The organism is Martinezella sp. CNPSo 3959, from assembly GCF_057784355.1.
In genome coordinates, this window is sequence record NZ_JBXSOV010000002.1 from 1 (window position 1) to 54,297 (window position 54,297).

Below are 54,297 nucleotides of genomic sequence, written 5' to 3' on the forward strand. Positions count from 1 at the left end.
CTTCGCCGGCGACGGCGCGAAGGCCGAAGCCCTGTTCGGTATTGAAGCTGCCGCCCTTCATCCGGCCATTGTCGAATGTCAGCGATTCCGCCTGGACATGCTCGACGAAGAGCTCGCCGTCATCGGCGCCGGAAAGAGCTTCGGCAACGATGCCGCGCAGCTTGGCTTCGTCGGCATCGAAAAGTGTAAGGAGATCGGTATTCATGGATCAGGTGCTCCGTTCAGAGCCGATGTAGGCTTCGCACTGCGCAAGAGCAAGCCCCATCCGGTCAGGGAAGGGCGTCGTAGCCGTCCGCAAAGCCCTTCAAATCCACAGGGATGCCGATGCCTTCTTCCGGCGACTGGAAGACGATGAAGGTTGCCGTGGCGCCGCTGCGCAGCGTCTTCAGCAATTGGTCCTCCAGCACGACTTCGGCATAGCAGCCATCGGAGAAGCAGCGCACGAAATAGGCGCGGCCGATATCCTTGCCGTCGATATTGAGGCCGAGACCGTTTGGCAGCAGCACGCCGAGCGGTGCCAGTACGCGCAGGATCTTGGACTTGCGGTCAGCCGTCTTCAGCACGACGACGGACAGACCGATTTCCGGACGATCCTCGGCGATCACGTTCTGCATCAGCGCGCACTGCTCGGTCGCCGCACCTGCCGGCTTGTCGCACACGACAGACCATGCACCGTGGCTGGAGCGGACCGTACCCGGCGGTTGCGGAACCTGGCTGGTCGGAACTTGCTGCGTATGCGGTTGCTGCTGGCCCGGCTGGTCCGGCTGCAACTGTTGGGTCTGCTGCGCCGGCGGCTGAGTCTGCTGGCCCTGCTGCGCCCATGCGGGTGCGGCAACGGCGGCAGCCACGCTGCCGGTAACGAGCAAAAGCCGGGCGAGGGAACGAAAACCCATGGAAACCTCTAGATTCGAATCAGTGCCGCTATTGTTGAAGCCCAGGCCGGCAAATGAAAAGCCCCGGCTGCTGGATTCCAACCGACTACGGCGGAAATACGACCTCTACTCCATTTTGTCCCGGCGGCGCCATGGACCGCGATGCAATTTTTCGTATGATGATGAAATGCTTGCCATGTCCGCGACAAGCTTGGGGGGATATTCGCGCAAAAATGCCGCACTAACAAATGTCGTGAGTTGTTGCGGAGCACCCCAAACTGTGGTTTGAAGCGCAATGGATTGTAGGGATACTGCGTTTGAGGAAGATCTGGGATCAAACGCTGGAGGGAGAGACATCGTGATGAAAAGAGCTTACGCGGCTCTGGCGGCTATGATCTGTCTGCTTTTTGCGACAGGTAGCTACGCCGATCAGCCGAGACCTTGGGAAACCGGTATGCAGCAGGCGGCAACCGGCAACATGCATCAAATCCGCTGGTTTGAGGCATACACGCTTTGGTTTATCATTCCGATCACGCTGCTTGTTCTGATCCTGCTGGTGGTGGTCATGGTCAAGTTCCGGGCTTCCAAGAACCCGGTTCCGTCCAAGACGAGCCACAATACGCTGATCGAAGTCGTCTGGACCATCGGACCGGTCCTCATTCTTCTCTTCCTGGCCATTCCCTCCTTCAATCTTCTGACCGATCAGCTAACCTTCCCGGAAAAGACGGATGTCACCGTCAAGGCGACGGCGACGCAATGGCAGTGGAACTATGAATATGAGGGCAGTGGCGCGACGCCGGTCGCCTTCGATTCCTTCATGCTGAAGGAACAGGACCGCACCGCCGCAGGCAAGGACGACAAGTCGAAATATCCGCGGCTGCTCGCCGTCGATAACGAAATGGTCGTTCCCGTCGGCAAGAATGTGCGCCTTCTCATCACCGCCGCACCGACCGACGTCATCCATTCCTTCGCCTTGCCTGCATTTGGTGTCAGGATTGACGCCATTCCGGGCCGTCTGAACGAAACCTGGTTCAATGCCGACCGCGAAGGCCTGTACTATGGACAGTGTTCCGAGCTCTGCGGCAAGGATCACTCTTTCATGCCGATCGCCATCCGTGTCGTCTCCGACGATCAGTACAAGCAGTGGCTTGCCGCTGCTGCAACCGATGTCGGCAAGGCGAACAAGGCTCTGATGGCCGCCGTCGACCAACCGACGACCGTCAAGGTCGCGGAAAACACGGCGAAGTAAGAGGGTAGGAACAATGGCTGGATCCAAGGCACACGACGATCACTCGCATGATCTTCACGACGCCCACGCGCACGACGATCATCACGCACACAAGCAAACTTTCGCTGATCGTTGGCTATTTTCGACGAATCACAAAGACATCGGCACGCTCTATCTGATCTTCGCGATCTTTGCGGGCGTGATCGGCTTCCTCCTTTCGGTTGCTATCCGCATGGAATTGCAGGAGCCCGGCATCCAGATCTTCAGCGGTCTGGCATCGATGGTCTACGGCTTTTCGGGCGATGCCGCCATCGATGGCGGCAAGCAGATGTACAACGTCTTCGTCACCGCCCACGCGCTGATCATGATCTTCTTCATGGTCATGCCGGCGATGATCGGCGGCTTTGCCAACTGGATGGTGCCGATCATGATCGGCGCGCCGGATATGGCTTTCCCGCGCCTCAACAACATCTCCTTCTGGCTGCTCGTCCCGGCATTCCTGTTGCTCATCCTCTCGATGTTCGTCGAAGGCCCGGCAGGCGCTTACGGCGCGGGCGGCGGCTGGACGATGTATGCGCCCCTGTCGGGCACGGTCGGCCATCCCGGCCCGGCGATCGATCTGGTTATCTTCGCGCTGCATATTGCGGGCGCGTCTTCGATCCTCGGTGCGATCAACTTCATCACCACGATCCTGAACATGCGCGCTCCCGGCATGACGCTGCACAAGATGCCGCTGTTTGCCTGGTCGGTTCTGATCACCGCCTTCCTACTGCTTCTGTCGCTGCCGGTTCTCGCCGGCGCCATCACTATGCTGTTGACCGACCGCAATTTCGGCACGACCTTCTTTGCGCCGGAAGGCGGCGGTGACCCGCTGCTCTACCAGCACCTCTTCTGGTTCTTCGGCCATCCGGAAGTCTACATCCTGATCCTGCCCGGCTTCGGCATGATCAGCCACATCATTTCGACCTTCTCGCGCAAGCCGATCTTCGGTTATCTCGGCATGGCCTACGCCATGGTCGCGATCGGCGCCGTCGGCTTCGTCGTCTGGGCCCACCACATGTATGTGACCGGCCTGTCGCTCGATACGCAGCGTTACTTCGTCTTCGCGACAATGGTCATCGCGGTTCCGACGGGCGTCAAAGTCTTCTCGTGGATCGCGACGATGTGGGGCGGTTCGATCCAGTTTCGCACGCCGATGATCTGGGCGCTTGGCTTCATCTTCCTGTTCACGCTCGGTGGCGTCACCGGCGTCCAGCTCGCCAATGCCGGCCTCGACCGCGAACTGCATGCGACTTACTTCGTTGTGGCACACTTCCACTATGTTCTGTCGCTTGGCGCCGTCTTCGCCATCTTCGCCGCCTGGTACTACTGGTTCCCGAAGATGACCGGCTACATGTACAATGAGCGGATCGGCAACTGGCACTTCTGGATCACCTTCGTCGGTGTGAACATGGTGTTCTTCCCGCAGCACTTCCTGGGTCGTGCGGGCATGCCGCGCCGCTACATCGACTATCCGGATGCCTATGCCGGCTGGAACTTCGTCTCCTCCATCGGCTCCTATGTCGCAGCCGTTGGCCTTTGCTTCTTCTTCTGGGGCGTTATAGATGCCTTCGCAAAGAAGCGCGTCGCAGGCGATAATCCCTGGGGTGAGGGCGCAACCACGCTCGAGTGGCAGCTGTCGTCGCCGCCGCCGCACCACCAGTGGGAAGAGCTGCCGCGCATCAAGTAGCTCATTTCCGGACGCCGTGATAAGCGGCGTCCGTTTCAACGGATAATTGGAAGAAAGAATGACGGTCATCGACAATCACGAAGCACTCGCAAAGCAAGGCGATACCGGCCTGTCGGAAGCGGGTGCGCGCGATTATTTCGAGCTTCTGAAGCCGCGCGTGATGTCGCTGGTCGTCTTCACTGCCTTCACCGGCCTCGTATTGGCTCCCGGCCATATCAACCCCGTTCTCGGTTTCATCGCCATCCTCTGCATTGCGGTCGGCGCGGGCGCATCCGGCGCCCTGAACATGTGGTATGATGCCGATATCGACGCTGTCATGACCCGCACCAAGAGCCGGCCGATACCTTCAGGCCGTATCAATCCATCGGAAGCCCTGGCCTTCGGCCTGGTGCTGTCGGGCTTCTCGGTGGTGATCCTCGGGCTCGCCATCAACTGGCTTTCCGCCGGCATTCTCGCCTTCACGATTTTCTTCTATGCCGTCGTCTACACGATGTGGCTGAAGCGCTCGACGCCACAGAACATCGTCATCGGCGGTGCAGCCGGCGCTTTCCCGCCCGTCATCGGCTGGGCATGCGTCACCGGCAGCGTGCCGGTCGAAAGCATTGTGCTCTTCCTCATCATCTTTCTTTGGACGCCGGCCCATTTCTGGGCACTGGCACTCTTCAAAATGGGGGATTACGAGGCCGTCGGCGTACCGATGCTGCCGAATGTCTCCGGCATCCAGACGACGAAGAATCAGATCGTCGTCTATGCGGTGCTGACCGCCATCTTCGGCGTCGCGCCGGCTTTCATGGGCTTTGCTAGCTTCGGCTATGGCGTCGTTGCCGCGGTGCTTGGCGCGATCTTCGTGCACTGTTCCATCGCCGTCTGGCGCATGGCCGATGGCGACGTGAAGATGGTGCCGGCAAAGAAGCTCTTCGGTTTCTCCATTTTCTATCTCTTCGCGATCTTTTCCGCGCTGCTGATCGACCGGCTCGTTGCCGTGCTGATATCGGGCGGCGGTGGAGGCTGGCTATGATCGAACTCGTCAAGCTGACCGAAGCGCAGAAGAAATCGCGGCGAGGGCGCAATATCGCGCTCGGGCTGGTGCTTGCCGGTCTGGTGGTGCTGTTCTACGCAATCACCATCATCAAGGTCGGTTCCGGACACGTTTGAGGAGGCGTGATGGAGGGGGAGGTCACAAAAAGCACGAGGAACGGCGCCCGTAACAACGGGATGATCGTTGCCATGTGCCTGAGCTTCGTCGTCGGCATGAGCGCCATGTGCGCCGCCGCCGTGCCGCTCTATCGCATGTTCTGTCAGGTGACGGGCTATAACGGCACGACGCAGCGCGTCGAGCAGGTGTCGAACCTCATCCTCGACAAGCAGATCCAGGTTTCCTTCGACGCCAACGTCGCGCCCGGCCTACCGTGGGATTTCAAGCCGCTGCAAAAGTCTGTGAGCCCGAAGATCGGCGAGACGGTCGAGGTCAAGTTCCAGATCGAGAACAAGTCGGACAAGATGGAGCGCGGCCAGGCGATCTTCAACGTCACGCCGCTCGAAGCCGGGGTCTATTTCAACAAGGTCCAGTGCTTCTGCTTCAACGAGACGGATCTCGCGCCCGGCGAAAAGCGCGAGATGTCAGTGGTTTTCTATGTCGATCCCGAGATCGCCAAGGCTCCGGAAACCAAGACGATCAACGCGCTGACACTATCCTACACCTATTACCCGCGGGAAGGCGCAAAGCCCGTGGCATCCAATGACGGCGGTACGAAGCCGGTGGAAAAAAAGCTTTGATGGAGAGTGCTTTTCGGTCTGACCGGAAGCAATATGGGAAAAAGTTATTCGGGGATTGCTGATATGGCCGAAGTGCATCAGAGAAAACACGATTATCACATCATCGAGCCCAGCGCGTGGCCGATTACCGCGGCCCTCGGGGCCTTCGTGATCACCTTCGGCGGTGTCTGCTTCATGCGTTACCTGAATGGTGGCGCAATGCATTTGTTCGGGATCAATTTCGCGCAGCCCTGGCTTTTCTTCATCGGCCTCGCCGTGATCCTCTATGTCATGTACGGCTGGTGGGCCGATACGATCAAGGAAGCACATGAGGGCGCGCATACCCGCGTCGTCTCGCTGCATCTGCGCTACGGCATGATCATGTTCATCGCCTCCGAGGTGATGTTCTTTGTCGCCTGGTTCTGGGCCTATTTCGATGTCAGCCTGTTCCCGAACGAGGCGATCCAGGCATCGCGCACGGCCTTCCTAGGCGGCCAATTCCCGCCGAAGGGTCTTGAGGTGCTCGATCCCTGGCACCTGCCGATCTACAACACCATCATCCTGCTGCTGTCGGGCACCACGGTTACCTGGGCTCACCATGCGCTTCTGCACGGCGACCGCAAGGGACTGATCCAGGGCCTGACGCTGACCGTGCTGCTTGGCGCGCTGTTCTCCTGCGTCCAGGCCTATGAATATGCCCACGCTCCATTCGCGTTCAAAAACTCGATCTATGGTGCGACCTTCTTCATGGCGACCGGCTTCCATGGTTTCCACGTTCTGATCGGGACGATCTTCCTGCTGGTTTGCCTAGTTCGTGCCATCCGCGGCGATTTCACGCCGAAACAGCATTTCGGCTTCGAGGCGGCGGCCTGGTACTGGCACTTCGTCGACGTCGTCTGGCTGTTCCTGTTCTTCTGCATCTACATCTGGGGCAGCTGGGGCGCACCGCTCGCGGCCGGCTGATCGCTGTCGATCTTTCGAAAACAAAAGGCGGGCGCTCAGCGCCAACCCCTAACTGAAATGTGGAATGCTTTCTGTCGCGAAACTCTTACTTTGCGAGCGAGTTTTGCGACAGATTTTCCTCGGAAAACTCAGCGATTTCGATTTCGTGGCAAACTTAGAAGTTGTGCGACGGTAGTTTGCGTCAGATCGGACGCATTTGGTTTCTTTCTCTCATAGCGAATGGGGGCTGTCCGAACGTCCGCGAATAGGCTCGCGAGAACGCGGCGGCGCTGCCGAACCCGACGCGCCGTGCTACTGATTTGACCGGGTCACCGCGTAGCAGCCGACGGCGGCCGAGGGCCAAGCGCCAAGCACAGAGATAAGCCGCAGGTGTCGTTCCGACTACCTTAGGAAACAAGTCCATGAACCGACTACGCGACAACCCACTCACTTCCGCTAGGTCTTCGACACGCCACGGCTTTGCAGGTTCATCATGGATGGCGACGATTGCTCGATGAAGTGCAGGATGTGAAAGGCCGGCGAGTAACCCCGGTTCGGTCGTTCCTGCGTCGATCGCTTCGCGCAAGATCATGAGAACAATCAGTTCGCAAAGGTGGTTAAGTGCAACTCGCCGCCCGCATCTGGCGCTTTGAGCTTCCGTGACAAATGCCTCGATCATAGAGCCCATCATGGGCTTTTCGCATAAATTGACCTCAATGGAATCCGGCATCGCGCTCATCAATGGGTTCGCCATACCGCCAAAATCGATCACAGCCGCCGCGAGCACCTCTGATGAGTGGGAAACGGACACGTCGCCGCGCGCGGAATAGACGACACGTCCCGCGCCGTTAGGCCCGCCCGTGACCACAAGGTTGGCATCCGCATCCGGGGCGTCCCGATCAATGATCTCAGCGTTCAGGTCGAAAACCTCGAAGAAGGCGGCCAATCGGTCCCGCTTCTGCCGATCAGGATTTTCAGTCATGTAATTCGGACTTCTCATGTCTTTAAGTCTGGCATGTAAGAGGCCTCGAATCAATGATTTCTCTGAGACACGAAAGCGACCAAATGCTCACTCCCCGCCAGAAAGCTCCCGATCTTGTAGTCGATACGCTTAAACATGGTCTGTTCGATCTGGCCGCCGCTACGCCAGATCGCTTCTCGCTGATCTGTTTTTATCGGGGCCTGCATTGCCCGATCTGCGCGAACTATCTCAAGGAACTGGACCGCCTGACGCCGCAATTTGCCGAACGCGGGGTGACGACAATCGCCGTCAGTTCCGATGTTGATGAGCGCGCGCATCGGATGGCGGAAAAGATCGGGGCGCAAAGCCTTCGGTTCGGCTATGGGCTCGATCTTGGCAAAGCGCGGCAATGGGGCCTCTATATCTCCGCCTCCCGTGGAAAGACTTCGATCGGTATCGAAGAACCCGCCCTGTTTTCCGAACCCGGCGTCTTCCTGATCCGGCCGGATCAGACCGTCTACTATGTGTCGGTCCAGTCAATGCCCTTCGTTCGTCCTAGGTTCGACGAACTGCTTCAGGCGCTCGATTTCATCATCAAGAACGACTATCCGGCCCGAGGCGAGTATGTCGGATGAAATTGGCCGACAGGGCCGACCACGAAGCTGGGCGGCATGGCGGCAGCTCAGCGCCCCCTTTGTTTTGGTGCGCTCAATCCCTTGAGGCAATCTTCTCGAATGCCGTCGGATGAGGCAGATCTCTAGCGAGCAATCGCCGGATTTGCTCGGCGCATGCCTTGGGGCTGCTCACGGCCGTATCGATCTCCAGATCATAGATGCCGGGCCGGTGTACCTCCTCCTGCCATGCGATGACCGGCGCGGGGATGGGCTCATCCGCTCCGACAGCAACATAGGTGCCCTGTCTTTCCGGTCCTTCCGCCAGCCGCCGCTGCATCACCACTTCAAGCGGGCAGTGCACGCCGACGAACAGAGCGGGTAGCCCTGCCAGAAGCCGGGCGCAATCGGCGAGAATGCCGAGCGGTTGCGAATAGCTGTCGTGATGACCGAATTCCGCGACCACATTCAATCCCATGCGGCTATGTGCGGCGATCGAGGCATAGAGTGCGGCATAAAGGCGCGCAACCAGCGGTTCGAGATCAGGGCGCTCGCCGCCGGGACGCAAGCCGATGCCCGGGCGATAGCGTGGAGGCGTGATATGCCGCACATAGGCATCGACGCCGAGATTGAGCCAAACGCCCTCGAAATCAGCCTGTATCACCTCGACGATGCTGCTTTTTCCGGATCGCGGCGCGCCATTGAGAATGATGATCTGACCAAGAGGTGAGCCTTTGCTGGTTGCCATGAATCCAATCCTTTCTGCATGCTTTTCCCGGGCTGCTGGCGCGGCGTATCTGCGCTTTTCGATTGGACGGATGCGCACATCGCGGTTACTGATAGTGACAGGGGCGAGATCGATAGGTTCGCCCGCAAATGGCAGACCGATCGAGACCGAACTTTGACCTCAGAGCAAGACAAGACGCCGGACGAGGCATCCCATAGCGACAGCGCTCTCTTTGCGCCCGTCGATCCGTTCAAGGTCGGCATACAGGGATGTTGTCCGCGTTGCGGCCAAGGCAAGCTCTTCGATGGATTATTGTCGCTGAAGCCGCGCTGCGCCGCCTGTGATCTCGATTACGCCTTCGCCGATGCCGGCGATGGACCAGCGGTCTTCGTCATCCTGATCGTCGGCTTCATCATCATCGGTTCGGTCTTGTGGATGCAGATCAATTATGCGCCGCCGATCTGGGTCTACATAGTGCTGTTCGCCCCGCTGACGATCATTCTTTCGCTATTGTCCCTGCGCTGGTGCAAGGGCATCCTGATCGCCCTGCAATATCGCAACAACGCCGCCGAAGGGCGCGTCCACCGTGACTGAGTCCACAGTGCCTGTGCGTCGCGCTAATCCCTTGTGGCAGATCGCCAAGGCACTGCTTCTGCTCGTTGCCTTCGTCATCCTGATCGGGCTCGGCACCTGGCAGGTCGAGCGACTGCAGTGGAAGGAAGGCCTGCTGGCCGACATCGCCGCGCGCAAGGATGCACCCGCCATACCTTTGTCGGCGATCGAGACCATGGCGGCATCCGGCGGCGATATCGAATATCGTGTCGTCACGGCAACTGGCCATTACCTCAACGACAAGGAGCGACATTTCCTCGCCACCCACGATGGCGATCCCGGCTATCACATCTATACGCCGTTGCAGCTGGACGATGGCCGCTTTATTTTCGTCAATCGAGGCTTCGTTCCCACCGAGGCGAAGGACCCCGAAAAGCGCAAGCAGGGCGAATTGACGGGTGAACAGACCGTTATCGGCCTTGCTCGGGCAAAGCTCGTCGACCGGCCCGACGGCATGCCAGACAATGATCTCAGCAAGAACATCTTCTTTTGGAAGGATCTGGACGCCATGGCCTCCAGCGTCGGCCTGCCGAGGGACAAGGTACTGCCCTTCTTCATCGACGCCGACAAGACGCCCAATCCGGCGGGCCTGCCGATCGGCGGCGTCACCATCGTCGATCTGCCGAACAATCACCTGCAATATGCGGTGACCTGGTATGGGCTGGCAGCGGCGCTGGCAGCGATCGTCGCCATATCCTGGTGGCGCAAACATCATCCGGACGCGCCCCGACAATAGAGGCATGCAATAGAATAGCTTCATTTCGATGAAATATTCGGCTAGAGCATGATCCCAAAAGTGCGCAGCGGTTTTTGGATAAGACCATGCGGACTGAATGGAGCAGGCGGCAGGGCAGCCCTATCTATGGCTCAGCCATCGTCGCGCATTTCGGAAGAGATATGAATATAGCCGTTTCCAAACCTGACTTGACCATCCGGCTTTGCGGGCCGCGCGGCTTCTGCGCAGGCGTCGACCGCGCCATTCAGATCGTCGTTCTGGCACTGAAGGCCTATGGCGCGCCGGTTTATGTCCGCCACGAGATCGTGCACAATCGCTATGTCGTTGAGGGTCTGGAAGCCAAGGGCGCCATCTTCGTCGAGGAGCTGGACGAGATCCCGGCCGAGCATCGCGCCCAGCCCGTCGTCTTCTCGGCGCATGGCGTGCCGAAGTCCGTGCCGGCCGATGCCGATGCGCGCAATCTCTTCTATCTTGATGCCACCTGTCCGCTGGTCTCGAAGGTGCACAAGCAGGCCATGCGCCACAATCGTCTCGGCCGCCACGTCGTGCTGATCGGTCATGCCGGCCATCCGGAAGTGATCGGCACCATGGGCCAGCTGCCCGAAGGCGCTGTGTCGCTGATCGAGACGGTGGAGGATGCCGACGTCTACGAGCCCGCCGATCCCGACAATCTCGGCTTCGTCACGCAGACGACGCTCTCGGTTGACGATACCGCCGGCGTCATCGCGCGGCTGCAAGAGCGTTTTCCCAATCTCACGGCACCGGCTGCCGATTCGATCTGCTATGCCACGACGAACCGTCAGGAAGTGGTAAAGGAGGCGGCACCGGGCTGCGATCTCTTCATCGTCGTCGGCGCGCCGAATTCCTCCAATTCCAAGCGTCTCGTCGAAGTGGCGCTCCGGGCGGGGGCGAAGAAATCGGTGCTTGTGCAACGCGCCTCGGAGATCGACTGGGACAATATCGGCGATATCAGGACGGTCGGCCTCTCGGCTGGTGCATCTGCGCCAGAAGTCATCGTCAACGAGATCATCGAAGCTTTCCGCGCCCGCTATAATGCCGTGGTGGAACTCGCTGAAACTGTGAAGGAAACGGAGAATTTCCTCGTCAATCGCGAGCTTCGCAGTATAGAGCTGACGACAGCAGACATGGCTTTCGTCAACGGCGAATAGCCGACCCAAGGCGCTCAAGTTCAGGACTGTTTCGTGGCCGTTTATACCGATATTACCGAAGACGATTTGAAGTGGTTCCTGACCGAATATGATGTCGGCGAGTTGCTCTCCTACAAGGGCATTGCCGAAGGCGTCGAGAATTCGAACTTCCTGCTGCACACGAGCCGCGATCCGCTGATCCTGACGCTTTACGAGAAGCGCGTCGACAAGGGCGACCTGCCGTTCTTCCTGGGGCTGATGCAGCATCTCGCAAGCCGTGGCCTGTCGTGCCCGCTGCCTCTGCCGCGTCGCGACGGCGAATTGCTCGGCCATCTCTCCGGCCGTCCTGCCGCCCTGATCTCCTTTCTCGAGGGCATGTGGCTGCGCAAGCCCGAAGCGCATCATTGCCGCGAAGTCGGCAAGGCACTGGCCGCCATGCATATTGCCGGCGAGGGTTTCGAGATTCGTCGCCCGAATGCGCTATCGCTCGAGGGCTGGCAGACGCTCTGGGAAAAATCCGAGGCACGCGCCGACGAAGTCGAAGCCGGTCTGCAGAGCGAAATCCGCAGCGAACTCGATTTCCTAGCAAAGCATTGGCCGAAGAACCTGCCCGAGGGTGTCATCCATGCTGATCTCTTCCCGGACAACGTCTTCTTCCTCGGCGACACGCTATCCGGCCTGATCGACTTCTATTTCGCCTGCAACGACCAGCTCGCCTATGACGTCTCGATCTGCCTGAACGCCTGGTGCTTCGAGAAGGATCACGCCTACAACATCACCAAGGGCATGGCGCTGCTCGAGGGCTATCAGAGTGTGCGGCCGCTGAGCACTGCCGAAATCGCCGCATTGCCGACGCTTGCCCGCGGCTCGGCCCTGCGCTTCTTTCTGACGCGCCTCTACGATTGGCTGACGACCCCGGCCGGCGCGATGGTCACTAAGAAAGACCCGATTGAATATCTGCGCAAGCTGCGCTTCCATCGCCAGATCGCTTCGGCAGCCGAATACGGGCTGAAGGCATGAAGCACGTCGATATTTTTACCGACGGCGCCTGCTCCGGCAATCCCGGTCCTGGCGGCTGGGGTGCGGTGCTTCGCTATGGCGAGGTGGAGAAGGAACTTTCCGGCGGCGAGGCGGAGACGACCAACAACCGCATGGAGCTGATGGCGGCAATCTCGGCACTCGGCGCCCTGAAGAGCCCATGCGAGGTCGATCTCTATACCGACAGCGTCTACGTCAAGGACGGCATCACCAAGTGGATCTTCGGCTGGAAGAAGAACGGCTGGAAGACCGCAGACAAGAAGCCGGTGAAGAATGCCGAGCTCTGGCAGGCGCTGGACGAGGCCTATAACAGGCACAAGGTGACGCTTCATTGGGTCAAGGGCCATGCGGGACACCCGGAGAACGAGCGGGCCGACGAGCTGGCGCGCAAGGGCATGGAGCCGTTTAAGCGGAAATAGGTCTCTTGTATCCTCCGTTCTCGCTCGTAAGTGCACAGCCGCCTACGCGTCTGCAAGTACGGAATTGCCAACCGACGGGAGATGAAAAATGGAAATCCGCCCAGAGCAGCCGGGAGACGCCGAAGCGATCCGTCGTACAACGAAGATGGCCTTCGCCTCGATGGAGTACAGCAGTCAAACCGAAGCGCAAATCGTCGATGCTCTTCGCAATGCTGAGGCGCTGACGATTTCTCTCGTGGCGATCGAGGATGGAGACGTCGTCGGACATATCGCTTTCTCGCCGGTTACGATCGATGGAAAGGATTGCGGCTGGTACGGGCTTGGCCCGCTCTCGGTGACGCCTAGTCGCCAGAAACACGGCATTGGCGGTGCGCTTGTTCGCGAAGGTCTTTCGCGTCTGACGAAGATAGATGCCAGAGGCTGCGTTGTTCTTGGTAATCCGGATTACTACAAGCGTTTCGGTTTTGACAATGATCCCGGCCTGGTACTCGATGGAGTACCTGCTGAATATTTCATGAGGCTGGTCCTGAATGGGGGCGCCGTGCTCTCGGGACGCGTCGACTATCATGAGGGCTTCAGCGCGACCTGATGCTGGCTGCGATCGGAGCGGACGGTAGGACTTTCGGATATAAGGCAGAGATTGTCGCGTCGCACAGGACTCGATCACATCAGAATGTGATCGAGCGCGCTTCGCACTCTCGGCTTTTCGGCCACGGGCAGTGGCAAGATCGGACGCGGCGGATCGATCCTGCAAAGGTCGAGCGCTTCGGCAATCGCATACATGACGCGGAAGCTGCCGAACTCCTTGAACAGGCTCCATAGCGGCTGGAACTTTTGATCGAGCCGCTGGGCTTCCGCAATGTCGCCGGCTTGCGCAGCCCGTGTGAGCGCCAGCGCCTCGGCGGGCAGGAGGCCGGCAACCACGCTGTACCAGGCATCGGCACCGGCCAACAGCCCGGCTGCCGCTCCCCAATCACCGCTATAGCCGATGGCGAAACCCTTTGGCGTTTCCTGGTGCAGACGCCCTATCTCTCCCTCGAAATCGCCTCCTTGCGGTAGAGGCATCTTCACCGCCACGATATTTGTCACCTTCGCCAGGCGGGCAATCAGACCATCGCTGAATGTAAATTTTGTCGTTCCGGGATTGTTGTAGATGCAAAGCGGCAGTTCGCCGGCCTCCGCGACTGCTGCAAAGTGCTGGTAGACCTCTTCCTCCGTGAGTGGCGTATAGGACATGGGGGCCAGCAGCAGCCCATCCGCACCCGCCGCCTTGGCGTCACGCGCCAAAGCCTGCGCTTCGTCCGTTCGCAGTGCTCCAACCCCAACGATGACGGGGATCTTGCCGCCGACACTTGTCATTGCCGTCTGTACGGCCCGCCGGCGCTCGTCGCGTGACAGGAAGGCGTAACCGCCCGTACTGCCGAGCAACCCGATAGAATCAGCGCCCGCCAGTTGGATGCGTTCGAGCAGGCGGGCGAGCACTACAATATCAACGTGTCCGGAAGCATCGGTCGGGGTAATCGGAAAGGCCGAAAGGCCGGTAAAGAGCGTCACGATTGTTTTCCTTCTTTGTCAGGCTCCGACCAGCGATAGCGCTCGAAAAGCAGAAGCTGAAATCGTCCTACGCTTGGCGCCGTGTGACTGTCCATGAATATGCCGCAGAAATCATACTCCGCGCAGCAGCTTGGTGGCGATCATCCACATCGTAAGAGCAATGAGCGTTTCCAGAATGCGCCAGGACGCGGGTTTTGCGAAGATCGGCCTCAGCCACCTCGCGCCAAAGCCGAGCGAAAAGAAGAACAGGAAGGAGCCCGTCATGGCACCCACCGCAAATGAAGCCTCGTTTCCCGGAAACCGGGTTGAGATCGTGCCGAGCAACGCGACCGTGTCAAGATAGACATGCGGGTTGAGCCAGGTGAGCGCCAGGCACATGGCAAGCGTCTGCCGGAAGCTCGATGACTTCGCCTCTCCGGCGGCCAGTACCGCGGACGAACGAAAGGCGGAATAGAGGCTCCTGGCTCCGTACCAGATCAGGAAGGCCGCTCCTGCATAGCGCATGACTGGATCGAGCCAGGGCAGCAGCGTGGAGATTTGGCGGAAGCTCGTCACCCCGAGCACGATGAGCGCCGCATCGGAGAGCGCGCATGCAAGGCACACGGCGAATACATGCTCGTTGCGAAGGCCCTGACGCAGGACGAAGGCGTTTTGCGCGCCGATCGCGACAATCAGGCTGAGCCCCATCGTGAGGCCCGTCATATAGATCGAAAAATTCATCCTTATCGAAATGCTCCAAAATCGGTGAGCATTTCCGGTATCGGCATATGAAGATTTAGGCTACTTAATGTTGCTAATCCAGATTAAGAAAAACTAAGCTATGCTCGACTATTCCGCTCTCCGTGCCGTTTCCATGGTCGTCCAGACCGGCAGCTTCGAAAAGGCGGCCGGCATTCTCAACGTCACGCCTTCGGCCGTCTCGCAGCGGGTGAAGCAGCTTGAAGAACGCCTGGGCATCGTCCTGATCGTCAGGGGCAATCCCTGCATCGCGACGGAAAAGGGCGAATGGCTCTGCCGCCATATGGAGAATGTCGGCATGCTGGAAGACGAACTGTTCGGACGTTTGCCGGCACTCGTCGATCCCCACGAGCCCAAACAAAGGGTCACACTTCACATTGCCACGAATGCCGATAGTCTCGGGACGTGGTTCGTGGAAGCCATATCCGGTTTTGCCAAACGCTCTTCCTATCTGCTGAATATCGCCATCGACGACCAGGATCATACGGCCGAATGGCTGCAGCGGGGGCGGGTGATTGCGGCCGTCACCGGCCTGGAAAAGCCGATTCAGGGCTGCCGGCGTATGTCCCTCGGCGCGCTTCGCTACCATGCGACGGCAACCCCCGCTTTCCTTGCCCGGCATTTTTCAAAAGGTGTTACCCCGGAAGCGATCCAGAACGCGCCAGCTCTGACCTTCAACCAGAAGGACAGGCTTCAAAGCCGCTGGATACGCCAGACATTCGGAGAGGATTTTGCCTATCCGAGCCACTGGCTGCCTTCGACACAAGGCTTCGTCGATGCCAGCCTTGCGGGCATGGGATGGGGCATGAATCCCATCCAGCTTGTTCGGGAGCATCTGGAGGCCGGGCGCTTGGTCGAGCTGATCCCCGACACGCCGCTGGATATTCCATTATATTGGCAAGTGAACCGTCTCGCAGCCGACCGGCTTGCGGAATTGACACGCGAAATCACTACCACAGCCAGAGCCCATTTGTCAGCGTGAGCTGTGCTTCGCGCTAAAAACGTTGTCATTCGCTTGGCTTCCGGAATGCAATGTTCGCGAATTGATGCCTTGCCCGGTTGCCCTTTCCCTCTATGCTGCCGCCGACTTCCAGGGAGATTGCCTTATGATCCTGCATTGCGTTTTTCTTAGACTCAAGTCCGCCCTGACACAGGACGAGAAGGCGGCGCTCTTCGACTCCGTCGTCGCCCTGCAGAAGGTCATCCCGGGCATTGTTGAGGTGAAATATGGGCCAAACGTCTCGCCCGAGGGCCTGCATGGTGGCTTCGCCGATGGATTTGTCGTCACCTTCGAGAGTGTCGAAGCGCGCGATGCCTATCTGGTGCATCCCGATCATGTCGCCGTCGGCGAGCGGATCGTTTCGTCCACGGACGGCGGTCTGGCCGGCCTGATGGTCTTCGATTTCAACATTTAAGTGAATGGTCGCAGGCGGTGTACGCCTGCGACCTTGATCATTGAGCGATCAGCTCGACTTCGCCATGGCTGTGGCGAGTTGATCAACGTTATAACGGAACATTTTTTCGTAAGTCGAAGCTGGTCCGTTGGCCTTTGATAGCGATTCGACATAGAGTTCGCCGCCGGGCTCGGCGCCGGTTGCCTTGGCGACCTGCTTGACGAGGCGCGGATCGTTCGAGTTTTCGAAGAAATAGGTCTTCACATGCTCGGTCTTGATCTGCTCGATCAGCTGGGCGACCTTGGCAGCCGAGGCTTCCGTCTCTGTCGAAAAGCCAACCGGAGCAAGGAAGTTTACCTTATATTCGCGGCCGAAATAGCCGAAGGCGTCATGGCTCGTCAGCACCTTGCGGCGATCGTCGGCGATCTTGTCGAACTTGCTATGGGCATAGGCATCAAGCTCGGTCAGCACCTTGGTATAGCGCTCGGCATTGGCCTTGAAGTCAGCCGCATCGGCCGGATCCGCCGCAGAAAGCGCCTTTTCGATATTGGCGACCCATACCTTCACATTGACCGGGCTGTTCCAGACATGCGGATCAGTGACCGTTTTGCCGTCATCGACCATGGTGCGCGTGTTGATGCCGTCCGAAGCGACAACAGGCGTTCCCTTGTAGCCGGATGCGCTGATCAGCCGGTCCATCCATCCTTCCAGCCCTTCGCCGCTGACGAAGACGACCTTGGCGGTGTTCAGCGTCTTGGCATCGGCCGGCGAGGGCTCGAATTCATGGGGATCGCCGTTCGGGCCGACGAGGCTCGACACCTTCACATGGTCGCCGCCGACATGCTTGACGACATCGGCAAGCACGGTGAAGGACGCGACCACATTGAGGGTTTCGGCGGAAGCCGGTGCGGCGACGCCGAAGGCGACGAAGGCTGCTGATGCCGCCGAGAGAAGCAGTCTCTGTTTGTTCATGCGAGTCTCCTTGTTCGGATTAGCCCCGGAGATGGGGACGGGGGAAGAACCGCCGGGCAAGGCCCGAGGGCGCGAAGAGAATGGAGAAGCCGTAGATCAGGCTGGCGGTGATGATGATGGTAGGGCCGGAGGCGAATTCGAGATGGTAGGAGGCGATGAGGCCGACATAACCTGAAACCATCGCCGTTCCTGTTGCGATCATCATCATGGCGGGCAGGCTGCGCGACCAGAGCTGCGCCACGGCCGCCGGCAGCATCATCAGCCCGACGGCCATCAGCGTGCCGAGCGCCTGGAAGCTGGCGACGAGATTGAGCACGACCAGCAGCAGGAACAGGAAGTGATAGAGTGGCCCGCGCCCACCGACGGCACGCAGGAAACCGGGGTCGAAGCATTCCATGACCAGCGGTCGGTAGATGACGGCGAGCGCCAGCAGCGTCGCCGTCGTGATCGCGCCGATCTGGTAGAGAGCCGGCGCGTCGATTGCGAGGATTGTGCCGAAGAGCACATGCAACAGATCGATATTGGAGCCGCGCAGCGACACGATGAGGACGCCGAGCGCCAGCGAGGTCAGGTAGAAGCTGGCAAAGCTCGCATCCTCCTGCAGCACGGTCACCCGACTGACGAGGCCGGACAGCAGCGCCACCGAAAGGCCGGCGATAAGACCGCCAAGCCCCATCGCGGTCAGCGACAGCGAGCCGGCAATGAGATAGCCGATAGCGGCACCAGGCAGGACGGCATGGCTCATGGCATCGCCCATCAGGCTCATGCGCCGGAGCATCAGAAAGACGCCGATCGGGCCGGAGCCGAGGCCGAGGCAGACGCAGGCAATCAGGGCACGCCGCATGAAACCGTAGTCCGCAAAGGGTGCGAAGAAGATGTCGTATACGGTCATTCGGCCGGCTCCCGCTTCACGAGGCCGCCTTCGTCATGCTCTTCTTCGGGAAGGCATGTCGCGGCCTCCTCATCCCAGCGCTCGGCCATCGCACGTGCCTTGATGAGGTTCTTTGGGCTCATGACCTCCTCCGTCCTGCCCCATCCCACGAGTTCGCGGGCGATCAGCAGTGTCTCCGGGAAATGGCTTCGCACCTGCTCGAAATCGTGCAGGACGGCGATGACCGTGCGTCCCTCCCGGTTCCATCGCAGCACGAGTTCGAGAAGATCGCGCGTTGTCCGCTGGTCGATCGCGGTGAAGGGTTCGTCCAGTAAGATGACACGGGCATCCTGCAGCAGTAGCCGCGCGAACAGCACGCGCTGGAACTGTCCGGCCGAAAGCGAGCCGATATGCCGCCGTTCGAAGCCCGAGAGCCCGACGATGCCGAGCGCCTCTTGCGCCCGCTCGGCATCCTTGCGCGAGAACCGGCCAAAGGCGCCAGCATTCTTCCAGGCGCCGAGCATGACAGTATCGGCCACCGAAATCGGAAAGCGTCTGACGATATCGGCCGCTTGCGGCAGATAGCCGAAATCGTTGCGCGTTAGCGCCCCGCGATCGATCGAGCCTTCCGCCGGCCGCAATTCGCCGACGATCGCCTTGAGCAATGTCGACTTGCCGGCACCGTTCGGCCCGGCAATTGCCGTCAGACTGCCGGCGGCAAAGCCGCCGGAGATGTGGTGAACGGCCGGATGGCGTTCATAGGTAACGGTGAGATTGTTGAGGCGGATCAGATCGTTCATGCCAGCGCCACTGCCCAGCCGATAGCCGCCCAAAGCACTGCAATGCCAACGGCTACATAGGCCAGGCGCATCAAGGCCGAGCGCCCCATAAGGGACGACGCGAAGGGATCACGATCAAAAGGCATTTCGAGGCTTTCAATTATGTAATAACATAACATGTTGTAACCGATGAAATGGGGCGAAAAAGAGGCGAAGGGTGAATTGAGGGTTTTGACCACCGGTAATTGGCGCTCTCCACCGTTGATGCTATATATGGCGCATTATCTGTTATTCGACCCATCGAGCCAGCAGGAGGTGACACATATGAATGTTTCTATCGGTGAACGCTGGGAAAAATTCGTTGAGAAAACCGTGGAAGAGGGGCGTTACAGCTCCGCCAGCGAAGTTGTGCGCGAAGGTCTCCGGCTCGTAGAGGAGCGTGAGGCGAAAATAGCAGCGTTACGGCGTACTCTGGAAGCATCGATTGATCGCGGAGGCGATATATCTGACGAGGAGCTTGGCGCCGCTTTGGAAGCCAAGGCTGCCGAACTGGCAAAAGAAAGCCATTGAGTGCCTCGGCTTCGTTATACAGCCGCCGCTCAGGATAACATCCTGGATATTCTTGTATTTATAACGCGTCAAAGCGGCAGCCCAAAGGTCGCTTTGAAATTCACAGGAGAGCTACGCCGCAAGTGCGCAAGTCTTGCGGCCTTACCCGGTCAAATGGGCCGTCTAAGGCCGGAGCTGAGAGACGATATGCGAAGCTTCGCATTTCGTGGATATGTGATCTTTTTCCGCTATGTTGAGGATGTTTTCGAGGTTTTGAATGTGCTCGAAGGACATCGAGATTTCGATACTCATTTCAATGAGGAAGAATAAAACAAAGGGCGCTTTTGAGGCGCCCTGTTTCTTCCGTCCATCAAAATCCTAAAGCTGCTCGATCATCGCAGCGGCGCCCGAAACCGTTGCCTGGCCGGGACTTTCCTCGATATTCAGCGTCTTCACCACGCCGTCTTCCACCAGCATGGAATAACGCTTGGAACGAATGCCAAGGCCGCCGGCGGAAAGGTCGGCTTCAAGACCGAGCGCCTTGGTGAAGGAGCCATCCCAGTCGGCGAGGAAATGGATCTTGCCGAGGCCACCGGACGATTGCGCCCAGGCGCCCATCACGTGCCAGTCGTTGATGGAAACGACGGCGATGTCATCGATGCCCTTGGCAAGAATGGCGTCGCGATTTTCGAGAAAGCCCGGCAGGTGATTGAGCGAGCAGGTGGGCGTAAACGCGCCGGGAACGGCGAACAGCACCACGCGCTTGCCGGCAAAGAGCTGCTCGGTGCTGATCTCGACCGGGCCGTCGGCGGTCTTTTCCTTGAAGGTGGCGGCAGGCAGTGTGTCGCCGATGGCGATGGTCATGGCTCTCTCCTTGGGTCGTGTGTCGGGGCGCTCGAATGGCCGCCGATGGCTTGAAGACGGTTCAGGGAACTATAGGCCGGGCCTATTCAAGTGCAAGGGTGGTTTCCATCGCCCGGTCGCCATCGACGACGAGGATGCCCCAGCTCTTGCCCTTCGGATCATAATCCTTCGGCAGCTTGCCGATCTCGATATCGGCCGAAAAGGCGGTTCCCTCCCGCTTTGCATTCGCCTGCTGAAAGAACACATAGCCTGCCGGCCCGGTGACGTAAATTTCAGGTGCCTTTCCACTCGCTTCCGGCAGCGTCAGCTGCAGCGAAAGGCTCTTGGCGTCGGCCGAGATCTGATGGCGCCGAATGGCGAAATCCGCGGAAGGAGCTTGGGGTAGCACCGCTTTCGCCGCATCGAGCAAGGCCAGCTCACGCGAGGTCGGCTGTGCATTGGCCGGCAAGGGCAGGGAGTATTCGGCCTGGAAAGGGATGCAGATATCTTTGCAGAGGCCGATGAAAGCTGTCAGCTCAAGCTTTTCCGGCGCCTTGCCGGCGACGCGAAGATCGAGCGGAAACGTCACCGGCGCGTCGTAGCCGATTTCCTGGATAGGCCCGACGCTGATCGGTTTTGGTGCCGGGTAGGCCGCCCTTTCCAATGTCACGCCGCTGCCGGATGCCGGCGTTATTTGCGGCGGAATTCCACCCTGACCTGGCTCACGCCAGTAGGTGATCCAGCCGGGCTCCGGTTCGACTTGCAAGGCGGCGCGGATATGCCCTTCGGCGTCCGGCGCCAGCGCGATCAGACGCATCCTGCCGCCCTCATTGTCTACCCAGTCGCTCGTCGTGGCGTTGACTGCCACGGCGCTGAAAAACAAAGTAGCGAGAAGGGCCGACAGCCGGCCAACGGTACTGAATTCGATCATGCAACAAGGGTTTAGCCGATTGAGCGGCCTGGAGCCAGCACGGCCGAAGAAGCAAATGATCATTTTCAGTTGATTGATTTATGACATTGCCCCATCTTGATTACAGGCGGTGCAGTTGCGGACTGCGGTCAGGAGGCACGATGTCCCTATCGACGCTGAAGAATAGACGCGAAAGAGGTTTTCTCGACGGTCAGTTCCTGATCGCCATGCCGGGCATGGAGGATCGGAACTTCCATCGAACGGTGATTTATATCTGCGCCCATTCCGATGCCGGTGCCATGGGCTTCGTCATCAATCGGGCTCAGAAGCTGACATTCACCGATGTTCTGCTGCATCTCGAAATGATCAAGGACGACGATGCCATCGTGCTGCCGCAGAGGGCGCGCGATTTCCCCATCCAGACCGGCGGCCCTGTCGAAAGCGGCCGCGGCTTCGTTCTGCATTCGGACGATTACATCAGCGACAGCAGCATCCCGGTCAGTGATGACATCAGCCTGACGGCGACGCTCGACATCGTGAGGGCGATTTCCAAAGGGAGCGGCCCGAAACGCGCCACCATGTTGCTCGGCTATGCCGGCTGGGGGGCCGGCCAGCTCGAAGCCGAGATCGGCAATAATGGCTGGCTGAACTGCCCGGCAAATGAAGAAATGATCTTCGATCGCAGCCTCGACAACAAATATGATCGCGCGCTGGCTCTGATGGGCATCAATCCCGCGATGCTGTCGCTGCAGGCGGGCCATAGCTGAGCCGATTTGCGTTACTTTGGAACGAAATAGCTGTGGTGACGTTTTCCTGACAGAGCATCGGCAATTCCGCCGGGCCAGACCAGGAGGCGCCAGATATGAGCAGCACGACCGACAAGGTATCCGGTAAGGTGAATGAAATCGCCGGCAAGGCAAAGCAGGCAGCCGGCAAGGCGACCAATGACAGGGAAATGCGCGCGAAGGGCGCCGCCCAGGAAGCGAAGGGCAAGGTGCAGACCGCCGTTGGCAAGGCCAAGGATAAGGTCAAGGGTGCGGTCGACCGGATGTGACTGCTTTAATTTTTCAAATCCATGGTCGTCGCTCCATCGGAATTGATGTTGTAGCGACGATGTTGGGAGGAAGGGCCTGTTACGGAAACGTGGCAGGCTCTTTACTATCGGCCAATGATTTTTCGAGGGGAGACATGCGGCTTTTCACTTGTGACCATTGCGGCCAGCCCGTCCACTTCGACAACAGGCAGTGCGTGCGTTGCGGCCATCAGCTTGGTTTTATCCCCGACCGCTTGGCGATATACGCCTTGGAAGCTGAAAATGCTGTCAGCTGGCATCCGGTGTTCGAGCCGGCACAACACGTTCGGTTCTGCGCGAATGCCGAACTCGATATCTGCAATTGGCTGATCGATGCGGACGACGCGCAACCCTATTGCGTCGCCTGCCGGCACAATCGTCTCGTGCCGAACACCGACACGGAACAGGGCATAGATCGCTGGCGGCGCATCAGCCAGGCGCAACGGCATTTGTTTTATTCGCTCTTGCGCTGGAACCTGCCGCATCCCGACCGTCAGCAAGACCCCGAAGGTGGGCTCGTCTTCGATTTCCTCGAGGATGAGGTGCAGGGCGGTACCGTGGTCCCGGCGATGACGGGTCATGAGGAGGGACTGATCGCCATCCGTGCCGCCGAGGCGGACGATGTCACGCGCGAACAGGCGCGCACCTCTATGAACGAGCCTTATCGCACTTTGCTCGGCCACTTCCGCCACGAGACCGGCCATTTCATCTGGAACAAGCTTGTCCGCGACCGCGGGCAATTCGATGCCTTTCGCGCCATCTTCGGCGACGAGCGCGCCGATTATGGCGCAGCACTTCAGGCTCACTACGAGAACGGGCCACCGGCGAATTGGCAGGAAAGCTTTATCAGCGCCTATGCCAGCTCCCATCCTTGGGAGGATTTTGCCGAATGCTTCGCGCATTATCTGCACATCGTCGATACGCTGGAAACGGCGCGCTCCTTCGGCGTGGTGATCGATCCCCATCGCTATCATGACATGGCGGCCGAGGTAGATTTCAATCCTTACACGGCGGAAAGCGTCGAGCAGCTCGTCAGCGCCTGGATCCCTTTGAGCGTGGCAATCAATTCCATCCAGCGCAGCATGGGGCAGCCGGATTCCTATCCCTTCATTCTCTCGCCGCCCGTGGTCGCTAAGCTCGACTATATCAGGGAATTGATCGACAGCGCGTGATCGACTACTCAGGCGCGCTTCGTCAGCGGAAAGCGTTCCTTCAGCAGGCGTATCACCGAATCCGAACCCATCGGGGGCCCGAAGATGAAGCTCTGGCCGTAGCTGCAGCCGATCTTGGCGAGCTCCAGCGCATCCTCTTCCGATTCGATGCCTTCGGCGACCACGCGCATGTTGAGTTCACGCGCCATGGAGATGACCGAACGCAACAGAACCGCCTTCTTGTCGCTATCGTCGCGGACCATCGCCTTGTCGAGCTTGATCGTATCGAAGGGGAAACGGGTGAGGTAGGCGAGGGAGGAATAGCCGGTGCCGAAGTCGTCGAGCGCCAGGCCGATGCCGGCATCTCGCAGCTTGTCGAGCACGAGCCGTGCCTGTTCCGGATTTTCCATCACCTGCGATTCCGTCAGCTCCAGCTTGATCCGGTGCGGATCGCAATGGGTTTTGGCGAGCAGGGCGCGGATATCGTCGTAAAGCTCGTTGTTGAGCAGCTGGACGCTGGAAAGGTTGATGGAGACGAACAGCGGCAGGTCGCCGGTCTGTCGCTGCCATGCCATCAGGTCATTCGTTGCCTGCTCGAGCGCAAACATGCCAAGCGGGCCAATGATATCGGAAGCCTCGGCGATCGGGATGAATTCCGATGGCGGAATATTGCCGCGCTTTGGATGTTCCCAGCGCATCAGCGCCTCGAAGCCGGCAACCTCCGCATCTTCGAGCCGAACGATCGGCTGATAGACGAGCGAGAGTTCCTTGCGTTCGACGGCGCGGCGCAGATCGGTTTCGAGCTGCAGCCGATCGGTACCGAAGCTGCGGAAGGCCGGCTGGAAGGGTTCGACGCGATTGCCGCCGGCGCGCTTGGCGCGGTACATGGCGAGCTCCGCATCGCTCAGCATACCAGTCGCATTCTCCTGCTGATCGACCCAGGATGTCAGTCCGACCGAAGCCGTCAGGATGATCTCGCGATTGGCGAAATTGATCGGCACCATGATTGCTTTGCTGATTGCATCGGCGAAGTCGGCGACCTTGGCTGGATCGCGTTCGGAAACGAGGATGAGGCCGAACTGGTCGCCCGAAAGGCGGGCGAGCGTATCCTGCGGCTTCATCAGCCGGCGAAGACGCCGCGTTAGCGCGATGAGAATATTGTCGCCCGCCGCGAAGCCAAGCGTATCGTTGACGAGCTTATACCGGTCGATATCGATAACGATGACTGTTGGCCTGAGCTGGTTGCCGTCTGAGGCAAGTGTTAGAACCGCCTGCAGGCGATCGAGGAAGACCTGGCGGTTCGGCAGTCCCGTGAGATTGTCGTGCACGGCGTCGTGCAACAGCCGCTCGATCGAATTCTTCTGCTCGGTGATGTCGACGATCGTACCGACGCAGCGAATGATCTCGCCGTTGGAGCCAAGGACCGGCCGTGCGCGGATCGACAGCCAGTGGAAATGCCCGTCTTCGGCGCGAATGCGGAATTCATGGTTCAGCCGGCCGCGTCGATGTTCCAGAAGCACGTCGAGCGTCGCGCGGAAGCGGTCGCGATCGTCGGGATGCAGCCGCGGCAGCCAATTGCGCGCCGCACCGTGCATGGTGCCGGGCGAAAGGCCGAGCTTCATCGAGATATCGGGCGTCGTCACCACGCGGTCGCGCGCCACGTCCCAATCCCAGACGGTATCGCCCGAACCTGTGAGTGCCAGGGATTGCCGTTCCAGATCCGAGAAAAGGCCCTGCTGGAATGCGCCTCCGGCAAAAGCGTGTTGCATGACGGTGAAGCCGATCAAGAGCACGATCAGCACAAGTCCGCCGCCGAGTGCCGGCTGGATGATGTCGTTGTCGAGCTTGCCCATGACCGTCATCCAGGCCCCGAACAGCCAGACGAGGATCAGCGCCCAGGCGGGCACGAGCAGAATGGCCCGATCATAACGGCTGAAGCCGAGATAGATGATGAGCAGCAGGCCCGCCGTCGCGGTCAGCGCCAGCGACAGCCGCGCAATACCGGCGGCAATCGACGGATCATAGATCGCCACGCCGAAGAGCAGCGCAAGACCGAGCACCCAGGCAAGCGTCACATAGCCGAGGTGAGCGTGCCAGCGATTGAGGTTGAGATAGGTAAAGAGGAAGATCACCAGGCTGGAGGCGAGCGCGACCTCCGCGCAGGCGCGCCATACTCGCTGGTCGCTTGACGTGATGCTGATGAGCTTGCCGAGGAAGCCGAAATCGACGCAGATATAGCCGAGCACCGCCCAGGCAAGCGCCGCCGTTGCCGGCAGCATCGAGGTTCCCTTGACCACGAAAAGAATGGTCAGGAACACCGCCAGCAAGCCGGCAATGCCGAGCACGATGCCGCGATAGAGCGTGAAGGCGTTGACCGTATCCTTGTAGGCGTTCGGTTCCCACAGATAGAGCTGCGGCAGGTTTGGTGACGAAAGTTCGGCAACGAACGTGACGACCGCGCCAGGGTTCAGCGTAATGCGGAAAACGTCCGCTTCGTCGCTCGGCTGACGGTCGAGCGCGAAACCTTCGCTCGGCGTGATCGCGACGATGCGCTGCGAGCCGAGATCCGGCCAGAAGACTTTCGAATTCACCAGGCGGAAATGCGGGGCGACGATGACGCGCTCCAGCTGCTCTTCGGACACATTAGCCAGTGCAAAGACGGCCCAGTCACCCTGATGGTTCGGCGAGGAGGATCGTACCTCAATGCGGCGTCGGATGCCGTCGGCGCCTGCGGCTGTAGAGACCTGAAAGGCTTCACCCTGATTGGTGTAGATCTCCGTCGTCGCCGTCAGGTCGAGAGCGGTATCGTCGCGCGAGATCTTCACGGGCTCGGCTGCATCAGCCATTCCGGCGATAAACAGCAGCATGGCGGCCGCAAGCGTAGCGATCAGCGCGCATAGCCGTCGGGCCATCGGCCACGTCTGCATCATTCCGGCGATCATCGCTGGTCGAAGCTTCGGTTCGGGTTGGTGTCGGATGCCAACCTTGAAAACATCACATGGTCGCGCCACTGACCGTTGATTTTAAGATAACCGCGCAAATGACCTTCCCGCTGGAAACCGGCTTTTTGCAAAAGCCGCATGCTACGCTCGTTATCCGGAATACAGGCTGCTTCAATTCGGTGCAACTCAAGTCCGGAAAAGATATAGGGTATAACCAACTGAAGTGCGGCGAACATATGGCCCTGACCGGAGTAACGCTCGCCCATCCAATACCCGATCATGCAGCTCTGCGCAGCACCTCGGCGAATATAGCCGATCGTGATGCCGCCAACCAGCGTTGTGTTTTCCCTGAGAAAAATGAAGAGCGGTATGGCCTGGCCGGAGCTGTATTCCTGCTTGCCCCGAATGATGCGCGCCCGATAGGCGGCTTCGGTCAGCTCGTCATGTCGCCAGGTAGGCTCCCAAGGTTCGAGAAAACGGCGGCTTTCAGCCCGAAGCCTGTGCCATTGGTTGAAATCGGAGTAGCGCGGCAGCCGCAGCAAATAATTGTCGTTTTCGAGTTCAACCGCGTCCGAATGACGTGAGAGAAACCGAAAGACAGATTTTTGCATGCCGCCAAGCACTCCCCCGAGAATTGCACCCATAGGCCTGCGGCGTGCCCTTAGCCGCTTGCGCTTCTGGAAGCAGGGACCGGCGACGACAGCGAAGTGACGATGTCCTCCATCGGCGCGAGCTGCTCCAGCGGCCCGATCGCAGAAAGCGTCGGTACTGTATCGAAGAACAGGCGGCCGGCAAGATCCGTCAGGCGCTCGATCGTAATACCTTCCAGGCGCTCCAGCATCTCCTGGTTCGGGATGGGGCGACCATAAAGCATCATCTGCCGGGCGACCTGGCCAGCGCGAGCGGCCGGGCTTTCCTGACCCATCAGCAGCTGAGCGCGGATCTGAGCGCGGGCGCGCTCGATTTCCTGCTGCTGAATGTCATGGGAGGATTTATGCAGCTCGTCGACGATGACGGGCAGCAGTTCCGGCAGGTTCTCGCCGCCGGTCGCGGCATGGATGCCGAAGATGCCCGTGTCGGAGAAGCCCCAATGGAAGGCATAGACCGAATAACAGAGGCCGCGGAATTCACGCACTTCCTGGAACAGGCGCGAGGACATGCCGCCGCCGAGGATGTTGGCGAGAATCTGCGAACAGTAGAAATCGCGGGTGTGATAGGCGCGGCCTTCAAAGCCGAGCAGGATCTGCGCATCCATCAGGTCGCGCGTTTCGCGAATATTGCCGCCGATATAGCGCGCTGGCTCGATAACGGGCGGAGCGGACGGTTTGGTGGGAAGGCTGGAGAAGCGCTCCTCGACCTGACGCACGAAGCTTTCATGGTCGACAGCGCCAGCCGCCACGACGAACATGCGGTCGGTCGTATAGTTGCGGCCGAGATAATGGCGGATCTGTTCCGGCGAGAAGGAGACGACGGTTTCCGGCGTGCCGAGAATGGCGCGTCCCAGCGTCTGACCGCGATAGGCGACCTCGGAAAACTTGTCGAAGACGACATCGTCGGGCGTGTCATTGGCGGCATTGATTTCCTGCAGGATGACCTGCTTCTCGCGCGCCAGCTCTTCCTCGTCGAAGGCCGACTCCGTCAGGATATCGGCAAGGATATCGACGGCGAGCGGCACATGGTCCTTCAGCACGCGGGCATAATAGGACGTGGTTTCGGTCGAGGTGGCAGCGTTGACTTCGCCGCCGACATTCTCGATTTCCTCGGCGATCTGCCGGGCGGAGCGCCGCGCCGTACCCTTGAAAGCCATATGCTCGAGCAGATGCGCGATACCGTGTTCTGCTTCGGTCTCGTTACGCGAACCCGACTTGATCCAAACGCCGAGGGCCACGCTTTCGAGGTGTGGCATCGATTGGGTCGCTACTGTCAGCCCGGACGCTAGCCGGGTGCACTCCACTGTCATCGCCTGTCTTTCCGCGTCTGCTATTCGCCGGTCCGGATATGCTTGCCGATAAAGCTTTCGACGGCTTTAAGGTCCGGATCGAGAATGTCGAAACGCTCCTCCCTGGTCATCAGACCAGCAAGCCACGTCGGAAGCGCCGGGTCAATACCGGATGCGGATTTTACTGCGGCAGGGAATTTTGCCGGGTGGGCGGTCGCCAGTGTCACCATCGGGCTGCTGGGACGCTCGTTCTTGCCCGCAATGAAGACGCCGATCGCCGTATGCGGATCGAGAAGATAGCCCGTATCGGCAAGGGTTTTGCGGATCGTTTCGGCCACCTGTTTCTCGCTGGCGCGGCCGGCGCGGAAGTCCTTTTTGATGAGCTTCAGTGCCTCTTCGCTGACCGAAAATCCGTTCGACTGCTTCAGGCTTTCCATGGCGGCGCGCACCTTGGAGGCGTCCCGGCCGTTCGCTTCGAACAGAAGCCGCTCGAAGTTGGAGGAGATCTGGATATCCATCGACGGCGAGGTCGTGGCCTTGACGGAGCGCATCTCATAGCGGCCGGTCTTCAGCATGCGTGCCAGGATATCGTTCTCGTTGGTGGCGATGACCAGCTTTTCGATCGGCAGGCCCATGCGCTTGGCGACGTAACCAGCGAAAATATCGCCGAAATTGCCTGTTGGCACAGTGAACGAGATTTTCCGGTCCGGACCGCCAAGGGCGACAGCTGTCGTGAAGTAGTAAACCACCTGCGCCATGATTCGCGCCCAGTTGATGGAATTGACGCCGGAAAGCTTGACCCTGTCGCGGAAGGCTGCGTCGTTGAACATGGCTTTGACGAGGTTCTGGCAATCGTCGAAATTGCCCTTGATCGCCAGAGCATGCACATTTGCCGCCGTCGAGGTGGTCATCTGCCGCTGCTGCACCGGCGAGACTTTCTCATGCGGGAAGAGAATGAAGATATCGGTGCGCTCGCGTCCGGCAAAGGCGTCGATTGCAGCGCCGCCAGTGTCGCCCGAGGTTGCGCCGACGATGGTGGCTCGTTGGCCGCGCTTCTCCAGCGCATAGTCCATTAGCCGCGCAAGCAGCTGCATGGCGACATCCTTGAAGGCGAGCGTCGTGCCGTGGAAGAGCTCCATGACAAAGCTGTTCGCTCCCGTCTGGACGAGCGGCGCCACGGCCGGATGCCGGAAGGTGGCATAGGCATCATCGATCATGCCGCGGAAGACATCGGCCGGGATTTCGCCGTTGGTGAAGGGCGAAAGGACGGCGAAGGCGACATCCTGATAGCTCTTGCCGCGGAACGCGCGGATTTCCTTCTTCGTCAGGACAGGCCATTCACGGGGAACATAAAGCCCGCCATCACGAGCAAGGCCGGCCAGGAGGGCGTCGCAGAAGCCAAGGGCAGGGGCTTCTCCCCGCGTTGAAATGTAGTCCACGGTCTAGAATTCCTTTGGTCGCAAAATTGCCTGAGTGATCGATTGAGAGGGTAGAGGAACGAAGCGACGGCGGCCGGTCTTTTTGCGTCGGATCAGCCGCGTGGTTTTCGCGTTTGCGCAAGGCGCGTGGGATCAGCGCCGGGCGGAGGCCGTTTGTGGCAATCTGTCGATCTCGAAAAGTGAGCCAAAACGGTGTCTACCCAATCGATTTTTCGCTGCGTCGCTGGTATAGACCATCGCCAAGTGTCATAAAAGGCCCGTTTGACAGGCTGCGGGCCGATAATGTGAAATATATGGAGAGGGTGGAATAATAGTGTTTGGCAAGGTTTCGCGTCGTCTTTTCTCCGCTTCGCTTCTGGCATTGCTGACGGGCTGCAGCACTCTCGGCATCGGCGGCAACAGTGAAAAACAGCCGGCAACTGATGTAACGGTGGCGCCGCAAACGGGAGCCGCAACCGCTGCTCCGACTGGCGGCCAGTCTTACGTCGCGGGCAAGTGCCCGCAGGCCGTTATCCGCGACGAGGATTCCGTCTATCGCACCTACGCCAAAGGCGCCAAGGACGACCCGAACCAGCTGATCTACCAAGCTTCGCTGGCTGAGGCGACCCGCCAGTGCACCACGGACGGCACCAACCTCGGCATTCACGTCGTGGCGCAGGGACGCCTGGTTGCTGGCCCCATGGGCAGCTCCGGCAAGATAACCCTGCCGATCCATGTTGCCGTCATGGATAACGACAACGCGCTCTATAGCAAGACCGTCATGTATACGACGGAAATCCCGCCGGGCGAGACGACGGCGCAGTTCCTTTTCACCGATAATGATATCCAGGTTGCCGGGGGCTCCGGCGGCTTCACCATCGTTCAGATCGGCTTCGATCAAGGCCCGCAGAAGCCCGTGAAGGGCGCGAAGCCGGTGCGCAAGAAGCGTCACTAAGCTTTTGATTGCGGCCCTTGCGCAGCGATGCGAGCGTGACAACGGATTGAAAAGAAAAGGCCCTGCCGATCGGCAGGGCCTTTTCTTTTGGTCTGTATTTCAATCCGTCTTAGAGGACGCCGTCCCATTCGGCGAGCGCCATGACGACGCCCGGCAAGTCGGCCATACGGCTGACGACGGTTTCGGCACCGGCGTCGGTCAGACGATCGGCATGCGAAGGATAGGTGTGCGATGCACCGGTGAAGCCGATGACGCGCATGCCGGCGGCGCGCGCGGCCTGAACGCCGTGGACCGAATCTTCGACGACGATCGTATTGGCCGGGCTGACATTCATCTGCTTGGCGCCATGCAGGAAGATGTCCGGTTTCGGTTTCACGCGGTCGGCACCGAGGTCCTTGGCGGAAAAGATGTTCGGAGCAAACAGCTTGATGTAGCCGACCTTCGTCAGCATCATCTCGAGGCGCGCGGAGCTGGAATTCGAGCAGATGCAGCGTGGCATCGGCAGCCGCGACAGCGCCTGCGGCACGCCCGGGATAGCCTGGACATCACTGGCAAGCTTCAGGTCGAGCAGCTTCTCGGATTTGTCGAGCAGCGATGCAGAGAGCGGAATGCTGGCTTCGCGCTCGACTTCGAACAGGATGTTGCGCCAGGTCATGCCGGCGAAGCGCTCGCCCATTTCCTCGGTGCTGATGGGATAGCCCGCATCGGTCAGCAGTTTCGATTCGACCTCGGCCGCGATGATTTCCGAATCGACCAGAACGCCGTCGCAGTCGAAAATGATGAGGTCGAAACCATTGCTCATGAAATTACTGCCTTTGATGTGGCTGGGATCGGCACGCTCCAGGAAACCATCGGTGTTTCGGGAGGTGCTCTGAAAAACGACCGCCGGGCTTTACACGATATGTCGGCAAAGCTCAACCAATTGGCGGGCATGGCTGCGCTGCAGTGAGCGAAAGGGTCGAAATGCGCAAAAGAGGCGACGAGGGTTTCTTGTCGCTCGACATCCGGCAGGCCCGCCTTTAAGGATCGGCCATGGCCAAGGAGCGCGACGACACCATTGCCAGCCGCATCAGCCGGGTGCTTGCCGACCGCATCATCCGCGGCGAGATCGCGCCCGATACCCGTCTGAGGCAGGATCACATTGCCGAGGAATTCGGCACCAGCCATGTGCCCGTGCGCGAGGCGTTCCGCCGGCTGGAGGCGCAGGGGCTGGCAATCAGCCTGCCGCGCCGTGGCGTCCGTGTCGCCTCTTTCGATCTCAAGGAAGTCCGCGAGGTTGCGGAAATGCGCGCAGCCCTCGAAGGTCTTGCACTGAAGCACGCAGCCCCGCATCTGACTTCAGCTATTCTGGATGAGGCGGAACAGGCGACGCGCGATGGCGATGCCGCCGGTGACGTCCACGCCTGGGAAGAGGCCAATCGGCGCTTCCATCGCCTGATCCTGGCGCCCTGCGGCATGGCACGTCTGCTCGCGGCGATCGACGATCTGCATGCCGTGAGCGCCCGCTTTCTCTTCTCCGCCTGGCAATCCGGCTGGGAAAAGCGCACGGATCATGACCACCGAGCTATTCTGGCAGCTCTCCGCCAGGGGCGACCCGACGAGGCTGCCGCGATCCTGCAGAAGCATGTGCAATGGATCGGCCGCGCGCCAGTGCGCACGCCTTCCGGATCGACACGCGACGCCTTCGCAATCGTCGGCTAGAAATTATAGATAATTTTAAGGCGAATGCCGGAAGCGCTCTGGAAGCGGTGCTCTAGGGGGATGTCTACTACGTCAGTGTCACGGCATTTTGTTCGATACCCGGCCGTCGTCCGCTGCCTTTTCCGAATTTTATTAGCCTTATTTTTCAACGCAATCCCGAACTTTATCGGAATTTGGTGCTGCAACTACTTGCCTGATTTCGCGATCTCTCTCATAAAATAGATCAGACTCAAAAATTATCTATAATTTAAAAGGAGAGCCCATGTCCCTGTTGCAGCATCATGATGAAGTCGCTTTCGATCCGCTCCGCCTCGGGCAGCGTTCGCTTGTTGCCAAGACCGTGTTCGTTCTCGCCGGAACGCTGATCCTGGCGCTTGCATCGCGAATCTCTGTGCCGATGGTGCCGGTGCCGATCACCATGCAGACATTCGCGATCACCATGATCGGCGCGCTCTATGGCTGGCGTCTTGGTGCGGTCACAGTTCTCGCCTGGCTGGGCGAAGCTGCGATCGGCTTTCCGGTTCTCGCCGGTGGGGCAGGCGGCGTTGCGCCCTTCATGGGGCCAACGGCGGGTTATCTCGCATCCTTCCCGATTATCGCAGCCCTTGTCGGCTGGCTTGCGGAGCGCGGCTGGAGTGGCAACCGCATCGTGCGCAGCTTCATCGCCCATCTCTCGGCTAACATTCTTTGCCTTGCCATCGGCGGCGCATGGCTTGCAGCGCTGATCGGCGCAGAAAAGGGCTGGCTGCTTGGCGTAGCGCCCTTCATTCTCGGCGCCGTGCTCAAGTCGGCGCTTGCAGCTGCCGTGCTGAAGACCATCCAGGTCTATAGCGGCAAGGCGCGTCTGAATTGACCGTCAGGCTTCGCGCCCATCATCTGCTCTGCATGCTGACCTTTGTCGGTGAAGGCTATACTTCAGCCTTCACCGACAATTATCGCCGGATCGCCGAGCGGCTGTCAGAGGGGGAGGAGATCAAGCTGGTCTCCGGCCCCGATGACATCTGCGCGCCGCTACTAGGCGAGGAAGAACCGCACTGCCTCAAGGCTTCGGTCGTCGAGCGGGATGCGGTAGCTCTCGCCGATATCTCGACATTGCTGGGCGAGGAGATCGGCATAGGTGCGGTGCTGGTGCCTGATGCCAGCTTGCTTGCAAAACTCCGTCGCAATTTCGCCAGCGGTGAAATCCGTCACGCCTGCCGCGGCTGCGAATGGGGTGAGCTCTGCAGCCGCATTGCTGCAACCAATTTCAGCGGTGTCCTGATCAAAGCAGCCTAGGACCTGTCATCCGGCTCTGGCTGCGAGGCGTCATCGCTTAGCTCAAGCGGAAAGAGCGCCAGAAACCGGCGATCGCCCTCGGGCGTGAAGAAGATGGAGCGGCTGTTTTCGGTGCGCCGCGCCCATCCCTTGTCTAGGAAATTCGAAAGCAGCGCCTTGCCAAGACTGCCGGCGAGATGCGCACGCCGCTCGCTCCAATCCAGGCAGGATCGGCAAAGCGGGCGGCGGCTCGAGCGCAACCCGGAGACATCGATGCCGATCGATCCCAGATGCCTTTCGCCGTCGGCCGTCAGGCTCAGACCTTCGCCCACGGCAGCTATCGACCCGGCCTCGATCAGGCTGTCGAGCATGCGCACGCCATAGTCGCCTGCCAGATGATCGTAGCAGATGCGTGCCTTGCGCAGCGCCGGCTCCTTCGGACCGGGGCGATGGCGCAGATGGCCGCGGCTTGCGGCAAAGCCCATGATGCCCTCGAGCAGCTTACCGACCCGATCGTCGGCCAGCGTGAAATAGCGATGCCGGCCCTGCTTGCGCTGTGCCAGCAGACCGCCTGCTTCAAGCTTGGAAAGATGCGCGCTCGCAGTCTGCAGCGTCACGCCGGCAGCGGCCGCCAGTTCCGTCGCCGTCAACGCCCGGCCGCCCATCAGCGCCGTTAAAATGTTCGCTCGCGCGGGGTCGCCGATCAGCGAGCCGATCTGTGCTATGTCTGGACCTTCTTTCATACTTCGATCGTAACCGAACCATCTCCGTCCTGCAATGTGCGAAAACCTCTGCATCAGCAAAGGAGAAAGCCAATGATCACCTGTTTCATCCGCTATCAGATCGATCCGTTCAAGCAGGAAGCCTTCGCGGAATATGGCAAGGCCTGGGGCCAGGTCATTCCGCGCAACGGCGCCGACCTGATTGGCTATTTCGCACCGCACGAGGGCTCGCTGACAACGGCCTATGGCATCTACAACATCGAGAATCTCGCCGCCTACGAGGCCTATCGCAAGAGCCTCGCCGCCGATCCGCTGGCGCGGGCCAATCTTGATCTAGCCCGGCGCGAGCGTTTCATCTTGCAGGAGGATCGCATCTTCCTGAAAAATATCTCCCTGCCGCACGCTCCAAGGATATCGCCATGATTGCAGTCATTTTCGAAGTCGTTCCCCACCCCGACGAACGTCAGCACTATCTCGACATCGCAGTAAGGCTGCGTTCGGAACTGGAGGCCATCGACGGTTTCGTCTCCATCGAACGCTTCGAGAGCCTCACTCAGCCGGGCAAGATCCTGTCGCTGTCCTTCTGGCGCGACGAGGGAGCCGTTCGCGAATGGCGAAACCGTGAGGCGCATCGCGCCGCCCAGAAAGCGGGGCGCAAGACGGTCTTTGCCGACTATCGTTTGCGTGTCGCGCAGGTGCTTCGTGATTACGGGATGACGGAACGCGCAGAAGCGCCAGACGACAGCCACGCAGTACACGATATCTAGGGCTTTCAACGCGATAGCGCCTTTTGACGAGGCCTGCATTCTCGGCGGCTTCGTCGGGAATGCAGAAAATATGACGCCGCTTTAGTCTTTGGTAACCAAGTTAGGTAACCATAACACTCAATTAAGAGCACCGAGTAAGTGTAACAGCGAGTATCAAATGGCGTCAGTTTTCCCGCTTGCCGACCTCAGGACTTCAGCCGTTCCGGGGTCCTGGATCGACACGATCATCAAGGGCGATTGCGTGGCCGCTCTTGAGGCACTGCCCAATCAATCCGTCGACGTCATCTTCGCCGACCCGCCGTACAATCTCCAGCTTGGCGGCACGCTGCACCGTCCGGATCAGTCGCTGGTCGATGCCGTCGATGACGAGTGGGACCAGTTTGCCTCCTTCGAAGCCTATGATGCCTTCACCCGCGCCTGGCTGCTCGCCTGCCGCCGCGTTCTGAAGCCGACGGGCACGATCTGGGTCATCGGCTCCTATCACAATATCTTCCGCGTCGGCGCGACCCTACAGGATCTGAACTTCTGGATCCTCAACGACATCGTTTGGCGCAAGACCAACCCGATGCCGAATTTCAAGGGCCGCCGCTTCCAGAACGCGCATGAGACGATGATCTGGGCAAGTCCGAACGCCAAGGCCAAGGGCTATACCTTCAACTACGATGCCATGAAGGCCGCCAACGACGACGTGCAGATGCGCTCGGACTGGCTGTTCCCGATCTGCAACGGCAATGAGAGGCTGAAGGGCGACGACGGCAAGAAGGTGCATCCGACGCAGAAGCCGGAAGCGCTGCTGGCCCGTGTCATCATGGCTTCGTCCAAGCCCGGCGACATCATTCTCGATCCCTTTTTCGGATCGGGCACGACCGGTGCGGTTGCCAAGCGTCTCGGCCGCCACTTCGTCGGCATCGAGCGCGAGCAGGATTATATCGACGCGGCCAGCGCCCGCATCGCCGCCGTAGAACCGCTCGGCAAGGCGGAACTGACCGTGATGACCGGCAAGAAGGCCGAAGTCCGCGTGGCGTTCAATGTGCTTATCGAAAGCGGCCTCATCAAGCCCGGCCAGGTGCTGACGGATGCCAAGCGCCGCCATAGCGCCATCGTCCGCGCCGACGGCACGGTTGCCTCTGGTGGCGAGGCCGGCTCCATTCATCGCCTTGGCGCGAAAGTCCAGGGCCTTGATGCATGCAATGGGTGGATGTTCTGGCATTTCGACGATGGTCGTTCCCTGCGCCCGATCGACGAACTCAGAGCCATCATCCGCAGCGATCTGGCCAAGGTTGAGTAGTCTCAACCGCTAGACGGTTCCGGTTTCAAAGCCGCCCCACGGCTGCCGGACGCCTTTCAGATCGACATATCCGTCTTCTTCCGTCGTGTACCTCCAGTTGGGAAGAAGACGAAACACCCAGGGCCTTATCGGATATATTGTACGGTAAGGCCCTGGGTTTTTAGCTTCGGATCTCAGAAGTCTTTATAATCCGTGACGTCGACGCGCACGACACGGCCGTCTTCGTTAAACGTGATCGTTTCCTCGCCTTCGCGGATCAGCGGCTTGCCCGTCTTGCTGTTGGTGGCCCGGACAGACCAGATGGCGCGGCCGGACAGCGGCGTCAGCGTTTCCACGAGGGAATTCGATGCCGTCTGGTCCGGATAGGTGTCGAAATAGCCGCGGAAGGCTTCCATGATCGCCGCACGGCCGGCAAGGCTGCCGACGCCGTTGGAGACATAGGTGGCATCCTCGGCGAAGAAGTTCTCGATCGCCTCATAGTCGAGGCGATTGATTGCGTCATGGAACAGATCGATGCGTTGTGAGGGATCGAAGGTCATCGGCTCAAACCTTTATGCCATGGGCGGCGAGGTCGCTGCGCAGCTTCTCGGCGCCTGTGAAGTGAACTGCATGCCATCCGGCGGCGCGCGCCCCTTCGACGTTCGGATAGGAATCGTCGATGAAAATCGTCGAGGCCGGATCGAGGTCGAAGCTCTTGGCGTGGGTGTCATAAATCGCGACATCCGGCTTGATCAGCCCGATATCACCGGAAACCGTCACGCCGCGTGGCTTCTTGAGGAAGGGATAGCGCTCCTGCGCCTCGCGAAAGGTGTCCGAGGCGAAATTGGTCAGCATGGTGACATCGCGGCCTTCCGCGATAAGCTGTTCCAGAATGGCGACGCTGTCGTCATACGCATGCGGAACCATCTCATGCCAATGTTTGCGGAAGCTGCGGATTTGTTCTGCCCGTTCGGGATGATCAGCGATCAGCAGCGCCTCGGCATCGCTCCAGGTGCGGCCGCGATCCTGCTCAAGGTTCCATTCATGAGTGCAGACATTGGCGAAAAACCATTCGCGCTCGGCATGGTCCGGAATGATCCGGCTGTAGGGAAGGTTTGGATCATAGTGGATGAGAACCTTGCCGATATCGAAAACGATATGCCGTATTTCCGTCGTCATGAATGAATTCCTGATTTTAGCTCTAAACGCTTTTTGCGAACGCATTGGGAATAGCCTGCGCGATCGCTTTTTTCATGACTGTAGGCAGTGCCTGGTCTTCAAGATTTGTAACCGGCGCCCACCATCCGTCATGGTTGTCATTCTGCGAGACCGACTTGGCACGCCAGATCGACAGCCGCAGTTCGAAATGCGTGAAGACATGCGTCACCGTGCCCGCCGGCTGCCAGTCGGCCGGGAAGGGGGCCGCCTCGATGCCGGTCTCGCCGTCGATGCGCGCCGTCCAGCCCGTCGTTGGCACTTCCGTCATGCCGCCCAGCAACCCGGTTTCGACACGCCGCCGCAGGAAGATCTCGCCCTCGTCATTGACGGCAACGAAAGCCGCACCCTGGCGCACCGGCTTTTCCTTCTTTGCCGCCTTGACCGGGAATTGCTCGGGATCATGCCCAGCCAGCGCCTGACAAGCGCCGTTGAAGGGACAGAGCGAACAGACCGGACGCTTTGGCGTACAGATCGTCGCGCCGAGATCCATCATCGCCTGGGCGAAATCGCCCGGCCGGTCCGCCGGCGTCAGCAGGGCGACCTTCTGCTTCATCAGCGGCTTGGCGCCGGGCAGCGGCGCCGAAATCGCATAGAGGCGGGAAATGACGCGCTCGACATTGCCGTCCATCACGGCTGCCTGGCGATTGAAGGCGATTGCAGCGACGGCGGCGGATGTATAATCGCCGATGCCGGGCAGAGCGCGCAGGCCTTCCTCAGTATCTGGAAAGCGGCCGCCGTGATCGGCTGCTACCGCCTCGGCGCATTTCTTAAGGTTGCGGGCGCGGGCGTAGTAGCCGAGCCCCGCCCAGGCCGCCATGACGTCTTCATTCGCAGCCGCAGCGAGATCATCGACCGTCGGCCAGCGCTCCAGGAATTTGACGAAATAGGATTTGACCGCCGGCACGGTCGTCTGCTGCAGCATCACTTCCGACAGCCAGACGCGATAGGGGTCGGGCTTGACGCCGCGCGCGGCCATCGGCGGCGAGACCCGCCAGGGCAAGTCGCGGTGGTGTCGGTCGTACCAGGCAAGCAGGCGTGCGGCCGTGGGGGATTCTAAAGTCGTGGTCATGATTTGCCGCGTCGAGGGGAAGTGCTCTATACTTGGCCAAGCTGCGTCGGGCGATCAAGGTCCGCGATGCACAAAGCATGCACCGGAAGCCGATTGAGATGAGTTATCCCCGAAAAGGCGAAAAGCAGATATCCGAGCTGACCAACGGTATCGTCGATCCGGTGCTGGCAAAACGCGCCGGTATCAACACGACACTGCTCGGATGCTGGGACGAGATCGCCGGCGAGGACTTTGCCGATTGCACGCGGCCGGAAAAGATCGCCTGGGCCAGGCGAACCGGCCCTGGCATGGATGACCGCTATCAACCCGGCGTGCTGACGATCGCCTGCGAGGGCGCCCGCGCACTCTTCCTGACCCACGCCCAGGGCGAACTCATTCAGCGCATCAACAGCTTCTTCGGTTTCTATGCCGTCCATCAGATCCGCATCGTGCAGAAGCCGGTCTCGGTCGCCTCCAAACGCTCCCGCACACCGCCGCCGTTGAAGGGCGAGGCGGCGCGCAAGCTAGCCGATATGATGGATGGCATCGAGGATGAAAAGATCCGGGCCGCCGTTCATCGGCTCGGCACGGCCATGGCCTGGAAGCGGCGATAAGGTCAGGCTGAACGGCCGGTTTCGCCAATTGTGGACAGAATTTAAGTTGTCTGTCTTCCCCCGGTCACAATTCTTTGAAGAAAGTTGGCCAACCGTGCCTTGTTAGCGGCAAGCTGCCGTTATATCGCATGAAACATTCGAAGCCTCTTTAACGACGGGTGACTCTATGCCGATGTCCGACATGCTCTTGACCAAACGCCATCTGCTGGGCGGCTCTGCCGTTGCAGCCCTCTCCGTGGCGTTCTCTGCCGTTGCCGGCACCGCATCCGCCGCGACTGCCGAAGATGAAGTGCCGCCGTCCGACGGCAATGTCGACATGAACGAAGTGCTGAAGCCCGGCCCGCTGCCGGAGATCGCGCTCGGCAAGGAAGATGCGCCCGTCAAGATCGTCGAATACATGTCGCTGACCTGCCCGCACTGCGCGCATTTTGCCGTCACGACTTTCGACACGATCAAGCAGAAATACATCGATACGGGCAAGGTTCGCTTCATCATCCGCGAATTCCCGTTCGATCCGCGCGCTGCTGCAGCCTTCATGCTGGCGCGTTGCGCCCCGCAGGAACAGTACATGCCGATGGTCGAAATGCTGTTCAAGCAGCAGATCGCCTGGGCCTCGCCTGACGTCGACGGCCGCGCGGCATTGCTCCAGATGTCGAAACTCGCTGGTTTTACTGAGGATAGCTTCACGAAATGCTTGACGAACCAGAAGCTTCTGGATGATGTCAACTCTGTACGGGAACGCGCAGCCAAGGATTTCGGCGTGAATGCCACGCCGACCTTCCTGATCAATGGCAAGCGCTATGCAGGGGACATGTCTATTGCTGCCATGTCGAAGCTTATCGACAGCCTGCTCTGATCCGCGCCTTTTTACATCACAGGCGGGCGGCTGGGGCCGCACGCCTGTTTTTTATGACGTCCGCCTCCAGGGAGGAGGTTGCGCGGACCGCGCGAATGAGGATGATTTCCGGGGTGAACGCTTGATCGTTCCACCTCCCACCTCCAGTCCGATCCGCCCTCTCAAGGGAAGGGTGGAGATCAGCCTATGAAATTCAACAGGCTGAGACTCGTCGGCTTCAAATCCTTCGTCGAACCGGCGGAATTCGTCATCGAGCGCGGCCTGACCGGCGTCGTCGGCCCGAACGGTTGCGGCAAGTCCAATCTTGTCGAAGCACTGCGCTGGGTGATGGGCGAGAATTCCTACAAGAACATGCGCGCCTCCGGCATGGACGACGTGATCTTCTCCGGATCCGGCAACCGCCCGGCCCGTAACACCGCCGAAGTCGGCCTCTACCTCGATAATAGTGACCGCACCGCACCTGCCGCCTTCAACGACAGCGACGAAATTCAGGTCACGCGCCGCATCGAACGCGAGCAGGGCTCGGTCTATCGTATCAACGGCAAGGAAGCGCGCGCCAAGGATGTGCAGCTGCTGTTTGCCGATGCCTCCACTGGCGCCCGGTCGCCGTCCATGGTGGGGCAGGGGCGTATCGGCGAGCTGATCCAGGCAAAGCCTCAGGCCAGACGCCAGCTTCTGGAAGAGGCAGCAGGCATTTCCGGCCTGCATTCGCGCCGGCATGAAGCCGAGCTGCGTCTGCGTGCTGCCGAAAGCAATCTCGAGCGGCTTGACGATGTGACGTCGCAGCTCGAAAGCCAGATCGAAAGCCTGAAGCGTCAGGCGCGCCAGGCCAACCGTTTCAAGATGCTTTCCGCCGATATCCGCGCCCGCGAGGCCATGTTGCTGCATATCCGCTGGGTGCAGGCCAAGGAAGCCGAGGCCGAGGCCGATAGCGCGCTCAACCAGGCGACCGTGCTGGTCGCCGAAAAGGCGCAGATCCAGATGGAAGCGGCAAAGGCGCAGGGCATTGCCAGTTTCAAGCTGCCGGAACTGCGCGAGGATGAGGCAAAGGCCGCCGCCGCGCTGCAGCGTCTGCAGATCGCCCGCTCGCAGCTGGAGGAGGATGTCAACCGCATCCTGCGTCGGCGGGATGAATTGATCCGTCGGCTGGCACAGTTGGCGGAGGACATCAGCCGCGAACAGCGCCTTGTCGCCGATAACGCGTCCATCCTTGCCAAGCTGGACGCAGAAGAGGCTGATCTTGCTGACATCCTCGCCGATTCCGGCCGGCTCGCGGAAGAGACGCGTATCGCCTTCGAGGAAGCCGCTGCCAAGCTCGCCGACAGCGAGCGGGTTTTTACTGTTCTGACCGCAGAACGCGCCGAAGCTGCCGCCACCCGCAATCAACTGGAGCGCGCCATCCGCGATCTCGCCGATCGTAAGATGCGGCTCGAGCGGCAGGCCGGCGAAGCAAACAACGAGCTTGCCGCCATCGACGAAAAGATGTCGGATCTGCCCGACCCAAGCGAAAAGCGCGACATGGTCGAGGCGGCTGAGAATGTCGTCGCCGATGCGGAGGGCGAAATCCAGCGTATCGAAGCGGTTCTCGCCAGGGCGCGCGAAACCGAGGCGCTGTCCCGCGGTCCGGTCGAGCAGGCGCGGGCGCATCTGAACGCGCTCGAAACCGAAGCGCGCACCATTTCCAAGATGCTGGCGGCGGGTGATACTTCCGGTGCTTTTTCATCCGTGGCTGAGGAGCTGCGCGTCGACCGTGGTTTCGAGACGGCACTTGGCGCAGCGCTCGGGGACGATCTGGAATCCTCGCTCGATTCCAAGGCGCCGGTCTATTGGTCCGACAATGGCAGTGGTGCCGGCGACCCGGCTCTGCCGGAAGGTGCCGCCCCCTTGATTACCCATGTCGGCGCGCCGGCGGCACTGACGCGGCGCCTGCGGCAGATCGGCATTGTTTCGGTGGAAGATGCGCTGCGACTGATGCCCGAGCTGAAGCCGGGGCAGCGGCTGGTGACCAGGGACGGCGCCGTGTTCCGCTGGGATGGCCATGTGACCGGAGCGGATGCGCCGAGCGCGGCTGCCCTGCGGCTCGCCCAGAAGAATCGTCTTTCCGAGTTGGAGGCCGAAGCCGAGCTTGCGCGTGATGTGCTAGCCGAGGCCGAGGAGCGCCTTGCGGCAGCCGCCGATGCGATCCGGGCCGAAGAGGGTCGTTTGGCCACCGCCCGCGACGCCAGCCGCCTTGCCGCCCGGCATCTGGCCGAGGCGCGCGAAGCGCTCGCTGCAGCGGAGCGCGCGTCCGGCGATCTCATCCGCCGTCGCGACGTCATCGTCGAGGCCGTCAGCCGGCTGCAGGAGCAGCTGGAAGATGTGGCTGTGCAGGATGAGAATGCCCGCATCGAACTGGAAGATGCGCCGAATCTCGACGCTATCGATCTGAAGCTGCGCGACCAGCAGGCTGAAGTCGCGACGGATCGCGGCGTCCTGGCCGAAGCTCGGGCGCGACACGAAGGCCTGAACCGCGAAAACGAGGCGCGGCAGCGCCGTCTTCTGGCGATCCGGCAGGAGCGCGATACCTGGCGCCAGCGCGCTGCCAGCGCCGAGGAGCACATTCAGACGCTGCGCGACCGTGAGGAGGAAGCGCGAGACGAAGCGGCCGAACTCGATCTCGCCCCCGATGAATTCGATGACAAGCGTCGCGCCTTGATGAATGAGCTTCAGAAGGCGGAGGAGGCTCGACGCCATGCTGCCGATCGTCTTGCCGAAGCGGAGGTCGTTCAGCGCGAGGCCGATCGTCATGCGACCACGGCCCTCTCCGAACTGGCGGAAAGCCGTGAGAAGCGCGGCCGCGTCGAGGAGCGGCTGGTCTCGGCGCGCGAACGGCGGCAGGAAAGCGAATTGCGCATCCGCCAGTCCCTGAATGTCGAGCCGCATGAAGCCATGCGCCTGACCGGCCTTTCGCCATCGCAGAATGTACCTGATCTCCGTGAAGTCGAACGCGAGCTGGAGCGGCTGAAGATCGAGCGCGAGCGTCTTGGCGCCGTCAATCTGCGTGCCGAGGAGGAGAGCAAGGAGCTGACGGAGCGGCTGCAGGCGCTGATCAAGGAGCGCGACGACGTTATCGACGCCATCCGGAAGCTGCGCGGCGCGATTCAGAGCCTCAATCGCGAGGGCCGCGAACGTCTGATCGCTGCCTTCGACGTCGTCAATGCGCAGTTCCAGCGCCTGTTCACCCATCTTTTCGGCGGCGGCACCGCGGAACTGCAGCTGATTGAGTCGGACGATCCGCTGGAGGCCGGCCTCGAAATTCTCGCCCGCCCGCCCGGCAAGAAGCCGCAGACCATGACGCTGCTTTCGGGCGGCGAGCAGGCGCTGACGGCCATGGCGCTGATCTTTGCGGTGTTCCTCACCAATCCCGCGCCGATCTGCGTTTTGGACGAAGTGGACGCTCCGCTCGATGACCACAATGTCGAGCGCTACTGTAACCTCATGGACGAAATGGCGGCCTCCACCGAGACCCGCTTCGTGGTCATCACCCACAATCCGATCACCATGGCCCGCATGAATCGGCTCTTCGGCGTGACCATGGCGGAGCAAGGCGTCTCCCAGCTCGTGTCCGTCGATCTGCAGACCGCCGAGCGGCTGCGCGAAATCGCTTGAGCTGCTCCACGTCTGGATTGAGAAAACTGTTCCCGTTTCGACAAGAAATTGCTGCGTCGGCTGCCGCGCATCATGAAAGCATGCTAGTTTCGTATTTCGATCAACAACATGGGCGCTGATCCGCCCGGAAGGGAAGTATGTCTGACTCGACTGGCGGTATTTTCGATGTTCTCGGAATACTTGCCGTATTGCTGCTCGTCGCTGCCAACGGCTTTTTCGTTGCGGCGGAGTTCTCTCTGGTGTCCGTTCGCCGCAGTCGCGTGACGGAACTCGTCGCCGAAGGGCGGATGAATTCCAAGGCGCTGCAGAAGGCGGTCGATAATCTCGATGCCAATCTGGCGGCCACGCAGCTCGGCATCACCATTTCCTCGCTGGCGCTTGGCTGGGTCGGTGAACCCGCTCTTGCTCATCTGCTCGAACCTCTGCTCGATTTTCTCCCCGGAACGTGGGCTGCGGCCGGATCGCATGCGATCGCCGTTGCCATTTCCTTCATCATCATAACAGCGCTTCATATCGTGCTTGGTGAACTCGCGCCGAAGAGCCTGGCATTGCAGCGCAGCGAGGGCACGGCTCTTGGTGTCGTGCGGCCGCTTGGCCTGTTCCTCTTCTTGCTGCGTCCGGCAATCACCGTCCTGAACGGCCTTGGCAATCTCGTTCTTCGTCTCTTCGGCCTGCGCCCCGGTGCCGGCGAGGGGTCGTTGCATTCGCCCGCCGAGATCAAGCTCCTGATCGCTGAAAGCCAGGAGGCGGGCCTGTTGGAACAGGCGCAGCAGGATCTGGTCGAGCGCGTCTTCAACATCGGCGACCGCGATGTCTCCGACATCATGACGCCGCGGCTGGAGGTCGAATGGATCGATGCCGAAGATCCGCCGGAGGAAATGCAGAAGACCATCCGCGAAAGCCGCTTCGAGCAGCTTCTCGTTGGCCGCGGCTCGATCGACGAGCCGATCGGTATGATTCTGAAGAAGGATCTGCTCGACCAGCTTCTGAACGGCGAACCGCTGAACCCGATGGCCGTCATCCGCCAGCCGCTGGTCGTTCATGAGTCAACGGCCGTCTTCAAGGTGCTGGAAAACTTCAAGCGCGCGCCGGTCCGCCTCGCCATGGTGATCGACGAATATGGCAGCCTCGAAGGCATCGTCACCCAGACGGATCTGCTGGAAGCGATCGCCGGCGACCTGCCCGATATGGACAACGACACGCCCGATGTCGTCGAGCGGGCCGACGGATCGCTGCTGATGGAAGGCATGATGCCCGTCTATGACGCCTTTGCGCGGCTGGGGCTTCGCTTCAGCGAGGAGGAGGTCAATTTCCATACGCTCGCGGGCTTTGCACTCTATCAGCTCGGCCATCTGCCCGAGGTGGGTGAAAGCTTCTCCTTCGGCGACTGGCATTTCGAGATCGTCGATCTCGACGGCATGCGCATCGACAAGATTCTGGCCCGGCGCGAACCGCAAGCTTAGCCATCAAGTCGCTCTGGATGGACCCGGAGGCTCTCGATTTCGATCAATCGGTTGAAATCGGGAGCATTCAGGGCATATTTATTGTGCAGTGCAACATTTTGCCATATTTGTCGATTTTCATTTGTACTGCAGTGAATTAAGTTCAACCGGAGGAGTTGGACGGAGACAATGACGAATTGGGTCTATACATTCGGCGACGGCAAGGCCGAGGGGGGCGCCGGCGATTTTGAGCGGCTCGGCGGCAAGGGCGCAAATCTTGCGGAAATGTGCAATCTCGGCCTGCCGGTTCCGCCGGGCCTGACGATCGTCAGCGACGTCTGCACCTTCTATTACAAGAATAGCCGCAAGATTCCCGAAGAGCTGAAGCCGCAGGTCATGCGGGGTTTGCAGCGGATGGAGGCCATTACCGGACGCAGGTTCGGCGATACCGCGCGGCCGCTGCTGGTTTCCGTGCGTTCCGGCGGCCGTGCCTCGATGCCGGGCATGATGGATACCGTCCTCAATCTCGGCCTCAACGACGCCACGGTGCAGGCCCTCGGCCATGATGCCGGGGACGCGCGCTTTGCCTGGGACAGCTACCGCCGCTTCATCCAGATGTATGCCGATGTCGTCATGGGCCTCGACAACGAGGTCTTCGAAGAGATTCTCGAGGATGAAAAGGCGCGCTTCGGCCATGAGTTCGATACGGATCTCACCGCCGTCGAATGGCAGCATGTCGTCTCGATCTACAAGAGCGTCATCGAGGAAGAGTTGGGCGAAGCCTTTCCGCAGGAGCCGGAGGTTCAGCTCTGGGGCGCTGTCGGTGCCGTTTTTGCCAGCTGGATGAATGCGCGCGCCGTCACCTATCGCCAATTGCACAATATTCCCGAGGCATGGGGAACCGCCGTCAACATTCAGGCGATGGTGTTCGGCAATCTCGGCAACTCGTCCGCGACAGGCGTTGCTTTTACGCGCAATCCATCGACGGGGGAGAAGGAGCTTTACGGCGAATTCCTCGTCAATGCGCAGGGCGAAGATGTCGTTGCCGGCATCCGCACGCCGCAAAGTATTACGGAAGTCGCCCGCATCGCCTCCGGCTATGAAAAGCCGTCGATGGAAAAGCTGATGCCGGAAGCCTTTGCCGAGTTCCGCAGCATCTGCGCGCAGCTGGAAGCGCATTACCGCGACGTGCAGGATCTGGAGTTCACCATCGAGCGCGGCAAGCTCTGGATGCTGCAGACCCGCAATGCCAAGCGAACCACCAAGGCGGCGATGAAGATCGCCGTCGACATGGTCGACGAGGGGCTGATTACCGAAGACGAGGCGGTTTCCCGCATCGATCCGACGTCGCTGGATCAGCTTCTGCATCCGACGATCGACCCGCGCGTCCCCCGCGAGGTCATCGGCTCCGGTCTCCCAGCATCGCCGGGTGCGGCGACGGGCGAAATCGTGTTCACCGCAGAAGAGGCGATCGTTGCCGAGGAAGAAGGCCGCAAGGCGATCCTCGTGCGGATCGAGACGAGCCCTGAAGATATTCATGGCATGCATGCCGCCGAGGCGATCCTAACCACCCGCGGCGGCATGACGAGCCACGCGGCCGTCGTTGCCCGCGGCATGGGCATTCCCTGCGTTGTCGGCGCCGGAACCATGCGCATCGACATTCGCAATGAAAAGCTGATCGGCATCGGCGTCACCTTGAAGAAGGGCGACATCGTCACGATAGACGGCTCCACCGGCCAGGTGCTGAAGGGCGAAGTGCCCATGATCCAGCCGGAGCTTTCGGGCGATTTCGGGCGCATCATGGCCTGGGCAGACCGCTCGCGCCGCATGACGGTGCGCACCAATGCCGACACGCCTGCCGACGCACGGGCTGCTCGCTCTTTCGGCGCCGAGGGCATCGGCCTTTGCCGCACCGAGCACATGTTCTTCGAAGGCGACCGTATCCATGTGATGCGCGAGATGATCCTTGCGGAGGACGAAGCGGGGCGCCGTGCCGCCCTTGCCAAGCTCATGCCGATGCAGCGGCTCGATTTCACCGGCCTGTTCACCATCATGCATGGCCTGCCGGTAACGATCCGCCTGCTCGATCCGCCGCTGCACGAATTCCTGCCGAAGACGGATGAGGAGATCGCCGAAGTGGCCGGGATCATGAGCATGGAGCCTACCGCGCTGCGCCAGCGGGTCGATGCGCTGCACGAGTTCAATCCCATGCTCGGCCATCGCGGCTGCCGGTTGGCGATTTCTTATCCGGAGATCGTCGAAATGCAGGCACGCGCCATTTTCGAGGCCGCGGTTCTCGCCGCGCGCGAAACAGGCGCGGCGGTCGTGCCGGAAATCATGGTGCCGCTGGTCGGTCTGCGCTCTGAGCTGGATTACGTCAAGGCCCGCATCGATGAGGTGGCGCGCGCCGTCATGACCGAAGCGAAGATGAAGATCGACTATCTCGTCGGCACGATGATCGAGCTGCCGCGCGCAGCCTTGCGCGCCCATATCATCGCGGAGGCTGCCGAGTTTTTCTCCTTCGGCACGAACGACCTGACCCAGACGACATTCGGCATGTCACGCGATGACGCCGCTGCCTTCATTCCGACCTATCAGCGCAAGGGCATCATCGAGCACGACCCCTTTATTTCGCTCGATTTCGATGGTGTCGGGGAACTCATTCGCATAGCGTCGGAGCGCGGCCGCCGCACGCGCAACGACATGAAGCTCGGCATCTGCGGCGAGCATGGCGGCGACCCCGCCTCGATCCATTTCTGCGAGGATATCGGGCTGGACTACGTGTCCTGTTCCCCCTTCCGCGTGCCGATTGCGCGGCTTGCGGCGGCGCAGGCGGCGATCAAAGGGCGGGCGTGATTTTCCAAATCTGGATGTTCGTGGATCAGTGGCGCCAGTAGCCGCGATGATAGTAATATCCCGGGCCGCCAACGACGACGGTCGGACCCCAGAAGAAGTCGTCATTGCTTTCCATGAAAGCCCGCTGATCCGCGCGCCGGCTAAGATCCTGATTCATCAGGCAATTGGCAAAATTCTGGCTGCTTGGCTTGAAGCCATAACCGCTGCATCTGGACTCGTCGGCTGCTCGAATTTGCTCGGCCGTCTGGCAGGAGGAGAGCACAAGCATGATGGCGAGGAGAGATAGTACGGAAGCTGCGATACGCATGACATGTTATCCTGAATGCGGATTTACAGGCAAAAACTATAGCGCCGCGCGTGGTGGCGCGAAAGGCGTATTCCGCCGCAGGCAGGGTTGCTTATGCTGCTTCCCTCGGCTTTGCCGGCATCCGCTGCAAGAGATCGACGAAGGCATCGGCGAAGCGCAGCAGATGCTCGGTCTCCCCGTCGGGTTGCAGGAGGCGGATTTCCGCGCCATCTTCGTCGAGCGCGGCAAAGAGGGTGCGCATCGTCGCGTCTCCTTCCGGAATTCGCAGCACCGCCAATCTGCGGCAATCCGGTATCAGCCCTTCAGCCGGCAGATCGAACAGGAAATCGCCCTGTACGGCCGAAGCGGCCTTGCGCACGGCTTCGCAGAAGCCGGGCTCGCCACCGGAAAAACCCTCGAGCGAAAGCTCCAGTTCAAGCAGTTCCAGCGGCAGAAACGGGTCGCTCGCTTCGGCTCCGGTAATCGCTACTCCCGGCAGCGACTGGGCCGCGACGTCTTGAGAAAGCATCGGTTCCATCTCATCAAGTCCTTTCACAGCCTCGATAAAACGCTAAAGAATGGCCTTTTTTAGGAATTTAAGCAAGTGCTCACGTTTTTGGTCTAGGCGTTACTGGTTTGAGCTTCGACAAAACATTGGACGACGATGCCGTGACATTCGATTTATTTTCGGCACTTCTTGATCTAAACATAAGTCGCTTTCCGGGATTCGGTGCATCCGGCTTCCGATCCGACGCGCCGAAGAGCCTTTGATGACCATTCGTTTCGACCGTCCTGTTTCACATGCCGCCCGTGCCGCGCGTTTGATCGCTTCATTTGCATTGGTGCTCTGTGGCGTGACGCTGATCGGCCACCGTTTTGCGCCGCTGGAAACGCCTTATTTCGTCCTGCTGCTACTGATTTCTGCCGGCTGCGCGATCCTGGCGGTGCTGCTGGCGCTGGTCGGGCTGGCGCAGCTCTGGCAGAGCGCTGCCATCGGCGGCGTCTCCGCCGTCAAGGCGCTTGTCTATGCCGCTCTGCCGCTCGCCATTCTCGGCCTCGGTGTTGAGCGCTACTGGACGCGCCCGCACATCTATGAGATTTCGACCGACCTCAACGATCCGCCGGACTGGCTGGCGACCCCGGATGCGCGGCAACTGTGGCTGCCGCCGCGCCATCTGGTCACGCAGCAGGAACGCGAGGCGCAGTTCGAGGCCTATCCCGCGTTGATCAGTCGGCGTTATGAAGGTGCGTCCGACCGCGTGTTGGAAGCGGTGCGCAAGGTCGCGCATGATCGCCACATCACCATCGTCAAGGCTGAAGGCGCCGATGTCGCGGACCCGAACGGCAACGTGAAGCCGAAACGCCGTACACGCCCGCAGACTGTCAATCCGGCGCAGGGTGACAGTGTAGCCGGCGATGTGCCTGCCATCGTTCCCGTGCCGACCCCGCGTCCTTTCCGTGATGGAGTGGCGGAACTCATCCGCCAGAATACCGACGTGATCCTGCAGGGTGAAACACGAACCCGCATCTTCGGCCTGCCATGCGATATATTGATCCGCATTCGCGAGGAGGCGGAAACGACGCTCGTCGATATTCGGGTCGCCTCCCGCTATGGCCAGGATGATCTCGGCGTCAGCGCCGATCTGGCCGATGACTATTTAAAGGCACTGGATGCGGAACTGCTCGGCATCGCCGGAAGCTGAGATGATTCAAGCCGGACGATAGGCGCCCAGGAGCGCCGGCGGTCCATCGGTTTCCACCTGACCCTTCTCGACCAGGTCTTCCAGATGTGCCAGCACCGAAAGGGCGGCTGCGCCATGCAGGCGCGGGTCGGTATCGCGATAGATGGCTTTCACCATGTCCGGGATCAGCCGGTCGCCGGCCTTGATGCGCTCCAGCACGGCGCGCTCGCGCATGCGGCGGTGGGTTCTGAGGCCGCGCATGAAGGAGGCCGGCTCCTTTACCGGACCGCCGTGGCCGGGCAGAAACAGCCGGTCGTCGCGGGCAAGAAGACGTTCCAGCGAGGTCATATAATCCGCCATCGAACCATCCGGCGGCGCGACGATCGAGGTCGCCCAGGCCATGACATGATCGGCCGAGAAGACGATGCCTGTGCCATCGAGCGCGAAACAGGCGTGGTTCGCCGTATGGCCCGGCGCCAGCAGCGCCGTCAGCTGCCAGCCGTCTCCGGCGACGCTTTGGCCATCGGCAAGCACGATGTCGGGCTGAAACTCCATGTCGGAGCTTTCGGCAAAAGGATTAACCTCGCCCTGATGGAGCGGGCGCGCAGCACGGTGCGGCCCTTCGCCGACGGTCAGTGCCCCCGTTGCCTCCTTCAATCGCTTGGCCAGCGGCGAGTGATCGCGATGGGTGTGGCTGACGAAGATATGCGTGACCTCGCGCCCCTTCAGCGCCGCCATCAGGGCAGCGAAATGCTCATCACTCTCCGGACCGGGATCGATGACGGCGACGGAGGAGGTGCCGACGATGTAGCTGTTGGTGCCGTGGAACGTGAAGGCGCTGGGATTGTTGACCGTCATCCGCTCGATGCCGGGCGCAATGGGAACGGCCCGGCCATAGGCGGGTTCGAAGGCGAGGTCGAAGTCTGGTGTGCTCATGATTACTTGTATTCGATTTCGATGAATGACATCGGCTCGGTGCCGGCATTGACGACATTGTGCTCGGCGCCTGCCTCACGCCGATAGGCGGCGCCCTTGGCAATATCGACCCGCCTGTTGCCGCCCGGCTCCTCCAGCAGAAACTGGCAATCGGTCATCGGCACCACGACATAGCCGAGGCCATGGACATGATGCCCGGTATCGGCGCCCGGCTCGAAATCCCAGCGGGTGATGCGGCAGACGGCATCGTCGAGAAGCACCGTGGGCAGGGCCGGCGGGCGGGCGCGAAACTGGCTCATCAAGCCTCCTTATTTCGAATGCGGTGCAGCAAGACCTATCATAGACGCCTGGAAAGCACACAGAAATATGCGTCCGTGCATCACTTAGTCATTGTAGCGCGATGCGACCTTTGCTAATCAGACGCCGGTTTGGCTGGCATGACAGCCATTTCCCATGTTGGGGCGTCGCCAAGCGGTAAGGCACCGGTTTTTGGTACCGGCATTCCCAGGTTCGAATCCTGGCGCCCCAGCCACACACCCTAAGATTATCCTAGAGTCCACCAACGCTCTGCTCCTTGCGACAAGAATATCTTTGCTGCGTTGGAGATATTGCCCTGCGAAGTTCTCGACTGGCAGCATCGTTATTTCATCCCTTAAATCTTGTTTGACCTTTCTCCTTCATTCTGATCGCCGTCATCTCGATACAGGCGATCATGAACCAGAAACCCGAGGAACTGCTGCTTTCCATCGTTGCCCCCTGCCACAATGAGGAGGAGGGGCTTGGCGAATTTTGCCGGCGGGCGGAGGCAACGGCGCGGGGCATCGCAGGCGAGGCCTTCGAGATTATCCTGGTGGATGACGGGTCGACCGATGGTACCTGGGAGGTGATCGCCTCGCTCGCGGCTGAGACGCCGCAGGTGCTCGGCGTGCGCCTCATGCGCAACCACGGCCATCAGCTGGCGGCCACCGCCGGCCTTGCCGCCTCACGCGGCGAGCGGGTGCTGTTGATCGATGCCGATCTTCAGGACCCGCCAGAACTGTTGCTGCTGATGATGCCGATCATGGATCGCGGCGCGGATGTCGTCTATGGCCAGCGCGTGCGGCGGCAGGGGGAGAGCTGGTTCAAGCTCACCTCGGCCTCGCTCTTCTACCGGCTGCTGTCGCGGCTCGCCTCGGTGGCGATCCCGCGCGATGTCGGCGATTTCAGGCTGATGCGCCGCCGCGTCGTCGATATCCTGCTGGCAATGCCGGAGCGGGATCGCTTCATCCGCGGTATGGTGAGCTGGATAGGCGGGAAGCAAGTGGCGCTGCCCTATGAACGTGATGCGCGCTTTGCTGGCACCACCAAATATCCGCTGCGCAAGATGATCAATTTCGCGCTCGATGCCATCACCAGCTTCTCCACCGTGCCTTTGCGCATCAGCACCTGGCTCGGCCTCGCCAGCGCCGGCTGCGCGGCCCTGCTGCTCGTCTATACGCTTATTCGCTGGTTTGCGGGCGAAACGATTGTCGGCTGGTCGAGCATCATGGCGGCCATCACCGCTTTCAGCGCCATTCAGCTCATCTGCATCGGCATTATCGGGGAATATGTCGGCCGCCTGGTGCAGGAGAACAAGCGGCGCCCGATGTTCATGATCGAAAGCCTGCTGCAGGGCGGCCGCTCGCTCGAGATCCGCGGCGACTTCTCCGATCTGGACGCAACGGGCAAACGGAGTGCGCTCGAACGCGCCTTAAGCGGCTTCGGCGAAACGGCTGACAACGCGGAGCAGGTGAGGGCGGTCCGCTGATGTCTCAGCCATCAGTAAATGCGCCGTCACCGGAAGATGCCGCCATCGCCAGGCAGAAGCCGGGTCTGGCGATTGCAGCCTTTCTGATTCTCGTTGTGATTTTCGTTATCGTCTTCAAATTTCCACCGATCCTCGACTATCCCAACCATTATGCACGCATGTGGCTGCTGGCCGGTGGCATCAACACGCCGCCCTTTCGCGAAATCTATGCGCTCGACTGGAACAGGACGTTCACCAATGTTGGCATCGATCTCGCCGCTTATTGGCTGGGGTCGCTGATCGGCGTCTCGCTGCTGGCGCGCAGCCTTCTCTTCCTGGCAATCGTGCTGCCGCCGCTCGGCGCGATCGCCTTGCACCGGCGCCTGCACGGCGGCGGCTATTACTGGCAGATCGGCATATTGTATTTCGCCTGGTGCGCGACGCTGATTGGTGGTTTCATCAATTTCCAGATCGGGCTCGGCATGGCGCTGCTTTTCGCGAGCGCCGACCACGCTCTGCAATCGCGCAATCCGGCCGTGCTGTTTGTTTGGCGCCTGTTCGCCGGCCTGCTGCTGACGGTCATGCATATCTTTTCGCTGGGCTTCTACATGGCGCTTGTCTGCGGTCTCGAATTCTCGCCGACGACGGCGGCCTTGAGATCGCCGGTCGCCTTCCTGCGCCTGTGCGGCAGGCTTCTGATCGCGATGCTCGCCTGCACACTGCCAGCGATTTGCCTGTTTCTCTACCAGCCCGTCTTGCCGGATGGCGGCGGCGGCCTGGATGCATCCTGGAACGATTCACTCGTTCTGATCCTGGCCAATCTCATATCGGCGCTGTGGAGCTATGCGCTGCTGGCCGACATGCTGCTCCTGATCCCGCTGATCCTCCTCTGCACCTATGCGACGCGCACGCGCCGTCTGACTATTCATGTTGGCATGGCAATCGCGGCCGCCGGCCTGCTGCTTCTGTCCTGCATCGCGCCGCGTCATATGCTCGGCACGGGCTGGATCAGCTGGCGCTTCCCGATCATGACAGCGCTTGCGGCCATGGTGATGATCTGCCCCATGCCGTGTCAGCCGCGTCGCCAGGCTCTGATCGTTATGTTCGTGCTCTCGACAGTCGTGCTCGGCCGAACCGCCTGGATCGGCTTCAACTGGTGGCAGGGAGATGCCGATGCCGCCGCCGTTCGGGCTGTGCTGGCGTCAGTGCCGGATGGCGCGGCAGTCCTGCCGGTTATGCGGCAGCCGAATGAGCACGGTTTTGCCGATCATCGCTATTTCGCCTGGAACCAGGATACGTTCCGGCATCTGCCGACTCTTGCTACCCCTTTCGCCCATGCCTTCGTGCCCACGCTCTTCACCGCCAAAGGC

The 54,297-nt window shown here is 60.4% G+C and carries 59 protein-coding genes and 1 tRNA gene (1 of these 60 only partly in view); 36 read left to right on the plus strand and 24 right to left on the minus strand.

What is annotated here, in order from left to right; genetic code table 11:
- Positions 1 to 205 (minus strand): PmbA/TldA family metallopeptidase (locus tag AC13RE_RS07920; protein WP_488562559.1); only part of this gene is annotated, 205 nt, incomplete at its 3' end.
- A 64-nt stretch (positions 206 to 269) separates the two neighbouring features.
- Positions 270 to 893, minus strand: a complete 624-nt coding sequence (locus AC13RE_RS07925; protein ID WP_041677818.1) for an invasion associated locus B family protein — start codon at positions 891 to 893, stop codon at positions 270 to 272.
- Between the two features lie 340 nt (positions 894 to 1,233).
- On the opposite strand from AC13RE_RS07925, the gene coxB reads away from it, so the two are divergent.
- The 6 genes from coxB (at position 1,234) to AC13RE_RS07955 (ending at position 6,547) form a co-directional block, all read left to right on the plus strand.
- Complete coding sequence (gene coxB / locus AC13RE_RS07930; RefSeq protein ID WP_488562870.1) at positions 1,234 to 2,121, plus strand: cytochrome c oxidase subunit II; 888 nt, start codon at positions 1,234 to 1,236, stop codon at positions 2,119 to 2,121.
- A 13-nt stretch (positions 2,122 to 2,134) separates the two neighbouring features.
- Positions 2,135 to 3,829 carry a cytochrome c oxidase subunit I gene (gene ctaD / locus AC13RE_RS07935; RefSeq protein ID WP_488483681.1) on the plus strand — a complete coding sequence of 565 codons (1,695 nt, stop codon included), beginning with the start codon at positions 2,135 to 2,137 and terminating at the stop codon, positions 3,827 to 3,829.
- Between the two features lie 58 nt (positions 3,830 to 3,887).
- Positions 3,888 to 4,847 (plus strand): heme o synthase, encoded by a 960-nt coding sequence (locus AC13RE_RS07940; RefSeq protein WP_488483680.1) that lies wholly within the window; start codon positions 3,888 to 3,890, stop codon positions 4,845 to 4,847.
- The gene (locus tag AC13RE_RS07945) at positions 4,847 to 4,984 is read left to right on the plus strand and encodes a hypothetical protein (protein ID WP_085999192.1); all 138 of its coding nucleotides are present in this window, start codon (positions 4,847 to 4,849) and stop codon (positions 4,982 to 4,984) included. The genes AC13RE_RS07940 and AC13RE_RS07945 overlap by 1 nt, the downstream gene beginning before the upstream one ends.
- A 9-nt stretch (positions 4,985 to 4,993) precedes the next feature.
- Positions 4,994 to 5,605: a cytochrome c oxidase assembly protein gene (locus AC13RE_RS07950; RefSeq protein WP_041677261.1), complete on the plus strand. Its 612-nt coding sequence runs from the start codon at positions 4,994 to 4,996 to the stop codon at positions 5,603 to 5,605.
- 63 nt (positions 5,606 to 5,668) lie between these two features.
- Positions 5,669 to 6,547, plus strand: coding sequence for a cytochrome c oxidase subunit 3 (locus AC13RE_RS07955; RefSeq protein ID WP_488483679.1), 879 nt, complete (start codon positions 5,669 to 5,671; stop codon positions 6,545 to 6,547).
- A 181-nt stretch (positions 6,548 to 6,728) separates the two neighbouring features.
- On the opposite strand, the gene AC13RE_RS07960 is transcribed toward AC13RE_RS07955, so the two are convergent.
- Positions 6,729 to 7,508, minus strand: coding sequence for a helix-turn-helix domain-containing protein (locus tag AC13RE_RS07960; RefSeq protein WP_488562560.1), 780 nt, complete (start codon positions 7,506 to 7,508; stop codon positions 6,729 to 6,731).
- Between the two features lie 83 nt (positions 7,509 to 7,591).
- Between AC13RE_RS07960 and AC13RE_RS07965 the strand changes: the two genes are divergently transcribed.
- A complete protein-coding gene (locus AC13RE_RS07965; RefSeq protein WP_488562561.1) occupies positions 7,592 to 8,122 on the plus strand; it encodes a peroxiredoxin-like family protein in 531 nt (176 codons plus the stop codon).
- A 73-nt stretch (positions 8,123 to 8,195) separates the two neighbouring features.
- Here the strand turns inward: AC13RE_RS07965 and AC13RE_RS07970 are convergent, their stop codons facing one another.
- Positions 8,196 to 8,846: a chloramphenicol phosphotransferase CPT family protein gene (locus AC13RE_RS07970; RefSeq protein WP_488562562.1), complete on the minus strand. Its 651-nt coding sequence runs from the start codon at positions 8,844 to 8,846 to the stop codon at positions 8,196 to 8,198.
- Between the two features lie 153 nt (positions 8,847 to 8,999).
- Here AC13RE_RS07970 and AC13RE_RS07975 point away from each other — a divergent pair, with 153 nt between their 5' ends.
- From AC13RE_RS07975 to AC13RE_RS08000, 6 genes are all read left to right on the plus strand, one after another.
- Positions 9,000 to 9,419 carry a DUF983 domain-containing protein gene (locus tag AC13RE_RS07975; RefSeq protein WP_113232051.1) on the plus strand — a complete coding sequence of 140 codons (420 nt, stop codon included), beginning with the start codon at positions 9,000 to 9,002 and terminating at the stop codon, positions 9,417 to 9,419.
- Positions 9,412 to 10,173 (plus strand): SURF1 family protein, encoded by a 762-nt coding sequence (locus tag AC13RE_RS07980; protein ID WP_488562563.1) that lies wholly within the window; start codon positions 9,412 to 9,414, stop codon positions 10,171 to 10,173. The genes AC13RE_RS07975 and AC13RE_RS07980 overlap by 8 nt, the downstream gene beginning before the upstream one ends.
- 161 nt (positions 10,174 to 10,334) lie before the next feature.
- A complete protein-coding gene (gene ispH / locus AC13RE_RS07985; RefSeq protein WP_488562564.1) occupies positions 10,335 to 11,342 on the plus strand; it encodes a 4-hydroxy-3-methylbut-2-enyl diphosphate reductase in 1,008 nt (335 codons plus the stop codon).
- A 33-nt stretch (positions 11,343 to 11,375) separates the two neighbouring features.
- Positions 11,376 to 12,341, plus strand: coding sequence for a homoserine kinase (locus AC13RE_RS07990; RefSeq protein ID WP_488562565.1), 966 nt, complete (start codon positions 11,376 to 11,378; stop codon positions 12,339 to 12,341).
- The gene (gene rnhA, locus AC13RE_RS07995; protein ID WP_095434161.1) at positions 12,338 to 12,778 is read left to right on the plus strand and encodes a ribonuclease HI; all 441 of its coding nucleotides are present in this window, start codon (positions 12,338 to 12,340) and stop codon (positions 12,776 to 12,778) included. The genes AC13RE_RS07990 and rnhA overlap by 4 nt, the downstream gene beginning before the upstream one ends.
- Positions 12,779 to 12,866: 88 nt before the next feature.
- Positions 12,867 to 13,367 (plus strand): GNAT family N-acetyltransferase, encoded by a 501-nt coding sequence (locus AC13RE_RS08000; RefSeq protein WP_488562566.1) that lies wholly within the window; start codon positions 12,867 to 12,869, stop codon positions 13,365 to 13,367.
- A gap of 74 nt (positions 13,368 to 13,441) precedes the next feature.
- Here AC13RE_RS08000 and AC13RE_RS08005 read toward each other — a convergent pair whose 3' ends face one another.
- Positions 13,442 to 14,332, minus strand: a complete 891-nt coding sequence (locus tag AC13RE_RS08005; RefSeq protein ID WP_488562567.1) for a dihydrodipicolinate synthase family protein — start codon at positions 14,330 to 14,332, stop codon at positions 13,442 to 13,444.
- Between the two features lie 111 nt (positions 14,333 to 14,443).
- Positions 14,444 to 15,052, minus strand: coding sequence for a LysE/ArgO family amino acid transporter (locus tag AC13RE_RS08010; RefSeq protein WP_488562568.1), 609 nt, complete (start codon positions 15,050 to 15,052; stop codon positions 14,444 to 14,446).
- 100 nt (positions 15,053 to 15,152) lie between these two features.
- Here AC13RE_RS08010 and AC13RE_RS08015 point away from each other — a divergent pair, with 100 nt between their 5' ends.
- Positions 15,153 to 16,052 carry a LysR family transcriptional regulator ArgP gene (locus AC13RE_RS08015; RefSeq protein WP_488562569.1) on the plus strand — a complete coding sequence of 300 codons (900 nt, stop codon included), beginning with the start codon at positions 15,153 to 15,155 and terminating at the stop codon, positions 16,050 to 16,052.
- Between the two features lie 124 nt (positions 16,053 to 16,176).
- A complete protein-coding gene (locus tag AC13RE_RS08020; protein WP_488562570.1) occupies positions 16,177 to 16,485 on the plus strand; it encodes a Dabb family protein in 309 nt (102 codons plus the stop codon).
- A 48-nt stretch (positions 16,486 to 16,533) separates the two neighbouring features.
- On the opposite strand, the gene AC13RE_RS08025 is transcribed toward AC13RE_RS08020, so the two are convergent.
- From AC13RE_RS08025 to AC13RE_RS08035, 3 genes are read right to left on the minus strand one after another with little or no spacing between them, the layout of a single operon-like run.
- Positions 16,534 to 17,436, minus strand: coding sequence for a metal ABC transporter solute-binding protein, Zn/Mn family (locus tag AC13RE_RS08025; RefSeq protein WP_488562571.1), 903 nt, complete (start codon positions 17,434 to 17,436; stop codon positions 16,534 to 16,536).
- 19 nt (positions 17,437 to 17,455) lie between these two features.
- Positions 17,456 to 18,328, minus strand: coding sequence for a metal ABC transporter permease (locus AC13RE_RS08030; RefSeq protein ID WP_132716021.1), 873 nt, complete (start codon positions 18,326 to 18,328; stop codon positions 17,456 to 17,458).
- The gene (locus tag AC13RE_RS08035) at positions 18,325 to 19,107 is read right to left on the minus strand and encodes a metal ABC transporter ATP-binding protein (RefSeq protein ID WP_488562572.1); all 783 of its coding nucleotides are present in this window, start codon (positions 19,105 to 19,107) and stop codon (positions 18,325 to 18,327) included. Before AC13RE_RS08035 ends, AC13RE_RS08030 begins: the two co-directional genes overlap by 4 nt.
- Before the next feature lie 168 nt (positions 19,108 to 19,275).
- Between AC13RE_RS08035 and AC13RE_RS08040 the strand changes: the two genes are divergently transcribed.
- Complete coding sequence (locus tag AC13RE_RS08040; protein ID WP_488562573.1) at positions 19,276 to 19,656, plus strand: type II toxin-antitoxin system ParD family antitoxin; 381 nt, start codon at positions 19,276 to 19,278, stop codon at positions 19,654 to 19,656.
- Positions 19,657 to 19,965, plus strand: coding sequence for a type II toxin-antitoxin system RelE/ParE family toxin (locus AC13RE_RS08045; protein WP_112605897.1), 309 nt, complete (start codon positions 19,657 to 19,659; stop codon positions 19,963 to 19,965). It begins immediately after the preceding gene.
- Between the two features lie 48 nt (positions 19,966 to 20,013).
- On the opposite strand, the gene AC13RE_RS08050 is transcribed toward AC13RE_RS08045, so the two are convergent.
- The gene (locus AC13RE_RS08050; protein ID WP_112335510.1) at positions 20,014 to 20,499 is read right to left on the minus strand and encodes a peroxiredoxin; all 486 of its coding nucleotides are present in this window, start codon (positions 20,497 to 20,499) and stop codon (positions 20,014 to 20,016) included.
- A gap of 82 nt (positions 20,500 to 20,581) precedes the next feature.
- Entirely contained in the window at positions 20,582 to 21,409 is an 828-nt protein-coding gene (locus tag AC13RE_RS08055) for a protein-disulfide reductase DsbD domain-containing protein (RefSeq protein WP_488562574.1), read from the minus strand.
- A 140-nt stretch (positions 21,410 to 21,549) separates the two neighbouring features.
- Here AC13RE_RS08055 and AC13RE_RS08060 point away from each other — a divergent pair, with 140 nt between their 5' ends.
- The 3 genes from AC13RE_RS08060 to AC13RE_RS08070 all read left to right on the plus strand — a co-directional run bounded on the left by AC13RE_RS08060 (position 21,550) and on the right by AC13RE_RS08070 (position 23,632).
- Positions 21,550 to 22,155 (plus strand): YqgE/AlgH family protein, encoded by a 606-nt coding sequence (locus AC13RE_RS08060; protein WP_015339076.1) that lies wholly within the window; start codon positions 21,550 to 21,552, stop codon positions 22,153 to 22,155.
- 95 nt (positions 22,156 to 22,250) lie between these two features.
- Positions 22,251 to 22,442 carry a CsbD family protein gene (locus AC13RE_RS08065; protein ID WP_112397964.1) on the plus strand — a complete coding sequence of 64 codons (192 nt, stop codon included), beginning with the start codon at positions 22,251 to 22,253 and terminating at the stop codon, positions 22,440 to 22,442.
- Positions 22,443 to 22,576: 134 nt separating this feature from the next.
- The gene (locus tag AC13RE_RS08070) at positions 22,577 to 23,632 is read left to right on the plus strand and encodes a zinc-binding metallopeptidase family protein (protein WP_488562575.1); all 1,056 of its coding nucleotides are present in this window, start codon (positions 22,577 to 22,579) and stop codon (positions 23,630 to 23,632) included.
- Between the two features lie 8 nt (positions 23,633 to 23,640).
- Here the strand turns inward: AC13RE_RS08070 and AC13RE_RS08075 are convergent, their stop codons facing one another.
- Genes AC13RE_RS08075 through thrC form a run of 4 tightly spaced genes read right to left on the minus strand, consistent with a single transcriptional unit; the run spans position 23,641 to position 29,931 of the window.
- Positions 23,641 to 26,553, minus strand: coding sequence for an EAL domain-containing protein (locus AC13RE_RS08075; RefSeq protein WP_488562576.1), 2,913 nt, complete (start codon positions 26,551 to 26,553; stop codon positions 23,641 to 23,643).
- Complete coding sequence (locus AC13RE_RS08080) at positions 26,550 to 27,164, minus strand: GNAT family N-acetyltransferase (RefSeq protein ID WP_015339080.1); 615 nt, start codon at positions 27,162 to 27,164, stop codon at positions 26,550 to 26,552. Before AC13RE_RS08080 ends, AC13RE_RS08075 begins: the two co-directional genes overlap by 4 nt.
- 50 nt (positions 27,165 to 27,214) lie before the next feature.
- Positions 27,215 to 28,513, minus strand: coding sequence for a M16 family metallopeptidase (locus AC13RE_RS08085; protein ID WP_488562577.1), 1,299 nt, complete (start codon positions 28,511 to 28,513; stop codon positions 27,215 to 27,217).
- Between the two features lie 20 nt (positions 28,514 to 28,533).
- Positions 28,534 to 29,931, minus strand: coding sequence for a threonine synthase (thrC, locus tag AC13RE_RS08090; protein ID WP_488562578.1), 1,398 nt, complete (start codon positions 29,929 to 29,931; stop codon positions 28,534 to 28,536).
- A gap of 313 nt (positions 29,932 to 30,244) precedes the next feature.
- Between thrC and AC13RE_RS08095 the strand changes: the two genes are divergently transcribed.
- Entirely contained in the window at positions 30,245 to 30,865 is a 621-nt protein-coding gene (locus AC13RE_RS08095) for a hypothetical protein (RefSeq protein WP_488562579.1), read from the plus strand.
- Positions 30,866 to 30,974: 109 nt separating this feature from the next.
- On the opposite strand, the gene AC13RE_RS08100 is transcribed toward AC13RE_RS08095, so the two are convergent.
- The gene (locus tag AC13RE_RS08100) at positions 30,975 to 31,667 is read right to left on the minus strand and encodes an HAD family hydrolase (protein WP_015339084.1); all 693 of its coding nucleotides are present in this window, start codon (positions 31,665 to 31,667) and stop codon (positions 30,975 to 30,977) included.
- Positions 31,668 to 31,897: 230 nt separating this feature from the next.
- On the opposite strand from AC13RE_RS08100, the gene AC13RE_RS08105 reads away from it, so the two are divergent.
- The 3 genes from AC13RE_RS08105 (at position 31,898) to AC13RE_RS08115 (ending at position 33,841) form a co-directional block, all read left to right on the plus strand.
- A complete protein-coding gene (locus tag AC13RE_RS08105) occupies positions 31,898 to 32,566 on the plus strand; it encodes a GntR family transcriptional regulator (RefSeq protein ID WP_488562580.1) in 669 nt (222 codons plus the stop codon).
- A 262-nt stretch (positions 32,567 to 32,828) separates the two neighbouring features.
- Entirely contained in the window at positions 32,829 to 33,419 is a 591-nt protein-coding gene (locus tag AC13RE_RS08110) for a biotin transporter BioY (RefSeq protein ID WP_488562581.1), read from the plus strand.
- Positions 33,416 to 33,841, plus strand: coding sequence for a DUF1284 domain-containing protein (locus AC13RE_RS08115; protein ID WP_488562582.1), 426 nt, complete (start codon positions 33,416 to 33,418; stop codon positions 33,839 to 33,841). The genes AC13RE_RS08110 and AC13RE_RS08115 overlap by 4 nt, the downstream gene beginning before the upstream one ends.
- On the opposite strand, the gene AC13RE_RS08120 is transcribed toward AC13RE_RS08115, so the two are convergent.
- The gene (locus tag AC13RE_RS08120; RefSeq protein WP_488562583.1) at positions 33,838 to 34,563 is read right to left on the minus strand and encodes an ArsR/SmtB family transcription factor; all 726 of its coding nucleotides are present in this window, start codon (positions 34,561 to 34,563) and stop codon (positions 33,838 to 33,840) included. The two genes, AC13RE_RS08115 and AC13RE_RS08120, sit on opposite strands and share 4 nt — an antisense overlap.
- Positions 34,564 to 34,635: 72 nt before the next feature.
- On the opposite strand from AC13RE_RS08120, the gene AC13RE_RS08125 reads away from it, so the two are divergent.
- The 3 genes from AC13RE_RS08125 (at position 34,636) to AC13RE_RS08135 (ending at position 36,597) form a co-directional block, all read left to right on the plus strand.
- Positions 34,636 to 34,965 carry an NIPSNAP family protein gene (locus AC13RE_RS08125; protein ID WP_488483653.1) on the plus strand — a complete coding sequence of 110 codons (330 nt, stop codon included), beginning with the start codon at positions 34,636 to 34,638 and terminating at the stop codon, positions 34,963 to 34,965.
- Positions 34,962 to 35,309 carry an antibiotic biosynthesis monooxygenase family protein gene (locus AC13RE_RS08130; protein WP_488562584.1) on the plus strand — a complete coding sequence of 116 codons (348 nt, stop codon included), beginning with the start codon at positions 34,962 to 34,964 and terminating at the stop codon, positions 35,307 to 35,309. The genes AC13RE_RS08125 and AC13RE_RS08130 overlap by 4 nt, the downstream gene beginning before the upstream one ends.
- A gap of 157 nt (positions 35,310 to 35,466) precedes the next feature.
- Positions 35,467 to 36,597, plus strand: coding sequence for a site-specific DNA-methyltransferase (locus AC13RE_RS08135; protein ID WP_112412417.1), 1,131 nt, complete (start codon positions 35,467 to 35,469; stop codon positions 36,595 to 36,597).
- Positions 36,598 to 36,770: 173 nt separating this feature from the next.
- On the opposite strand, the gene AC13RE_RS08140 is transcribed toward AC13RE_RS08135, so the two are convergent.
- The 3 genes from AC13RE_RS08140 to mutY are packed head-to-tail and all read right to left on the minus strand — an operon-like array spanning position 36,771 to position 38,866.
- The gene (locus tag AC13RE_RS08140) at positions 36,771 to 37,136 is read right to left on the minus strand and encodes a nuclear transport factor 2 family protein (RefSeq protein ID WP_488562585.1); all 366 of its coding nucleotides are present in this window, start codon (positions 37,134 to 37,136) and stop codon (positions 36,771 to 36,773) included.
- A gap of 4 nt (positions 37,137 to 37,140) precedes the next feature.
- Complete coding sequence (locus AC13RE_RS08145; RefSeq protein WP_488562586.1) at positions 37,141 to 37,755, minus strand: HAD family hydrolase; 615 nt, start codon at positions 37,753 to 37,755, stop codon at positions 37,141 to 37,143.
- Between the two features lie 22 nt (positions 37,756 to 37,777).
- Positions 37,778 to 38,866: an A/G-specific adenine glycosylase gene (gene mutY / locus AC13RE_RS08150; RefSeq protein WP_488562871.1), complete on the minus strand. Its 1,089-nt coding sequence runs from the start codon at positions 38,864 to 38,866 to the stop codon at positions 37,778 to 37,780.
- Between the two features lie 95 nt (positions 38,867 to 38,961).
- Here mutY and AC13RE_RS08155 point away from each other — a divergent pair, with 95 nt between their 5' ends.
- The 5 genes from AC13RE_RS08155 (at position 38,962) to ppdK (ending at position 48,258) form a co-directional block, all read left to right on the plus strand.
- The gene (locus tag AC13RE_RS08155; RefSeq protein ID WP_488562587.1) at positions 38,962 to 39,456 is read left to right on the plus strand and encodes a DUF721 domain-containing protein; all 495 of its coding nucleotides are present in this window, start codon (positions 38,962 to 38,964) and stop codon (positions 39,454 to 39,456) included.
- A 166-nt stretch (positions 39,457 to 39,622) separates the two neighbouring features.
- On the plus strand, positions 39,623 to 40,312 hold the full coding sequence (locus tag AC13RE_RS08160; RefSeq protein ID WP_015339097.1) for a DsbA family protein: 690 nt from the start codon (positions 39,623 to 39,625) through the stop codon (positions 40,310 to 40,312).
- A gap of 186 nt (positions 40,313 to 40,498) precedes the next feature.
- Positions 40,499 to 43,960, plus strand: a complete 3,462-nt coding sequence (locus AC13RE_RS08165) for a chromosome segregation SMC family protein (RefSeq protein WP_488562588.1) — start codon at positions 40,499 to 40,501, stop codon at positions 43,958 to 43,960.
- A gap of 137 nt (positions 43,961 to 44,097) precedes the next feature.
- Positions 44,098 to 45,423 (plus strand): hemolysin family protein, encoded by a 1,326-nt coding sequence (locus AC13RE_RS08170; protein ID WP_488562589.1) that lies wholly within the window; start codon positions 44,098 to 44,100, stop codon positions 45,421 to 45,423.
- Positions 45,424 to 45,591: 168 nt separating this feature from the next.
- Positions 45,592 to 48,258: a pyruvate, phosphate dikinase gene (ppdK, locus tag AC13RE_RS08175; RefSeq protein ID WP_488562590.1), complete on the plus strand. Its 2,667-nt coding sequence runs from the start codon at positions 45,592 to 45,594 to the stop codon at positions 48,256 to 48,258.
- 25 nt (positions 48,259 to 48,283) lie between these two features.
- Here ppdK and AC13RE_RS08180 read toward each other — a convergent pair whose 3' ends face one another.
- The gene (locus AC13RE_RS08180) at positions 48,284 to 48,565 is read right to left on the minus strand and encodes a hypothetical protein (RefSeq protein WP_488562591.1); all 282 of its coding nucleotides are present in this window, start codon (positions 48,563 to 48,565) and stop codon (positions 48,284 to 48,286) included.
- A 91-nt stretch (positions 48,566 to 48,656) separates the two neighbouring features.
- Complete coding sequence (locus AC13RE_RS08185) at positions 48,657 to 49,073, minus strand: hypothetical protein (protein ID WP_488562592.1); 417 nt, start codon at positions 49,071 to 49,073, stop codon at positions 48,657 to 48,659.
- A 241-nt stretch (positions 49,074 to 49,314) separates the two neighbouring features.
- On the opposite strand from AC13RE_RS08185, the gene AC13RE_RS08190 reads away from it, so the two are divergent.
- Positions 49,315 to 50,247: a DUF1499 domain-containing protein gene (locus AC13RE_RS08190; protein WP_488483645.1), complete on the plus strand. Its 933-nt coding sequence runs from the start codon at positions 49,315 to 49,317 to the stop codon at positions 50,245 to 50,247.
- A 6-nt stretch (positions 50,248 to 50,253) separates the two neighbouring features.
- Here AC13RE_RS08190 and AC13RE_RS08195 read toward each other — a convergent pair whose 3' ends face one another.
- Together AC13RE_RS08195 and AC13RE_RS08200 are read right to left on the minus strand one after the other, a co-directional pair.
- Positions 50,254 to 51,162 carry an MBL fold metallo-hydrolase gene (locus AC13RE_RS08195; protein WP_488483644.1) on the minus strand — a complete coding sequence of 303 codons (909 nt, stop codon included), beginning with the start codon at positions 51,160 to 51,162 and terminating at the stop codon, positions 50,254 to 50,256.
- 2 nt (positions 51,163 to 51,164) lie between these two features.
- Entirely contained in the window at positions 51,165 to 51,461 is a 297-nt protein-coding gene (locus AC13RE_RS08200; RefSeq protein ID WP_132716048.1) for a cupin domain-containing protein, read from the minus strand.
- A gap of 158 nt (positions 51,462 to 51,619) precedes the next feature.
- On the opposite strand from AC13RE_RS08200, the gene AC13RE_RS08205 reads away from it, so the two are divergent.
- The 3 genes from AC13RE_RS08205 to AC13RE_RS08215 form a co-directional block, all read left to right on the plus strand.
- Positions 51,620 to 51,694, plus strand: a tRNA-Gln gene (locus AC13RE_RS08205).
- Between the two features lie 180 nt (positions 51,695 to 51,874).
- Positions 51,875 to 52,948 (plus strand): glycosyltransferase family 2 protein, encoded by a 1,074-nt coding sequence (locus AC13RE_RS08210; protein ID WP_488562593.1) that lies wholly within the window; start codon positions 51,875 to 51,877, stop codon positions 52,946 to 52,948.
- Positions 52,948 to 54,297, plus strand: partial view of a hypothetical protein gene (locus AC13RE_RS08215; RefSeq protein WP_488562594.1) — the 5' portion only. 327 nt of this gene lie beyond the right edge of the window; 1,350 of the gene's 1,677 nt are visible here — the first part of the coding sequence; it begins with the start codon at positions 52,948 to 52,950; the stop codon falls past the right edge of the window. The genes AC13RE_RS08210 and AC13RE_RS08215 overlap by 1 nt, the downstream gene beginning before the upstream one ends.

Excerpts from the sequence above, each read along its gene's own strand:
- AC13RE_RS07925 (WP_041677818.1), bottom strand. The coding sequence starts at position 893 with ATGGGTTTTCGTTCCCTCGCCCGGCTTTTGCTCGTTACCGGCAGCGTG.
- coxB (WP_488562870.1), top strand. The coding sequence starts at position 1,234 with ATGAAAAGAGCTTACGCGGCTCTGGCGGCTATGATCTGTCTGCTTTTT.
- ctaD (WP_488483681.1), top strand. The coding sequence starts at position 2,135 with ATGGCTGGATCCAAGGCACACGACGATCACTCGCATGATCTTCACGAC.
- AC13RE_RS07940 (WP_488483680.1), top strand. The coding sequence starts at position 3,888 with ATGACGGTCATCGACAATCACGAAGCACTCGCAAAGCAAGGCGATACC.
- AC13RE_RS07950 (WP_041677261.1), top strand. The coding sequence starts at position 4,994 with ATGGAGGGGGAGGTCACAAAAAGCACGAGGAACGGCGCCCGTAACAAC.
- AC13RE_RS07955 (WP_488483679.1), top strand. The coding sequence starts at position 5,669 with ATGGCCGAAGTGCATCAGAGAAAACACGATTATCACATCATCGAGCCC.
- AC13RE_RS07960 (WP_488562560.1), bottom strand. The coding sequence starts at position 7,508 with ATGACTGAAAATCCTGATCGGCAGAAGCGGGACCGATTGGCCGCCTTC.
- AC13RE_RS07965 (WP_488562561.1), top strand. The coding sequence starts at position 7,592 with ATGCTCACTCCCCGCCAGAAAGCTCCCGATCTTGTAGTCGATACGCTT.
- AC13RE_RS07970 (WP_488562562.1), bottom strand. The coding sequence starts at position 8,846 with ATGGCAACCAGCAAAGGCTCACCTCTTGGTCAGATCATCATTCTCAAT.
- ispH (WP_488562564.1), top strand. The coding sequence starts at position 10,335 with ATGAATATAGCCGTTTCCAAACCTGACTTGACCATCCGGCTTTGCGGG.
- rnhA (WP_095434161.1), top strand. The coding sequence starts at position 12,338 with ATGAAGCACGTCGATATTTTTACCGACGGCGCCTGCTCCGGCAATCCC.
- AC13RE_RS08000 (WP_488562566.1), top strand. The coding sequence starts at position 12,867 with ATGGAAATCCGCCCAGAGCAGCCGGGAGACGCCGAAGCGATCCGTCGT.
- AC13RE_RS08010 (WP_488562568.1), bottom strand. The coding sequence starts at position 15,052 with ATGAATTTTTCGATCTATATGACGGGCCTCACGATGGGGCTCAGCCTG.
- AC13RE_RS08015 (WP_488562569.1), top strand. The coding sequence starts at position 15,153 with ATGCTCGACTATTCCGCTCTCCGTGCCGTTTCCATGGTCGTCCAGACC.
- AC13RE_RS08020 (WP_488562570.1), top strand. The coding sequence starts at position 16,177 with ATGATCCTGCATTGCGTTTTTCTTAGACTCAAGTCCGCCCTGACACAG.
- AC13RE_RS08025 (WP_488562571.1), bottom strand. The coding sequence starts at position 17,436 with ATGAACAAACAGAGACTGCTTCTCTCGGCGGCATCAGCAGCCTTCGTC.
- AC13RE_RS08030 (WP_132716021.1), bottom strand. The coding sequence starts at position 18,328 with ATGACCGTATACGACATCTTCTTCGCACCCTTTGCGGACTACGGTTTC.
- AC13RE_RS08035 (WP_488562572.1), bottom strand. The coding sequence starts at position 19,107 with ATGAACGATCTGATCCGCCTCAACAATCTCACCGTTACCTATGAACGC.
- AC13RE_RS08040 (WP_488562573.1), top strand. The coding sequence starts at position 19,276 with ATGAAATGGGGCGAAAAAGAGGCGAAGGGTGAATTGAGGGTTTTGACC.
- AC13RE_RS08050 (WP_112335510.1), bottom strand. The coding sequence starts at position 20,499 with ATGACCATCGCCATCGGCGACACACTGCCTGCCGCCACCTTCAAGGAA.
- AC13RE_RS08055 (WP_488562574.1), bottom strand. The coding sequence starts at position 21,409 with ATGATCGAATTCAGTACCGTTGGCCGGCTGTCGGCCCTTCTCGCTACT.
- AC13RE_RS08060 (WP_015339076.1), top strand. The coding sequence starts at position 21,550 with ATGTCCCTATCGACGCTGAAGAATAGACGCGAAAGAGGTTTTCTCGAC.
- AC13RE_RS08065 (WP_112397964.1), top strand. The coding sequence starts at position 22,251 with ATGAGCAGCACGACCGACAAGGTATCCGGTAAGGTGAATGAAATCGCC.
- AC13RE_RS08070 (WP_488562575.1), top strand. The coding sequence starts at position 22,577 with ATGCGGCTTTTCACTTGTGACCATTGCGGCCAGCCCGTCCACTTCGAC.
- AC13RE_RS08075 (WP_488562576.1), bottom strand. The coding sequence starts at position 26,553 with ATGATCGCCGGAATGATGCAGACGTGGCCGATGGCCCGACGGCTATGC.
- AC13RE_RS08080 (WP_015339080.1), bottom strand. The coding sequence starts at position 27,164 with ATGCAAAAATCTGTCTTTCGGTTTCTCTCACGTCATTCGGACGCGGTT.
- AC13RE_RS08085 (WP_488562577.1), bottom strand. The coding sequence starts at position 28,513 with ATGACAGTGGAGTGCACCCGGCTAGCGTCCGGGCTGACAGTAGCGACC.
- AC13RE_RS08100 (WP_015339084.1), bottom strand. The coding sequence starts at position 31,667 with ATGAGCAATGGTTTCGACCTCATCATTTTCGACTGCGACGGCGTTCTG.
- AC13RE_RS08105 (WP_488562580.1), top strand. The coding sequence starts at position 31,898 with ATGGCCAAGGAGCGCGACGACACCATTGCCAGCCGCATCAGCCGGGTG.
- AC13RE_RS08110 (WP_488562581.1), top strand. The coding sequence starts at position 32,829 with ATGTCCCTGTTGCAGCATCATGATGAAGTCGCTTTCGATCCGCTCCGC.
- AC13RE_RS08120 (WP_488562583.1), bottom strand. The coding sequence starts at position 34,563 with ATGAAAGAAGGTCCAGACATAGCACAGATCGGCTCGCTGATCGGCGAC.
- AC13RE_RS08125 (WP_488483653.1), top strand. The coding sequence starts at position 34,636 with ATGATCACCTGTTTCATCCGCTATCAGATCGATCCGTTCAAGCAGGAA.
- AC13RE_RS08130 (WP_488562584.1), top strand. The coding sequence starts at position 34,962 with ATGATTGCAGTCATTTTCGAAGTCGTTCCCCACCCCGACGAACGTCAG.
- AC13RE_RS08135 (WP_112412417.1), top strand. The coding sequence starts at position 35,467 with ATGGCGTCAGTTTTCCCGCTTGCCGACCTCAGGACTTCAGCCGTTCCG.
- AC13RE_RS08140 (WP_488562585.1), bottom strand. The coding sequence starts at position 37,136 with ATGACCTTCGATCCCTCACAACGCATCGATCTGTTCCATGACGCAATC.
- AC13RE_RS08145 (WP_488562586.1), bottom strand. The coding sequence starts at position 37,755 with ATGACGACGGAAATACGGCATATCGTTTTCGATATCGGCAAGGTTCTC.
- AC13RE_RS08155 (WP_488562587.1), top strand. The coding sequence starts at position 38,962 with ATGAGTTATCCCCGAAAAGGCGAAAAGCAGATATCCGAGCTGACCAAC.
- AC13RE_RS08160 (WP_015339097.1), top strand. The coding sequence starts at position 39,623 with ATGCCGATGTCCGACATGCTCTTGACCAAACGCCATCTGCTGGGCGGC.
- AC13RE_RS08165 (WP_488562588.1), top strand. The coding sequence starts at position 40,499 with ATGAAATTCAACAGGCTGAGACTCGTCGGCTTCAAATCCTTCGTCGAA.
- AC13RE_RS08170 (WP_488562589.1), top strand. The coding sequence starts at position 44,098 with ATGTCTGACTCGACTGGCGGTATTTTCGATGTTCTCGGAATACTTGCC.
- ppdK (WP_488562590.1), top strand. The coding sequence starts at position 45,592 with ATGACGAATTGGGTCTATACATTCGGCGACGGCAAGGCCGAGGGGGGC.
- AC13RE_RS08180 (WP_488562591.1), bottom strand. The coding sequence starts at position 48,565 with ATGCGTATCGCAGCTTCCGTACTATCTCTCCTCGCCATCATGCTTGTG.
- AC13RE_RS08185 (WP_488562592.1), bottom strand. The coding sequence starts at position 49,073 with ATGCTTTCTCAAGACGTCGCGGCCCAGTCGCTGCCGGGAGTAGCGATT.
- AC13RE_RS08190 (WP_488483645.1), top strand. The coding sequence starts at position 49,315 with ATGACCATTCGTTTCGACCGTCCTGTTTCACATGCCGCCCGTGCCGCG.
- AC13RE_RS08195 (WP_488483644.1), bottom strand. The coding sequence starts at position 51,162 with ATGAGCACACCAGACTTCGACCTCGCCTTCGAACCCGCCTATGGCCGG.
- AC13RE_RS08200 (WP_132716048.1), bottom strand. The coding sequence starts at position 51,461 with ATGAGCCAGTTTCGCGCCCGCCCGCCGGCCCTGCCCACGGTGCTTCTC.
- AC13RE_RS08210 (WP_488562593.1), top strand. The coding sequence starts at position 51,875 with ATGAACCAGAAACCCGAGGAACTGCTGCTTTCCATCGTTGCCCCCTGC.